General features: G+C 72.1%; 51 protein-coding genes (2 of these 51 running past the window's edge). 34 read left to right on the top strand and 17 right to left on the bottom strand.

Annotated elements, in window-relative coordinates; all coding sequences use genetic code 11:
* On the bottom strand, nt 1-593 hold the start of the coding sequence (locus tag ACFY3N_RS01605; RefSeq protein ID WP_390815020.1) for a phosphatase PAP2 family protein. Its footprint begins 694 nt before the window's first position; 593 of the gene's 1287 nt are visible here — the first part of the coding sequence; it begins with the start codon at nt 591-593; the stop codon falls past the left edge of the window.
* Between the two features lie 571 nt (nt 594-1164).
* Between ACFY3N_RS01605 and ACFY3N_RS01600 the strand changes: the two genes are divergently transcribed.
* The 8 genes from ACFY3N_RS01600 (at nt 1165) to ACFY3N_RS01565 (ending at nt 10037) form a co-directional block, all read left to right on the top strand.
* Entirely contained in the window at nt 1165-2745 is a 1581-nt protein-coding gene (locus ACFY3N_RS01600; protein ID WP_390814631.1) for a S8 family serine peptidase, read from the top strand.
* 90 nt (nt 2746-2835) lie between these two features.
* Entirely contained in the window at nt 2836-3237 is a 402-nt protein-coding gene (locus tag ACFY3N_RS01595) for a hypothetical protein (RefSeq protein ID WP_390814630.1), read from the top strand.
* A 147-nt stretch (nt 3238-3384) separates the two neighbouring features.
* Nucleotides 3385-4137 (top strand): GntR family transcriptional regulator, encoded by a 753-nt coding sequence (locus tag ACFY3N_RS01590; protein WP_390814629.1) that lies wholly within the window; start codon nt 3385-3387, stop codon nt 4135-4137.
* A 535-nt stretch (nt 4138-4672) separates the two neighbouring features.
* Nucleotides 4673-4861 (top strand): hypothetical protein, encoded by a 189-nt coding sequence (locus ACFY3N_RS01585; RefSeq protein WP_030859980.1) that lies wholly within the window; start codon nt 4673-4675, stop codon nt 4859-4861.
* Between the two features lie 150 nt (nt 4862-5011).
* Complete coding sequence (locus ACFY3N_RS01580; RefSeq protein ID WP_390814628.1) at nt 5012-5425, top strand: (deoxy)nucleoside triphosphate pyrophosphohydrolase; 414 nt, start codon at nt 5012-5014, stop codon at nt 5423-5425.
* 142 nt (nt 5426-5567) lie between these two features.
* Nucleotides 5568-5996 carry an ATP-binding protein gene (locus ACFY3N_RS01575; RefSeq protein ID WP_390814627.1) on the top strand — a complete coding sequence of 143 codons (429 nt, stop codon included), beginning with the start codon at nt 5568-5570 and terminating at the stop codon, nt 5994-5996.
* A gap of 266 nt (nt 5997-6262) precedes the next feature.
* The gene (locus ACFY3N_RS01570) at nt 6263-8878 is read left to right on the top strand and encodes a SpoIIE family protein phosphatase (RefSeq protein WP_390814626.1); all 2616 of its coding nucleotides are present in this window, start codon (nt 6263-6265) and stop codon (nt 8876-8878) included.
* 73 nt (nt 8879-8951) lie between these two features.
* Nucleotides 8952-10037: a hypothetical protein gene (locus ACFY3N_RS01565; RefSeq protein ID WP_390814625.1), complete on the top strand. Its 1086-nt coding sequence runs from the start codon at nt 8952-8954 to the stop codon at nt 10035-10037.
* Between the two features lie 173 nt (nt 10038-10210).
* On the opposite strand, the gene ACFY3N_RS01560 is transcribed toward ACFY3N_RS01565, so the two are convergent.
* The 4 genes from ACFY3N_RS01560 to ACFY3N_RS01545 are packed head-to-tail and all read right to left on the bottom strand — an operon-like array spanning nt 10211 to nt 14100.
* Nucleotides 10211-10978, bottom strand: a complete 768-nt coding sequence (locus tag ACFY3N_RS01560; protein WP_390814624.1) for a succinate dehydrogenase/fumarate reductase iron-sulfur subunit — start codon at nt 10976-10978, stop codon at nt 10211-10213.
* On the bottom strand, nt 10975-12909 hold the full coding sequence (locus ACFY3N_RS01555) for a fumarate reductase/succinate dehydrogenase flavoprotein subunit (protein WP_390814623.1): 1935 nt from the start codon (nt 12907-12909) through the stop codon (nt 10975-10977). Before ACFY3N_RS01555 ends, ACFY3N_RS01560 begins: the two co-directional genes overlap by 4 nt.
* Before the next feature lie 15 nt (nt 12910-12924).
* Nucleotides 12925-13761 carry a hypothetical protein gene (locus tag ACFY3N_RS01550; RefSeq protein WP_390814622.1) on the bottom strand — a complete coding sequence of 279 codons (837 nt, stop codon included), beginning with the start codon at nt 13759-13761 and terminating at the stop codon, nt 12925-12927.
* Nucleotides 13762-13806: 45 nt separating this feature from the next.
* On the bottom strand, nt 13807-14100 hold the full coding sequence (locus ACFY3N_RS01545) for a hypothetical protein (protein ID WP_390814621.1): 294 nt from the start codon (nt 14098-14100) through the stop codon (nt 13807-13809).
* A 289-nt stretch (nt 14101-14389) separates the two neighbouring features.
* Between ACFY3N_RS01545 and ACFY3N_RS01540 the strand changes: the two genes are divergently transcribed.
* A complete protein-coding gene (locus ACFY3N_RS01540; RefSeq protein WP_390814620.1) occupies nt 14390-16597 on the top strand; it encodes an ABC transporter family substrate-binding protein in 2208 nt (735 codons plus the stop codon).
* 57 nt (nt 16598-16654) lie between these two features.
* Here ACFY3N_RS01540 and typA read toward each other — a convergent pair whose 3' ends face one another.
* A complete protein-coding gene (typA, locus tag ACFY3N_RS01535) occupies nt 16655-18562 on the bottom strand; it encodes a translational GTPase TypA (protein ID WP_390814619.1) in 1908 nt (635 codons plus the stop codon).
* Nucleotides 18563-19003: 441 nt separating this feature from the next.
* On the opposite strand from typA, the gene ACFY3N_RS01530 reads away from it, so the two are divergent.
* The 10 genes from ACFY3N_RS01530 (at nt 19004) to ACFY3N_RS01485 (ending at nt 31042) form a co-directional block, all read left to right on the top strand.
* The gene (locus ACFY3N_RS01530; RefSeq protein WP_390814618.1) at nt 19004-20044 is read left to right on the top strand and encodes an ABC transporter permease; all 1041 of its coding nucleotides are present in this window, start codon (nt 19004-19006) and stop codon (nt 20042-20044) included.
* Nucleotides 20045-20156: 112 nt separating this feature from the next.
* On the top strand, nt 20157-21956 hold the full coding sequence (locus tag ACFY3N_RS01525) for an ABC transporter substrate-binding protein (RefSeq protein WP_390814617.1): 1800 nt from the start codon (nt 20157-20159) through the stop codon (nt 21954-21956).
* A gap of 113 nt (nt 21957-22069) precedes the next feature.
* Nucleotides 22070-23047: an ABC transporter permease gene (locus ACFY3N_RS01520; protein ID WP_390814616.1), complete on the top strand. Its 978-nt coding sequence runs from the start codon at nt 22070-22072 to the stop codon at nt 23045-23047.
* Between the two features lie 11 nt (nt 23048-23058).
* The gene (locus ACFY3N_RS01515) at nt 23059-24120 is read left to right on the top strand and encodes an ABC transporter ATP-binding protein (protein ID WP_390814615.1); all 1062 of its coding nucleotides are present in this window, start codon (nt 23059-23061) and stop codon (nt 24118-24120) included.
* A 27-nt stretch (nt 24121-24147) separates the two neighbouring features.
* Complete coding sequence (locus tag ACFY3N_RS01510) at nt 24148-25278, top strand: ABC transporter ATP-binding protein (protein WP_390814614.1); 1131 nt, start codon at nt 24148-24150, stop codon at nt 25276-25278.
* A gap of 212 nt (nt 25279-25490) precedes the next feature.
* Entirely contained in the window at nt 25491-27116 is a 1626-nt protein-coding gene (locus ACFY3N_RS01505; protein ID WP_390814613.1) for an ABC transporter substrate-binding protein, read from the top strand.
* Nucleotides 27117-27122: 6 nt separating this feature from the next.
* On the top strand, nt 27123-28046 hold the full coding sequence (locus tag ACFY3N_RS01500) for an ABC transporter permease (RefSeq protein WP_390814612.1): 924 nt from the start codon (nt 27123-27125) through the stop codon (nt 28044-28046).
* On the top strand, nt 28039-29019 hold the full coding sequence (locus tag ACFY3N_RS01495; protein WP_390814611.1) for an ABC transporter permease: 981 nt from the start codon (nt 28039-28041) through the stop codon (nt 29017-29019). Before ACFY3N_RS01500 ends, ACFY3N_RS01495 begins: the two co-directional genes overlap by 8 nt.
* Before the next feature lie 6 nt (nt 29020-29025).
* On the top strand, nt 29026-30000 hold the full coding sequence (locus ACFY3N_RS01490; protein WP_390814610.1) for an ABC transporter ATP-binding protein: 975 nt from the start codon (nt 29026-29028) through the stop codon (nt 29998-30000).
* A complete protein-coding gene (locus tag ACFY3N_RS01485) occupies nt 29993-31042 on the top strand; it encodes an ABC transporter ATP-binding protein (RefSeq protein WP_390814609.1) in 1050 nt (349 codons plus the stop codon). The genes ACFY3N_RS01490 and ACFY3N_RS01485 overlap by 8 nt, the downstream gene beginning before the upstream one ends.
* 101 nt (nt 31043-31143) lie before the next feature.
* Here ACFY3N_RS01485 and ACFY3N_RS01480 read toward each other — a convergent pair whose 3' ends face one another.
* Complete coding sequence (locus ACFY3N_RS01480) at nt 31144-33282, bottom strand: prolyl oligopeptidase family serine peptidase (RefSeq protein WP_390814608.1); 2139 nt, start codon at nt 33280-33282, stop codon at nt 31144-31146.
* A 184-nt stretch (nt 33283-33466) separates the two neighbouring features.
* On the opposite strand from ACFY3N_RS01480, the gene ACFY3N_RS01475 reads away from it, so the two are divergent.
* From ACFY3N_RS01475 to ACFY3N_RS01465, 3 genes are all read left to right on the top strand, one after another.
* Complete coding sequence (locus tag ACFY3N_RS01475) at nt 33467-33661, top strand: hypothetical protein (protein WP_030860044.1); 195 nt, start codon at nt 33467-33469, stop codon at nt 33659-33661.
* 345 nt (nt 33662-34006) lie between these two features.
* Nucleotides 34007-35434: an amidase gene (locus tag ACFY3N_RS01470; RefSeq protein ID WP_390814607.1), complete on the top strand. Its 1428-nt coding sequence runs from the start codon at nt 34007-34009 to the stop codon at nt 35432-35434.
* A 333-nt stretch (nt 35435-35767) separates the two neighbouring features.
* The gene (locus tag ACFY3N_RS01465) at nt 35768-36199 is read left to right on the top strand and encodes a hypothetical protein (protein ID WP_390814606.1); all 432 of its coding nucleotides are present in this window, start codon (nt 35768-35770) and stop codon (nt 36197-36199) included.
* A 350-nt stretch (nt 36200-36549) separates the two neighbouring features.
* Here the strand turns inward: ACFY3N_RS01465 and ACFY3N_RS01460 are convergent, their stop codons facing one another.
* On the bottom strand, nt 36550-37536 hold the full coding sequence (locus ACFY3N_RS01460) for an intradiol ring-cleavage dioxygenase (protein ID WP_390814605.1): 987 nt from the start codon (nt 37534-37536) through the stop codon (nt 36550-36552).
* A 315-nt stretch (nt 37537-37851) separates the two neighbouring features.
* Here ACFY3N_RS01460 and mshB point away from each other — a divergent pair, with 315 nt between their 5' ends.
* From mshB to ACFY3N_RS01445, 3 genes are all read left to right on the top strand, one after another.
* Complete coding sequence (gene mshB, locus ACFY3N_RS01455; protein ID WP_390814604.1) at nt 37852-38709, top strand: N-acetyl-1-D-myo-inositol-2-amino-2-deoxy-alpha-D-glucopyranoside deacetylase; 858 nt, start codon at nt 37852-37854, stop codon at nt 38707-38709.
* The gene (locus tag ACFY3N_RS01450; RefSeq protein ID WP_390814603.1) at nt 38706-39119 is read left to right on the top strand and encodes a DUF6113 family protein; all 414 of its coding nucleotides are present in this window, start codon (nt 38706-38708) and stop codon (nt 39117-39119) included. The genes mshB and ACFY3N_RS01450 overlap by 4 nt, the downstream gene beginning before the upstream one ends.
* 194 nt (nt 39120-39313) lie before the next feature.
* Complete coding sequence (locus ACFY3N_RS01445; protein WP_390814602.1) at nt 39314-41623, top strand: hypothetical protein; 2310 nt, start codon at nt 39314-39316, stop codon at nt 41621-41623.
* Here ACFY3N_RS01445 and ACFY3N_RS01440 read toward each other — a convergent pair.
* The 4 genes from ACFY3N_RS01440 to ACFY3N_RS01425 form a co-directional block, all read right to left on the bottom strand.
* Nucleotides 41601-43178: an MFS transporter gene (locus tag ACFY3N_RS01440; RefSeq protein WP_390814601.1), complete on the bottom strand. Its 1578-nt coding sequence runs from the start codon at nt 43176-43178 to the stop codon at nt 41601-41603. The two genes, ACFY3N_RS01445 and ACFY3N_RS01440, sit on opposite strands and share 23 nt — an antisense overlap.
* A gap of 163 nt (nt 43179-43341) precedes the next feature.
* A complete protein-coding gene (locus ACFY3N_RS01435) occupies nt 43342-43815 on the bottom strand; it encodes a MarR family winged helix-turn-helix transcriptional regulator (RefSeq protein WP_390814600.1) in 474 nt (157 codons plus the stop codon).
* 238 nt (nt 43816-44053) lie between these two features.
* Nucleotides 44054-44905, bottom strand: a complete 852-nt coding sequence (locus tag ACFY3N_RS01430; protein WP_390814599.1) for a tetratricopeptide repeat protein — start codon at nt 44903-44905, stop codon at nt 44054-44056.
* 17 nt (nt 44906-44922) lie between these two features.
* Nucleotides 44923-45951 (bottom strand): GNAT family N-acetyltransferase, encoded by a 1029-nt coding sequence (locus ACFY3N_RS01425; RefSeq protein WP_390814598.1) that lies wholly within the window; start codon nt 45949-45951, stop codon nt 44923-44925.
* 140 nt (nt 45952-46091) lie between these two features.
* On the opposite strand from ACFY3N_RS01425, the gene fdxA reads away from it, so the two are divergent.
* Entirely contained in the window at nt 46092-46409 is a 318-nt protein-coding gene (gene fdxA / locus ACFY3N_RS01420; protein ID WP_004926152.1) for a ferredoxin, read from the top strand.
* Between the two features lie 117 nt (nt 46410-46526).
* Nucleotides 46527-47624 carry a bifunctional succinyldiaminopimelate transaminase/glutamate-prephenate aminotransferase gene (locus tag ACFY3N_RS01415; RefSeq protein WP_390814597.1) on the top strand — a complete coding sequence of 366 codons (1098 nt, stop codon included), beginning with the start codon at nt 46527-46529 and terminating at the stop codon, nt 47622-47624.
* Nucleotides 47625-47850: 226 nt separating this feature from the next.
* Here the strand turns inward: ACFY3N_RS01415 and ACFY3N_RS01410 are convergent, their stop codons facing one another.
* On the bottom strand, nt 47851-48153 hold the full coding sequence (locus ACFY3N_RS01410) for an ATP-binding protein (RefSeq protein WP_390814596.1): 303 nt from the start codon (nt 48151-48153) through the stop codon (nt 47851-47853).
* A 154-nt stretch (nt 48154-48307) separates the two neighbouring features.
* Nucleotides 48308-49312: a heavy metal transporter gene (locus ACFY3N_RS01405; RefSeq protein WP_390814595.1), complete on the bottom strand. Its 1005-nt coding sequence runs from the start codon at nt 49310-49312 to the stop codon at nt 48308-48310.
* Between the two features lie 82 nt (nt 49313-49394).
* Here ACFY3N_RS01405 and dapE point away from each other — a divergent pair, with 82 nt between their 5' ends.
* Complete coding sequence (gene dapE / locus ACFY3N_RS01400) at nt 49395-50474, top strand: succinyl-diaminopimelate desuccinylase (protein WP_390814594.1); 1080 nt, start codon at nt 49395-49397, stop codon at nt 50472-50474.
* Nucleotides 50475-50582: 108 nt separating this feature from the next.
* Nucleotides 50583-51341, top strand: a complete 759-nt coding sequence (locus ACFY3N_RS01395; RefSeq protein ID WP_390814593.1) for a TIGR00730 family Rossman fold protein — start codon at nt 50583-50585, stop codon at nt 51339-51341.
* A 157-nt stretch (nt 51342-51498) separates the two neighbouring features.
* Here the strand turns inward: ACFY3N_RS01395 and folP are convergent, their stop codons facing one another.
* Nucleotides 51499-52359 carry a dihydropteroate synthase gene (gene folP / locus ACFY3N_RS01390; RefSeq protein ID WP_390814592.1) on the bottom strand — a complete coding sequence of 287 codons (861 nt, stop codon included), beginning with the start codon at nt 52357-52359 and terminating at the stop codon, nt 51499-51501.
* A 136-nt stretch (nt 52360-52495) separates the two neighbouring features.
* Between folP and ACFY3N_RS01385 the strand changes: the two genes are divergently transcribed.
* A complete protein-coding gene (locus ACFY3N_RS01385) occupies nt 52496-52858 on the top strand; it encodes a DivIVA domain-containing protein (protein ID WP_390814591.1) in 363 nt (120 codons plus the stop codon).
* The gene (locus tag ACFY3N_RS01380) at nt 52855-53445 is read left to right on the top strand and encodes a DNA-3-methyladenine glycosylase I (RefSeq protein ID WP_390814590.1); all 591 of its coding nucleotides are present in this window, start codon (nt 52855-52857) and stop codon (nt 53443-53445) included. The genes ACFY3N_RS01385 and ACFY3N_RS01380 overlap by 4 nt, the downstream gene beginning before the upstream one ends.
* A 93-nt stretch (nt 53446-53538) precedes the next feature.
* Here ACFY3N_RS01380 and ACFY3N_RS01375 read toward each other — a convergent pair whose 3' ends face one another.
* Complete coding sequence (locus ACFY3N_RS01375; protein ID WP_390814589.1) at nt 53539-54342, bottom strand: enoyl-CoA hydratase/isomerase family protein; 804 nt, start codon at nt 54340-54342, stop codon at nt 53539-53541.
* A gap of 379 nt (nt 54343-54721) precedes the next feature.
* Between ACFY3N_RS01375 and ACFY3N_RS01370 the strand changes: the two genes are divergently transcribed.
* Nucleotides 54722-54889, top strand: a complete 168-nt coding sequence (locus tag ACFY3N_RS01370; RefSeq protein ID WP_003966491.1) for a DUF3117 domain-containing protein — start codon at nt 54722-54724, stop codon at nt 54887-54889.
* A gap of 99 nt (nt 54890-54988) precedes the next feature.
* On the opposite strand, the gene ACFY3N_RS01365 is transcribed toward ACFY3N_RS01370, so the two are convergent.
* The gene (locus ACFY3N_RS01365) at nt 54989-55687 is read right to left on the bottom strand and encodes an O-methyltransferase (protein WP_390815019.1); all 699 of its coding nucleotides are present in this window, start codon (nt 55685-55687) and stop codon (nt 54989-54991) included.
* 276 nt (nt 55688-55963) lie between these two features.
* On the opposite strand from ACFY3N_RS01365, the gene sigE reads away from it, so the two are divergent.
* Both sigE and ACFY3N_RS01355 read left to right on the top strand, forming a co-directional pair.
* Entirely contained in the window at nt 55964-56623 is a 660-nt protein-coding gene (gene sigE / locus ACFY3N_RS01360) for an RNA polymerase sigma factor SigE (protein ID WP_371102565.1), read from the top strand.
* A protein-coding gene (locus ACFY3N_RS01355) for an anti-sigma factor family protein (protein WP_390814588.1) crosses the window boundary here: on the top strand, nt 56620-57168 show its 5' portion. Its footprint extends 396 nt past the window's final position; only the first 549 of its 945 coding nucleotides appear in the window; its start codon is at nt 56620-56622; its stop codon lies off the right edge, out of view. Before sigE ends, ACFY3N_RS01355 begins: the two co-directional genes overlap by 4 nt.

The following is a 57168-nucleotide window of genomic DNA, read 5'->3' as shown; positions in this document are numbered from 1 at the left end:
AGCCCGACGAGCGCCGCCGCCAGCGGAAGCTGACCGTAGACCACGTGGAGGAGGCCGGTGCTGACCGGAGCGGTGGCCTCGACGATCCGGCCGGCCAGCCACGAGGGGTCGCCCAGGGCGTGATCGGCGGCCGCCACGTAGGGGTCGAGCACGGTCGGGCGGGTCTTCGACGTGATGAGCAGCCAGGTGTCGCCCGTCTTGTGGCCGGCCACCAGGAGCAGCCCCAGCCCGGTGCCCTTCAGCAGCAGCAGGCGTTCCGGCCCGGTACGGCGCGTGACGGCGACGACCGCGATGCCCAGGACCACCCACAGCGCGCCGTTGCCGAAGTTCATCTCGGCGCCGACCGCCCACCGCACCAGGAAGAAGACGACGTCGATGCCGATCGCGGCGCCCGCCGCGACCAGCCGTTGCCGCCAGGTGAGCACCACCGTTGCCAGCGCGAGACCGGCGTACAGCAGCGGTCCCGAATCAGGGGCGAGGACCACCTCTCGGGCGTGGTGGGTGATCGGCCCCGGCAGGCCGTAGCGGCGCGCGGCGCATTCCAGTGCCACGAGGAACCCGAGGGTCGCCGCACCCGCCGCCGCCCACAGCACCGCCTGCGGCCCGGGTGTGCGCGCCGGTATCCGACTTGGTTTTGTTTTCAACTTCCTGGTCTATGTGTGAAGATCGGGTGATCTGGAGATCGTCATGGGTCCGCACATGCTATCGGCACCCTGTGGGTTCGATGTGCGTCAGGACCGCCCCCGCTCGGACCGCGGCCGCCCCGCCACCCGGCGGCAGGCCTCCGCGTACCCCCGGAGCAGGGGGCGTCCTCCGCCCGCCGGGCCAGGACGTACTACCGGCCCGGGGAGAGGTCGTGGGCGGGACGGGCCGTGACGCCGCCGAGGGTGATCGGAGGGGCGTGGCCCGCGGCCGTCGGGCAGCGGCCGGACGGATGCCGGGGCCTTCGGCGACCGGGCGGAACCGGGTGATCCGCCCCGTGGGCGGGCCGCCCGCCGTCGTACGGCCGGTGCGTCCGGTCCAGTCGTTCGCGCAGGGCCTCTTGTGCAATTCCTGTGCAACCCTCAATCTTTCGGCTGATGCCCGGACTCGGCCGTCAGAGTTGACATGATCCCGTCAGTGGCTGGTCCGCACGCGCACCACCGACCCAGGAGGAACCCTCACATGGCAGTGATGCGTCACCCCCGGCGAAGACTGGCCGCCCTCGGCGCCGCCACCACCGCGGCCCTCGTCGCGAGCCTCGTCTCCGCCCTCCCGGCGGGAGCCGCCCCGGCCGCCGCCGAAGGTCGCGTCCAGTACGCGGACGCCGCGAACGCCGTCGCCGGCAGCTACCTCGTGACCCTGAGGGCGGACGAGGCCCGCTCCGACTCCGCCGAGGGCCGCGCCCTGGCCGAGAAGTACGGCGCCGACATCGAGCGCACGTACGCCAAGGCCCTGAACGGCTACGAGGTCGAGGCCTCCGAGGCCGAGGCGAAGCGCCTCGCCGCCGACCCGGCGGTCGCCTCCGTGGTGCAGAACCGTACCTTCCACATCACCGGCACCCAGCCCGGTCCGCCCTCCTGGGGCCTGGACCGGATCGACCAGCGCACCCTCCCGCTCAACAGCTCCTACACCTACCCGGATTCGGCCGGGGAGGGCGTGACGGCGTACGTCATCGACACCGGCGTCCGCATCACCCACAGCGATTTCGGCGGCCGGGCCTCCTACGGCTACGACGCCATCGACAACGACAACACCGCCCAGGACGGCCACGGCCACGGCACGCACGTCGCCGGCACGGTCGCCGGCGGTTCCCACGGCGTGGCGAAGAAGGCGAAGGTCGTCGGCGTCCGGGTGCTGAACAACTCCGGTTCCGGCACCACCGCCCAGGTCGTCGCCGGCATCGACTGGGTGGCGCAGAACGCGGTCAAGCCGGCCGTCGCCAACATGTCCCTCGGCGGCGGCGCCGACAGTGCCCTCGACGCGGCCGTCCGGGGCGCCGTCGCCTCCGGCGTCACCTTCGTCGTCGCGGCCGGCAACGAGTCCACCGACGCCTCCACCAAGTCCCCGGCCCGGGTGGCCGAGGCGATCACCGTCGGCGCCACCACCTCCTCCGACGCCCGCGCCAGTTACTCCAACTACGGCTCCGTCCTGGACCTCTTCGCGCCGGGCTCCTCCATCACCTCCGCCTGGCGCACCAGTGACACGGCCACCAACACCATCTCCGGCACGTCCATGGCGAGCCCGCACGTCGCCGGCGCCGCCGCCCTCCACCTGGCCGACAACCCCTCGGCCACCCCCGCCCAGGTCTCCTCCGCGCTGACCTCCGCCGCCACCACCGGCGTCGTCGGCAGCCCGGGCAGCGGATCGCCCAACCGCCTGCTGTACGTGGGCGGAGGGGACACCACCCCGCCCCCGACCGGTGACCGCTTCGAGAACACCGCCGACCACACCGTCGCCGACAACAGCACCGTCGAGTCCCCGGTGACCGTCTCCGGCGTCCCGGGCAACGCGCCCTCGAACCTGGCCGTCGAGGTCGACATCACCCACACCTACATCGGCGACCTCCAGGTCCAGCTGGTCGCCCCCGACGGCACGGCGTACACGCTGAAGTCGTACGGCACCGGCGGCAGCGCCGACGACATCGCCACCACCTACACCGTCGACGCCTCCGCGGAGACGGCCAACGGCACCTGGAAGCTGCGCGTCAGCGACAACGCGTCGTGGGACACCGGGCGGCTGAACGGCTGGGCGCTGCAGTTCTGATCCCCGGGACCACCGTTCACCGCACAGCACCCCGTCCCCGGGAAGACACCCCGGGGACGGGGCCGCCGTCCCGCGCCTACGATGCGCCCCGTGTCCACACCTCCGCCCCACGGGCCCCCGCGGGAACCCCGGGGCCCCCAGAGCCGGCACCCCGCGCACCAGGTGGCCTATCTGGAGGCCGCGCGGGTGCTCGACACCGCGCTGGACGGGGCGCCCGGCGCGGACGGTCCCGGCGAGGACCTGACGGACGACAGGCAGTGGGCCGGCCGGGTCGAGGAGGCCCTCGCCGAGCAGACGGGGCTGCTGCGCGCACACGAGTGGCCGGCCGGCGCGGCCGACGCGGGCGCCTGCCACGGGCACGAGGAGAAGGGCCGGGACCTGATCGACCCCCATGGCTCGGTCACCGCACGCGAAGCTCTGGGGCTGGCCACCACACCGCCCGGGTACGAGGAGGACGGGCGCGGCACCGACAGCGGTGAGCTGAGGGTGTGACGGCCGCCATAGCGGGGAGAAAGTGCCTGGGTAAAGCCCTTACCCAGCAGATGTCATCACATCGAGTGATTCTCTGGCCTTCGCTTGCCCGGCACAACCTGTGGTTGTCACGCTGTTGCTGTCTGTGCAACCTGATGGGAGTGGCCCGTGACATTCGGTGAGCAGCCGGCGTACCTGCGTGTCGCGGGTGATCTCCGCAAGAAGATCGTCGACGGCCGACTGCCGCCGCACACGCGGCTCCCCTCCCAGGCGAGGATCCGCGAGGAGTACGGCGTCTCGGACACGGTCGCGCTGGAGGCGCGCAAGGTGCTCATGGCGGAGGGGCTCGTCGAGGGCCGCTCCGGTTCGGGGACGTACGTGCGCGAGCGGCCGGTGCCCCGGCGGGTCGCCCGCTCGGGGTTCCGTCCGGAGCGCGGGGCCACGCCCTTCCGGCAGGAGCAGGCCGACGCGGGCGTCCGGGGCACCTGGGAGTCCAGCAGCGAGCAGACCGAGGCCTGCGGCGCCGTCGCCGAGCGGCTCGGCATCGAGCCCGGCGACCGCGTGATGCGCACCACATACCTCTTCCGGGAGGCCGGCGAGCCGATGATGCTCTCCACGTCCTGGGAGCCGCTGGCCCTCACCGGACGGACCCCCGTGATGCTCCCCGAGGAGGGCCCGCTGGGGGGCATGGGCGTCGTCGAGCGCATGCGCGCCATCGACGTGATCGTGGACAACGTCACGGAGGAGGTCGGGGCCCGCCCCGGTCTCGCCGAGGAGCTGGTGCTGCTGGGCGGCGTCCCCGGGCATGTCGTCCTGGTCATCCAGCGCACCTACTTCGCCTCGGGGCGTCCGGTCGAGACCGCCGACGTGGTCATCCCCGCCGACCGCTACCGGGCCGCCTACCACCTCCCGGTGAAGTAGCGGACCCGGCGGTGCGGGGGCGTGCCCCCCGCACCGCCGGGTCCGGTGGCCCGCGCCCGCGTCCAGTGCGCCCCGGAGCCGGCCGGCAGGCCTTCACCACGGTCCTCGCGGCCCCCGCCGGCGACGCCCGCGCCCGGGACGGCCGCGTGCCTTCCCGCCCCCGTCCGCTCCCCAGTGGAGATCGTCACGCTCCTCCGCCGATCCGTCGCGCGCCCTTGAGCGCCCCCGGCCCGCCTGCGCTCCGGCGCACCGCCCGTGGCACCGTCGCTCCCGCGCCGTAGCAATCTGGCCGTTCTCCCAGGTCGCCCCCGGAGCGCGGCGCACCGGGCGGTATGCCGCTGACCGGACGCGTCGACCCTCCCGCACGGCGCATCCGCCACCGTGCGCCCCCTGCGTTCTGGCTGGTTGCGTGCCTGTTTGTGAAAAGGCGTATTCGCTCAGTGAAGGCAAGGCGTAGGCTCGGGCATATGCGGACCCGGGTTTCCTTATCGGGCGGGGCGCGGCACCGGCCGCGGACGGGAAGTGGAGGGGAGCGATGAACGACGGCACGGTGACTCTTCCCTGGCTCGTCGTCCGCCAGGACGACAACGGCAATCGCTACCGGGTGGGCAGGTACGCGACCCGCGCCGAGGCCGAGAGGATCGCGGACAGCCTCGACGGGCGCGGACACAAGCAGCTCTACTGGGTCGAGCGGATCGGCCAGAACGGAACGTCCGCCGACTGACCCGGACCCTCGACTGACCCGGACCCTTGACTGACCCGGACCCCCGACCGGCCCGGACCCCCGACCGGCCCGGACCGCCGACTGACCCGGACCCCCGACCGGCCCAGACCGCCGGCGGGCCCCGCCCGTCCCTCCCGTAGGCTCCGGCGCATGAGCGAGCGGATCGTGGTGGTCGGTGCGGCCCTGTGGCACGAGGGGCGGCTGCTCGCCGCCCGCCGGAGCGCACCCGCCGAACTGGCCGGGCGCTGGGAGCTGCCCGGCGGCAAGGTCGAACCGGGGGAGGCCCCCGAGGCGGCCGTCGTGCGGGAGCTGCGCGAGGAGCTCGGCGTCGACGCCGAGGCCGTGGAACGCGTCCCGGGGGAGTGGCCGCTGCGGACGCCGTACGTGATGCGGGTGTGGACCGCGCGCCTGCGCCCCGGGTCCGCCGCGCCCCGGCCCCTCGAGGACCACGACGAACTGCGCTGGCTCACCCCCGACCGGATCTGGGACGTCGACTGGCTCGACCACGACGTGCCCGCGGTCCGCGACACCCTCGCCCACCTCGGTCTCCGCGAGGGTGTGTGAAGCGCGGGTCCGGCGCGCGGAGGCAGGGGCGACGGCGCCCGGGCGCCTTCCCGCGCCGCTCGTGCCACGATGCGCCGTCGAGCGCGGTACTCCGTCCGAGATGTCGGGTATGTGCCCATTAACCCCATGAAAACGGACGTGGGTGGACTCCCTCGGCGGGGAAGTGATCCGCGTGATCGACACCGACGGCGACCACGCCGCGTGGACCTTCCCCGCGGACCCGGGAACCGTGCGCGCCGCCCGCCGCGCCGTCCGTGACCAACTGTGCCTCTGGGACCTCGACAACGTCGGTGACCTCGCGGCCCTGCTGGTCAGCGAGCTGGTCACCAACGCCCTGCGGTACGCCACCGGCCCCATCGGCGTACGCCTGACACGCCCCACGGGCCTCGGCGGGGTCCTCCTGGTGGAGGTCTCCGACCCCCTCCCCGAGCCCCCGCACGAGCGCGCCGCCCGGCCCGAGGACGAGGGCGGTCGCGGGCTGCAGCTGCTGGCCTTCGCCTCCCGCCGCTGGGGCACCCGGCCGACCGCCCCCGGCAAGACCGTGTGGTTCGAACTCGCGGTGCCGAGATGAGGGATCGCACGCCCGTTCAGGGTGTACACACCGGCCCCTTCCGTCGAGTGACCGGTTCGGGGCCGTGGCGGTTGTCGAAAAGGGGGGTTCGACGACGTGTCCGCTGGTTAGAAGACTGGAAGTGTTCTCACGGGACGGACCGAAAAGCATCGGGACCGTGCTGTGATCGTGAACACCGTGTTGTACGGCACCGTAGTGCTGGATACTGCGGGCAGCCGCCCCCGGTGACCGGTGCCGGACGCGGTGAGCTGGAGGGGACGGTTCGCGTGCGCGAGATACCAGCGAAGGCCACGGAGTCCGAGGACCCGTCGGGCGGCGCGAGAAGCGGGGCCGTCGACGGCCTCTTCTCCGGCGACGCCCCGTCCGGCGACGCGATGTGGCAGAGCAGTCCGCCCGGCTCGATCTACGACTACATCAAGGTCGCCTCCTTCTCCATCGGCCCGGACGGGCTGGTCGACCAGTGGAGCCTGCGCGCCGAGCAGATCTTCGGCATCCCCGTCGAGCGCGCCGTCGGCATGGACCCCATCGAGGCGTTCCTCGAGCCCGTCCGGCGGGAGCGCGGCCAGCGCAAGATGGCCGAGATCCTCGACGGCCGGGAGTGGACCGGAGTGGTGCCCTTCCGGCTGCCGGACTCGTCGGCGGCGGACGGGCGCGACCGGGAGGGCATCGCCGAGGTCTACGTCATGCCGACGCGGACCGAGGCGGGGGAGAAGGCCGCCGTCTGCATCGTCGTCGACGTCCGCACCCTGCGCCGCATCGAGACCGACCTCGCCGCCTCGCAGGCCATATTCGGCCAATCTCCGTTCGGTTTCCTGCTGATCGACCCCGACCTGCGGGTACGCCGCGCCAACCAGCGGTTCGCGTCCATCTTCGGCGGCACCCCCGACGACCACCGCGGCAAGGGCGTGCACGACTACCTGCCGCGCGGCGAGGCCGACCGGGTCGCCGCGACCCTGCGCCGGGTGCTGGAGTCCGGCGACTCCATCACGGACATGCACGTCACGGGCTACGTGCCGGGCTCCGACGAGCGCCGCCACTGGTCCATCAACCTCTACCGCGTGCACAGCGGCAGCGGCCGGCCCATCGGCGTCGCCTGGCTCGGAACCGACATCACCGCCCGCCGCGCCGCCGCCCGGGAGGCCGCCGCCGCGCGGCGCAATCTCGCCCTCCTCAACGAGGCGGGCGCCCGGATCGGCAACTCCCTGGACCTGGAGACGACCGCCCGCGAACTCCTCGACGTCGTCGTCCCCGGCTTCTGCGACCTGGCCACCGTCGACCTGTACCAGGGTCTGCTGGCCGGTGACGAGACCCCGCCGGGCCTCGCCGACGGCAGCGCGGAGGTACGGCGCGTCGCCTTCGCCAGCGCCGTGTCCGGCGCGCCGTTCGGCGGCGCCGGCGAGCCGGTGAGGCTGGGCGCCGTCCACCACTACCCGTTCAACTCGCTCTGTGCGGACGCCCTGCGCACCGCCCGCCCGCAGAACGTCCCCGGCGAGGAGGGCGGCCCGGTGCAGTCCACGCTCGCCGTGCCGATGGTCGCCCACGACACGGTGGTGGGCCTCGCCCAGTTCGCCCGCACCAAGGGCAGCGAGCCGTTCGGCGACCGCGACCGCGACCTCGCGGTCGAACTGGCCGCACGCGCCGCCGTCTGCATCGACAACGCCCGCCTCTACCGGCGTGAGCACGAACGCGCGTTGATACTGCAGCGCTCCCTGCTCCCCCCCGGCGACCCCGAGGCCTCCGGCCTCGACATCGCCTGCCGCTACCTGCCCGGCAACGCGGCCACCGGCCGGGCCGGCGAGGTCGGCGGCGACTGGTTCGACGTCATCGAACTCCCCGGCCACCGCACCGCGCTGGTCGTCGGCGACGTCATGGGGCGCGGTCTGCGCGCGGCCGTCGCGATGGGCGAACTGCGCACCGCCGTACGGACCCTGGCCCAGCTCGACCTGGAACCCGCCGAGGTGCTCTCCCAGCTGGACGAGATCGCCCGGGGCCTCGGCGCCCCCGGAGGCGTCCAGCAGGCCACCCGGGCCGCCCGCCGCCCCCGCGAGGCCGACCTCTCCGAGGTCTACCTGGCGACCTGCGTCTACGCCGTCTACGACTCGGTGACCAGGCGCTGCACCTTCGCCAACGCGGGCCACCTGCCGCCCGTCCTGGTCGAACCCGGCGAGCCCGCGCTGATGCTGGACGTACCGCCCGGGATGCCGCTCGGCGTCGGCGGCGAGCCCTTCGAGGAGGTGGAGGTCGAACTGCCCGAGGGCGCCCTGCTCGCGCTCTACACGGACGGTCTGGTCGAAAGCCGCGACCACCCCCTCGACGAGGGCCTCCAGGCCTTCGTGAACGCCCTGAGGGACCCCTCCGCGCCCCTGGAGGACGTCTGCGACCACGTCCTCAACACCCTCGACACCCACCACGGCGAGGACGACATCGCCCTGCTGATGGCCCGCGTCCAGGGACTGCCCGCCGAGTCCGTCGGCGACTGGACCCTGCCCCGCGAGCCGCGCAGCGTCGGCCGGGCCCGCGAGTACGCCCGCGCCCAGCTGCTCAGCTGGGACCTGGAGCCCCTGGTCGACACCACGGAACTCCTGGTCAGCGAGCTGGTCACCAACGCCCTGCGGTACGGCGAGGGCGAGATCAGGCTCCGTCTCCTCCTCGACCGCACCCTGGTCTGCGAGGTCTGGGACTCGGGGCTCGTCCAGCCCCGCCGCCGCCGCGCCCGCGACACCGACGAGGGCGGCCGCGGCCTCCAGCTGGTCGGCCTGCTCAGCGCGGCCTGGGGCTCACGCCGTACGCCCCGGGGCAAGACGGTCTGGTTCGAACTCCCCCTCCCCGGCACCGACACCGTCCTCACCGACCCGGCGGAGGCCCTGCTCAGCCTCTTCTGAGCGCCGCGACCGCAACCGGAACACCCGTTCCCCTCGTCCTCCCCGGCAACGTCCACGGCGAGGGGAACGCGGCATGGAGCGCACGGAGTCGGGGGAACGGGCGGCCGGCGAGGAGGAGGGCGCCGCACCCGCGCCCGGGGGGAAGCGCCGCGGGCCCTGGGTGCGCCGGACCCGGCGCATCTCCCTCACGGTCGTCCTCCTCCTGGTCGTCCCCCTCCTCGCCGCCGGGACCGCCCTGCGCGTCAACTACACGGGAGACCCGGCGGACGGGACGTACACCCGCGACCGGGACGCCATGTGGCTCGGGCACGCCTGGGTCGACGGACGGAAGAAGGACGCCGACGTCACCGCGCTCGCCCGCCGCCTGAAGGACACCGGCATCCGCGACCTGTACGTCCACACCGGACCGCTGGAGCACGACGGCACCCTGCCGGCGTCGAAGTACCCGCGCGCCCGCTGGCTGATCGACGCCGTGCACCGCGAGCTGCCGGGCGTCCGGGTCCAGGCCTTCCTCGGGGACGTCCTCGCCAACGGGGGCCCCGACGGACTGCACCTGGACCGTGCCGCCACCCGCGCCGCCGTCGTCCGCAGCGCCGGCCAGGTCCTGGACGTGGGCTACGAGGGCGTCCACCTCGACCTGGAGCCGCTGCACTCCGGCGACCGGGACTACCTCTCGCTCCTGGACGACCTGCGCGCCGTCACCCGTGCCGAGGACGCCCGGCTCTCCGTGGCCGCCCACCAGATCGACCCGCTCCCGGCCCTCCACTCCGTCGCCGGTCTCTTCGCCGACCACCCCAAGTGGTGGTCGCAGGAGTTCTTCGGCCAGGTCGCCCGCCGCGTCGACCAGATCGCCGTGATGTCGTACGACACCGCGCAGCCGCTGGAGAGCACCTACGGCGGTTACGTGGCCCTGCAGACCTCCCTGGCCCTGGAGGTCACCCCGCCCACCACGCACCTGCTGATGGGCCTGCCCTTCTACCACGAGAGCAACTTCAGCCACTGGGGTCACGCCGAGACCGTCGCCGCCGCCGTCCGCGGCGTCCGCCTCGGCCTGTCCCGGACGGACGCCGACCGGGAGCTCTTCGGCGTCGCCCCGTACATCGACTTCGCGGCGACGGAGACGAACTGGGACCAGTACCGGGACGGCTGGGTCCGCTAGGCCCCGCCGTCACACTCCCGTCTGCCGCGCGACGCCGTGCACGCACTCTCGCCGCACCGGGCCCCGGCCCAAGTGCATCCCGTACGAGGGTCGGGGCCCGGCACGCCGGGAGCACGCACCCGACGCCGCGCGGCCCGCCCTCCGGACGGACGACGGGAGTTCGACGACAGGACCTAGGCCCGGCGCTTGATCCTCGACCCCAGCCACACCAGCGGGTCGTACTTGCGGTCCACCGCCCGTTCCTTCAGCGGGATCAGGGCGTTGTCCGTGATCCTGATCCCCTCCGGGCAGACCTCCGTGCAGCACTTGGTGATGTTGCAGTAGCCGAGGCCGTGTTCGTCCTGGGCCGTGCGCCTGCGGTCCAGGCCGGCCTCCTCGGCCGCGTCCAGCGGGTGCATGTCGAGCTCCGCGACCCGCATCAGGAAACGGGGCCCGGCGAACGCCGGCTTGTTCTCCTCGTGGTCGCGGACCACGTGGCAGGTGTCCTGGCACAGGAAGCACTCGATGCACTTGCGGAACTCCTGCGACCGGTCCACGTCCTCCTGCATCATCCGGTACTCGCCCGGCGCGACCCCTTCCGGCGGGACGAAGGCCGGGACCTCCCTGGCCTTGGCGTAGTTGAAGCCGACGTCCGTCACCAGGTCGCGGATCACCGGGAAGGCCCGCAGCGGCGTCACGGTGATCGTCTCGTCCCGCCCGAACACCGACATGCGGGTCATGCACAGCAGCCGGGGGCGCCCGTTGACCTCCGCCGAGCACGAACCGCACTTGCCGGCCTTGCAGTTCCAGCGCACGGCGAGATCGGGGACCTGGGTGGCCTGGAGGCGGTGGACGATGTCGAGGACCACCTCGCCGTCGTTCACCTCGACCGCGAAGTCCTCCAGGCCGCCGCCCCGCACGTCCCCCCGCCACACCTTGAAGCGGGCCTCGTAGCTGCTCACTCGTACAGCTCCTCTTCGGTGAGGTACTTGACCAGCTCCTCCTTCTCGAAGAGGGCGAGCAGGTCGGGACGGATGGGTTCGGTGGTCTCACGGGTGAGGGTGATCCGGCCGCGCGCCGTGCCGGCGCCCGCGGGACCGTCCGTCGGGTCGGTGAGCGCGCACAGCAGATTCACGTTGCGCCAGGTGCGTTCCATCGCCGCGTGGTCCTCACGGGTGTGGCCGCCGCGCGACTCGGTGCGCTCCAGCGCCGCCCGGGCCACGCACTCGCTGACCAGCAGCATGTTCCTCAGGTCCAGGGCGAGGTGCCAGCCCGGGTTGAACTGCCGGTGCCCCTCGACCCCCGCCCGGCGGGCCCGCAGGCGCAGCTCGGCGAGCTTCTCCAGGGCCCGCTCCATCTCGTGCTCGCGGCGGATGATGCCGACCAGGTCGTTCATGGTCTGCTGGAGTTCCTGGTGCAGGGTGTACGGGTTCTCCGGCGGCCCCCCGGCCGGCTCCCCGCCCTCCGCCGAGAACGGGCGCAGGGCCTCCGCGGCGGCCGTGTCGACCTGCACGTCGTCCACCCGGGGCCGTGCGGCGCCCACGCCGCTCGCGTACTCGGCCGCGTGCAGACCCGCCCGGCGTCCGAAGACCAGCAGGTCGGACAGGGAGTTCCCGCCGAGCCGGTTGGAGCCGTGCATCCCGCCGGCCACCTCACCGGCCGCGAACAGCCCCGGCACCCCGCGCGCCGCCGCCGAGTCGGAGTCGACGGCGACGCCGCCCATCACGTAGTGGCAGGTCGGCCCGACCTCCATCGCCTCCGCCGTGATGTCGACGTCCGCCAGCTCCTTGAACTGGTGGTACATCGACGGCAGCCGCCGCTTGACGACGTCGGCCGGCATCCGGGTGGACACGTCCAGGAAGACCCCGCCGTGCGGGGAGCCGCGGCCCGCCTTCACCTCGGCGTTGATCGCGCGGGCCACCTCGTCGCGGGGGAGCAGTTCGGGCGGGCGCCGGTTGTGGTCCGGGTCGTCGTACCAGCGGTCGCCCTCCTCCTCGGACTCGGCGTACTTCTCCTTGAAGACGTCCGGGACGTAGTCGAACATGAACCGCTTGCCCTCGGAGTTGCGCAGCACCCCGCCGTCCCCGCGCACCGACTCGGTGACGAGGATGCCCTTCACCGACGGCGGCCAGACCATCCCGGTCGGGTGGAACTGCACGAACTCCATGTTCAGCAGCGGCGCCCCGGCCAGCAGCGCCAGCGCGTGCCCGTCGCCGGTGTACTCCCACGAGTTCGACGTCACCTTGAACGACTTGCCGATCCCGCCGGTCGCGATCACCACGGCGGGCGCCTCGAGGACGAAGAAGCGGCCGGACTCCCGCTCGTACCCGAAGACCCCGCTCACCCGGTCCCCGTCCTTCAGCACGCGGGTGACCGTGCACTCCTGGAGGACCTTCAGCCGGGACTCGTAGTCGCCGGTCTCGCGGAAGTCCTCCTGCTGGAGCGCGACGATCCTCTGCTGGAGGGTGCGGATCAGCTCCAGGCCCGTGCGGTCGCCGACGTGGGCGAGGCGCGGGTACTCGTGGCCGCCGAAGTTGCGCTGCGAGATCCGGCCGTCCTTCGTCCGGTCGAACAGCGCGCCCCAGGTCTCCAGCTCCCACACCCGCTGCGGCGCCTCCTGGGCGTGCAGCTCGGCCATCCGCCACTGGTTGAGGAACTTCCCGCCGCGCATGGTGTCGCGGAAGTGGACCTGCCAGTCGTCCCCGGGGTTGGCGTTGCCCATCGCCGCCGCGATGCCGCCCTCGGCCATCACGGTGTGCGCCTTGCCGAACAGCGACTTGCAGATCACGGCCGTACGGGCGCCCCGCTCACGGGCCTCGATCGCGGCGCGCAGACCGGCGCCGCCGGCCCCGACCACGACGACGTCCCACTCCTGCCGGTCGACCACGGACATGGGCAAGACCTCCAGCTAGAAGAAGCGCGGATCGTCGAAGGCGCCGGACGCGACGAGGTACACGTAGAGGTCGGCGAGCGCCACGCTCAGCAGTGACGCCCAGGCGAGCTGCATGTGCCGGGCGTTCAGCCGGCCCACCGCCTGCCACATCCGGTAGCGCACGGGATGCCGGGAGAAGTGCTTCAGCTTCCCGCCGACGATGTGCCGGCAGGAGTGGCAGGAGAGGGTGTACGCCCAGATCAGCGTGATGTTGACCAGGAACACCAGGGTGCCGAGCCCCATGTGGCCCCAGTCGTAGTGCTCGTCGCGGAAGGCGAGCACGGTGTCGTAGGTCAGGATGCCGGCGACCGGGATCGCCGCGTAGAAGAAGTACCGGTGGATGTTCTGCAGGATCAGCGGGAAGCGGGTCTCCCCGGTGTATTTCCGGTGCGGTTCGGCCACCGCGCAGGCCGGCGGGGACGCCCAGAAGCCCCGGTAGTAGGCCTTGCGGTAGTAGTAGCAGGTCAGCCGGAAGCCGAGCGGGAAGACCAGGATGATGATCGCCGGCGAGATGCCCCACCAGCTTCCGAACAGCTCCGCGTTCGGCCCGCCCCTCATCGGCTCGCAGTTCTCCGCGAGGCACGGCGAGTAGAACGGCGAGACGTACGGCGCCGCGTAGTAGTCGGCGTTCGCGAAGGCCCGCCAGGTCGAGTAGACGACGAAGGCGAGCAGCCCGGCCGCGGTGGCGGCCGGGGCCAGCCACCAGCGGTCGGTCCGCAGGTGCGGGGCGGCGATCGCGGCGCGCGTACCGGTTCTCACACCGCCGCTTCGGGGACGGGGTTCTGTGGCGGGAGGTTCCGTGCCAGTGGCCACTTGTCCACTCCGGTAGGGGTCGGGGGCGCCGCGATCGGCGGGGGGTCAGGGGGCGCGGCGGCCGCGGGCGCCGAGACCCTCGTCGTCCGTGTCCACCCACAGCGAGGGGTCGTACGGCGTGTCGGAGATGGTCACGAGATCGGGGCGGCGCTGCGGGGCCGAGGCGGCGACGGCCGTCTCCCGCAGCAGCGCGACGCTCTCGCGCAGGTGACCGGCGTCGGCGCGGACGCGGCGCATCTCCAGGCCGCCGCTGCCCAGCTGCTTCTCCAGGCGCCCCACCGACCGGATCAGGTCGTCGAGACAGCGCTGGACGGATGTCAGTTCCTCGTGCACGGACATGACGTGACCTCACTTCCACGGGTCCTTCAGGCCCACGGCGCAACGTTCATGCGCCTGAGAGTGTTGCGCGTCACACCTCGCGGTGTGAAGGGATGTGCATCGATTGGCCGAGGCGTGCGGGTGCACCGGACGGTGCTTTGCGCCGCACGGGTGGGCTTGCCGTCCGTGGCCGCCGTGTCGCCCCGGGTTGCCGAACCCTTTCCTCTTCAGTGGGCCGCATACGTCGGATGAGCTCCAAATACCACCAAAAGTGATCGTAACGCCCGAGGCTTCCCGGAGGTACCCAGAGATGTCCCACGACGGCGTCGGTCCGCGCGCGGCTCTGCGCTCGGTCGCCTTCCTCACCGCCGGCCTGCTCGCGGTGCCCGCGCTGGCCGGATGCGGCTCCGACGACCCGGCGGGCAAGCCTCTCGCGGGAGCGGACATCGCACGTGCCGACCGGACCCGGATCGCCGACGGGGGCACCCTGCGCTGGGCCGTGGACACCGTTCCGGACACCCTGAACACCTTCCAGTCGGACGCCGACGCCACCACCACCCGGATCGCCCAGGCCGTCCTGCCGTCGATGTACCGGATGGACGGCCGGGGCCGGCCGGTGCGCAACCCCGACTACCTGGAGTCCGCCGAGGTCGTCGACACCGAGCCCAAGCAGGTGGTCCTCTACCGGCTCAACCAGCAGGCCGTCTGGAGCGACGGCCGCGAGATCGGCGCCGCCGACTTCGCCGCCCAGTGGCGCGCCCTGTCCGGCAGGGACACCGCCTACTGGACCGCCCGCAACGCCGGCTACGACCGCATCGGGAAGATCGAGCGGGGTGAGAACGACCTCGAGGTCAAGGTCACCTTCAGCCGCCCCTACGCCGACTGGAAGTCGCTGTTCACGCCGCTGTACCCGAAGGAGGTCATGGGCGCCCCGGACTCCTTCAACGACGGGGCCCGCAAGAAGCTGAAGGTCACCGCCGGGCCCTTCACGGTGAAGAAGGTCGACACCGGCAAGGACGAGGTCACCCTCGTCCGCAGCACGCGCTGGTGGGGCGACCCGGCGATGCTCTCCGAGATCGTGCTGCGGGCGGTGCCCCGCGAGAAGCGGATCTCCGCGCTCGCCGCGGGCACCCTCGATCTGGCCGAGATCGATCCCGCCGCCGCCCGCCGCGTCACCGCCGCCGCGCTCCCGCGGGACGGGAGCGGCCCCCTCATGGGCCCCGGCCCCGGCGCCGGCCGGGCCGCCGCGGCGGCCCTGCGCTCCTGGGCCGTCGCCAACGGCTCCGACGAGGAGGCCGCCGAGGAGGAGATCTCCGCCCGCGAGGAGCTGCGCGAGAAGGCCGCGAGGCAGGCCCGCCGGCAGAAGGCCCTCAGCGGCTTCGAGGTGCGCAAGTCACTGGAGCCCGCCTACACCCAGCTCGCCCTCAACGGCGTCGGCGGCCCCCTCGCCGACGAGCGGGTCCGCCGCGCCGTGGCCCGCGCCCTGGACCGCGAGGCCATCGCCGAGGCGGTCCTGGAACCGCTCGGCCTGCCCGCCGAGCCCGTCGGCAGCCACCTCGCGCTGTCCGGCCAGGCCGCCTACGCCGACGGCAGCGGAGCCCTCGGCGAGCAGGACGCCAAGGAGGCGCGGGCGCTGCTCGCGGACGCCGGCTGGGTGCCGGGCGGGCCGGTGAAGAAGAAGGACGAGGCGGGCGAGGAGGAGGAGGCGGCCGGCTCGGAGGGGGACACCGGGGACGATTCGGAGGGCGGCGACGACGGCACGTACATCGTCGGGGAGGACGACGGGAGCAACGGGGACGGCGGGGACGACGACAAGGCCCCGCGGGACTCCGGCACCGGCGCCAGGCGGCTCGAGCAGGGCGGCGCCCCCGGCGCCTACGCCCCCACGGGCACCGCCGCCCCGGCCCGCGCCGGGAACACCCGTCTCGCCAAGGACGGCAAGGCGCTCACCCTCCGCTTCGTCCTGCCCTCGGGACCGGGCTCGGACACGCTGCGCACCGTGGCCGGCCGGATCGCGCGGATGCTGGAGCGGATCGGCATCGGCACGAAGATCACCAAGGTCGACGACACCAGCTACTTCAAGGACCACATCGCGTCCGGCGAGTACGACCTCGCCCTGTACTCCTGGCCCGCGACCGCCTACCCCGCCACCGACGCCCGCCCCGTCTACGCCAAACCGGTCCCGGCCGCCGACGGCTCCCTGAACGTGGAGCAGAACTACACCCGCGTCGGCACCGACCGGGTCGACCAGCTCTTCGACCAGGCCGTCACCACGCTCGACGACTCCGAGCGCCGCGCCCTGCTCCGCAAGGCCGACTCCCGCATCTGGGCGGCGGCCGGCTCCATCCCGCTCTACCAGCGCCCCCAGCTCACCGCCGCCCGCAGGAACCTGGCCAACGCCGGCGCGTTCGGGTTCCGGACGCCGGTCTACGAGGACATGGGCTTCCTGGAGAAGCCGGCCCAGGGGCCGACGGGCACCCCGGGCACGAAGAGCGCCGAGTCGCCGGCCGGGGACTGACGCGCACGCACGAGAGCGGCACACCCCCGCCGGGGGTGTGCCGCTCAGGTGTCCGGGTCAGCCGTGCTTGGCGCGGCTCGCGGCGCGGGCGCGCTCGCGGGCGTCCAGGTTCACCTTGCGGATGCGGACCGCCTCCGGGGTGACCTCCACGCACTCGTCGTCGCGGCAGAACTCCAGGGACTGCTCCAGCGACAGCTTGCGCGGCGGGACGATCGACTCGGCCACGTCGGCCGTGGACGACCGCATGTTGGTGAGCTTCTTCTCCTTGGTGATGTTGACGTCCATGTCGTCGGAGCGGGAGTTCTCACCGACGATCATGCCCTCGTACACCTCGGTGCCGGGCTCGACGAACAGCACGCCGCGCTCCTGGAGGTTGGTCATCGCGAACGCGGTGACGGCACCGGCGCGGTCGGCGACCAGGGAGCCGTTGTTGCGGGTGGTGAGGGTGCCGAACCAGGGCTCGTGGCCCTCGTGGATGGAGTGGCCGATGCCCGTGCCGCGGGTCTGGGTCAGGAACTCCGTACGGAAGCCGATCAGACCGCGGGAGGGCACCACGAACTCCATGCGCACCCAGCCCGAACCGTGGTTGGACATGTTGTCCATCCGGCCCTTGCGGACGCCCATGAGCTGCGTGACCGCGCCCATGTGCTCCTCGGGGACGTCGATGGTCATGCGCTCGACCGGCTCGTGGACCTTGCCGTCGACCTCCTTGGTGACCACCTGCGGCTTGCCGACGGTGAGCTCGTAGCCCTCGCGCCGCATCTGCTCGACCAGGATGGCCAGCGCCAGCTCGCCGCGGCCCTGCACCTCCCAGGCGTCGGGGCGGTCGGTGTCCAGGACGCGGAGCGAGACGTTGCCGATCAGCTCGCGGTCCAGGCGGTCCTTGACCTGGCGGGCGGTGACCTTGCGGTCCTTGACGGCCGCCTTCGCGTCGGCGCCCTTGCCGGTGCCGCCGCGGCCGACCAGCGGGGAGGTGTTGGTGCCGATGGTCATGGAGATCGCCGGCTCGTCCACCGTGATCAGCGGCAGCGCGACCGGGTTCTCCTGGTCGGCCAGGGTCTCGCCGATCATGATGTCCGGGATGCCGGCGACGGCGCAGATGTCACCGGGGCCGGCCTTCTCGGCGGGCTTGCGGGTGAGCGCCTCGGTCATCATCAGCTCGGAGATGCGCACGTTGGAGACGGACCCGTCGCGCTTCATCCAGGCGACCGTCTGGCCCTTCTTCAGCTCGCCCTGGTGGACGCGGAGCAGGGCGATGCGGCCGAGGAAGTTGTCGGCGTCGAGGTTGGTGACGTGGGCCTGGAGCGGGGCGTCCTCGTCGTAGGTGGGGGCCGGGATGTGCTCCAGGATCGTGGAGAAGAACGGCTCCAGCGAGTCGGAGTCGGCCGGGACCGTGCCGTCCTCCGGCTTGGTCAGGGAGGCCACGCCGTCCCGGCCGCAGGCGTAGACGATCGGGAACTCGATCTGCTCCTCGTCGGCGTCCAGGTCGAGGAAGAGGTCGTAGGTCTCGTTGACGACCTCGTCGATCCGGGCGTCCGGGCGGTCCGTCTTGTTGATGCAGAGGATGATCGGCAGCCGCTGCTGGAGCGCCTTGCGCAGCACGAAGCGGGTCTGCGGCAGCGGACCCTCGGAGGCGTCCACCAGCAGCACCACACCGTCGACCATCGACAGACCGCGCTCGACCTCGCCGCCGAAGTCGGCGTGGCCGGGGGTGTCGATGATGTTGATCGTGATGGGCTCCCCGCCGTCCTTGGGGTGGTACTTCACCGCCGTGTTCTTGGCGAGGATCGTGATGCCCTTCTCACGCTCCAGGTCGTTCGAGTCCATCATGCGGTCGTCGACCGAGTCGAGCTGGTGCGCGGCGAAGGCGCCGGCCTGCTTGAGCATGCCGTCGACGATGGTGGTCTTGCCGTGGTCGACGTGGGCGACGATGGCGACGTTGCGGATGTCGTGGCGCGTGGCCATATAAGGCGTACTCCCGGAGTGCTGAGGAATGCCCCGCACGGGCGTCTGTGGTGTGCGGGCCCTGCCGGGCTGAACACGCCTCGGCCTCACCCCATGGTACGGGGCCGCCGCGAGGTCCGTCCTCGCGAGCCCGCGGGGCCCCTGTTCCTCCTGGGAGCCGGGAGGGGTCGTTCGGATATCGGTGTGCGCGCGAACGCGTTTCGGACATGTAAACAAAAAGCTGTACGTAATTGTCCGAATTGCCGGTTTATCCCTGAGGGTGTCAAGCGCGCGTAGGTGTCAATCTTTGCAATTTTCGCTCAAAATATGAACGGTAGGGAGATCCCTATGCCTTCCGCCCTTGACGCGCGTTGACTGTCTTGGCGAAAGTTCCCCCAAACCACAGAACCTGCCGGTATCTGTGCTGCGCTCAACTCTCCAACCCCCCGGGGGACGAACACGATGACCAGTCCAATCAAGGCCGAGGACTCCGGGTCCGCGGCTGTCTTGGACCCTGAGCTCGCGGCGACCGCCGAAAACACGGCCGCCAAGGGCGTCAAGCAGCCCGAGGGTCGTTCCCCCGGCCAGTTGATGTGGCAGCGCTTCAAGCGCGACCGTACCGGAGTCGTCTCCGCGTGTGTGGTGATTTTCTTCTTCGCGGTCGCCGCGTGCGCCCCGTTGATCTCGAAGGTGTACGGCAAGGACCCGTACACCCTCTACGGGCAGGAGAACCCGGATCTCCTCGACCTCTTCACCATGCCGGCGAAGCCCTTCGGCGGCATCGACGGGGAGTTCTGGTTCGGCGTCGAGCCCGGCCTCGGCCGTGACGTGTTCACGCAGTTGATCTACGGCATCCGGACCTCGCTCGCCACGGCGCTGGTCGCGACGCTCCTGATGACGGTGCTGGGTGTGCTGATCGGTCTCGCCGGCGGCTACTTCGGCGGGAAGATCGACTACTGGCTCGGCCGGATCACCGACTTCTTCATGGCCCTGCCCAGCCAGCTGTTCTTCGTCGCCGCTATGCCCGTCATCACCACGGTGTTCGTCGCCCCGGACAAGGAGACGCCCACCTATGTGCGCGCCTGCGCGATCATCATCGTGCTGTCCTTCCTGGGGTGGATGAGCATGGCGCGGATCGTCCGCGGCGCCGCGCTCTCCCTGCGCGACCGGGAGTTCATCGAGGCGGCGCGGATCTCCGGGGCCTCGCCCTGGCGCATCATCCGCAAGGAACTGCTGCCCAACATCGTCACGCCGACGCTGGTGCAGGCGACGCTCACGCTGCCCTCCACCATCCTCAGTATCGCGTTCCTCTCCTTCGTGGGAGTGGGCTACGTCGAGCCCACGCCGGACTGGGGGCGGATGTTCTCCATCGGCGCCCGCATCGTGGAACAGGACCCGTACTACATGCTCTTCCCCGGAGTGGCCATGGTGATCTTCGTCGTGGCCTTCAACCTCCTCGGCGACTCGGTGCGGGACGCCTTCGATCCCAAGACGGGGCGCTGAGCCCACAGGGGAACCCCCCACACTCCCGCTCGGCCGGTTCCGGCGCCCCACGGCCCGGCTCCGACCACGTACCAGCAGTGCTCACTACTCACAGGCAGGTGGATCCGTCCTCATGAGCATCTTCCGTAACCGTGCCGCCACGGCCGCGATCGTCGCGGTCGCCGCCGGCGCCCTGACCCTCACCGCCTGCGGTGGCGGCGGCAGCGACAGCCCGGCCAAGGACAACAGCAAGAACAAAGAGGACGCCAAGTCGCAGTCGAAGCCGGTGCAGATCGGTGACGTGAAGGCGTCGACCGGTCCGGCCGCCGAGATCCCGGGCGCCCAGCCGGGCGGCACCATGGCCGTCTACCAGGAGGACGACTTCTCCCACCTGGACCCGGGTCAGATCTACGTCTCGGACGGCAAGCTGCTCAGCCGCCTCATCTACCGCGGCCTGACCCAGTACTCCGAGGACGACCAGGGCAACCTGACCGTCGTGGGCGACCTCGCCACCGACGCGGGCAAGGTCTCGGACGGCGGCAAGACCTGGACCTACACCCTGAAGGACGACCTGAAGGACGAGAACGGCAACCCGATCAACTCGGCGGACATCCGCCACACGATCGAGCGCATGTACGCCTCGTTCATCACCGACGGTCCGACCTACCTGCAGCAGTGGCTGTCCGGCGCCGGCACCACCTACCGCAAGGCGTACGAGGGCCCGTTCAAGGGCAAGCACCTGCCGGACGACGTCCTGGAGACCCCGGACGACAAGACGGTCGTCTTCCACTTCAAGGACGCGCAGCCCGATCTCCCGCAGATGCTGACCATGCCCGGTTACAGCATCGTCCCGGAGGAGACGGACACCAAGGAGAAGTACGACAACGACCCGGTCGCCACGGGTCCGTACAAGATCGCCGACTTCAAGCCCGGCAAGTCCATGAAGCTGGTCAAGAACACCGAGTGGGACGCGAAGTCCGACTCCGTGCGCCACCAGTACGTCGACGGTTTCGACATCTCGATGAACCACGACGACGAGGACCAGACCAAGACCCTCCTGGCCGACCAGGGCGAGGCCAAGAACGCGATGATGTTCACGGGCCAGGTCGCCACCACCCAGCTCCAGAAGGTGGTGAGCGACAAGGAGGCCATGAAGCGCACGATCCAGGGCTACGCGCCCTACGTGTGGCAGCTGAACTTCAACATGGACCGCGTCAAGGACAAGAAGCTCCGCGACGCCATCACCCTCGCGATGCCCTCCACCGCGGTCTTCAAGGCCGACGGCGGCGCCTACGGCGGTGAGGTCGCCAACTCCCTGACCTCGCCCACCACTCCGGGTTACAACGAGTCCTTCGACCCGTTCAACCGCTCGAAGAAGCCCAACGGCGACATCGAGGCCGCCAAGAAGCTGATCAAGGAAGGCGGCTTTGAGGGCAAGAGCCTCGTCTACGCCTACGCCAACACGCCGGTCCGTCAGCAGCAGGCCGTGCTGATCACCGACGCCCTGGAGAAGATCGGTCTCGACATCCAGAAGAAGGAGATCGACGCCGCCACCTGGTACGAGCAGGTCGGCAAGGTCAAGAACGGCTACGACCTGTACATGACCGGCTGGGGCCAGGACTGGCCGTCCGCCTCCACGGTCGTCCCGCCGCTCTACGACGGCACGCAGATCCAGGACGGTTCGTCGAACTACTCGCACATCAACGACGACCACGTCAACTCGGAGATCCAGCGCATCCTGAAGATCACCGACACCGCCGAGGCCACCAAGGCGTGGGCCGAGCTGAGCGAGTACATCGCCAAGGAAGTCAACCCGGCCGCCCCGATCTACTACACCAAGGTCTTCCAGATCTTCGGTTCGAACGTCGGCGGCATCCGCTACAGCTCCGACTCGAGCTACGTGGACGTCACCCGGGTCTTCCTCAAGAAGTAACCGCCGGCCCGGGATCCCGGTGGTGGGCGCGCGGCGGAGCGCCCACCACCGGGCCCCGGACGTCTCCAGACTCACCCTCCGAATTGCCGCCGTCCTGAGAGCAGCTTCCTGCCATGCTTCCCTTCCTCATTCGCCGGACGTTCGGCGCGGCGCTGATCCTGGTGTTGATCAGTGCGTTCACCTTCTTCATGTTCTTCGCGATCCCGCAGGACCCGGCGCTGCTGGCCTGTGGCAAGAACTGCACTCCGGACGCGCTGGAGATCATCCACAAGAACCTCGGCCTCGACCAGCCGGTCACCGTCCAGTACTGGAACTTCCTGATCGGCGTCTTCGCCGGCCGTGACTTCGCCGTCGGTCACTGTGCCGCCCCCTGCTTCGGCGTCTCCTTCGCCAACAACCAGAACGTCTGGGACACCATCCTCGACCGTTTCCCGCTGACGCTCTCGCTGACCGTCGGCAGCCTCCTGGTCTTCCTCGTCGTGGGTCTCGGCGCCGGCATGCTCGCCGCGAAGCACCGCGGCACCTGGGTGGACAAGACCTTCAGCTCCGGCTCGCTGGTCATCAGCTCCATGCAGATCTACTTCCTCGGCCCGCTGGTGCTGCTCGCCCTGGTCTACAGCACCGGCTGGCTCGACAAGCCGAAGTACGTGCCCTTCTCCGAGGACCTCGGCGGCTGGTTCATGGGCCTGCTGATCCCCTGGATCGTCATGGCGACCATCTTCACCGCCAACTACACTCGTATGAGCCGGTCCTCGATGATCGAGCAGCTCCAGGAGGAGCACGTCAAGGCGGCCCGCGCCAAGGGCATGTCGGGCAACTTCGTCTTCTTCCGCTACGCCTGGCGCGGTTCCCTCATCCCCATCATCACCATCCTCGGCATCGACCTGTCCTCGCTGCTGTCGGGCGGCATGGTGACGGAGCTGACGTTCGGTCTGGCCGGACTCGGCCGGCTCGCGCTGGACTCCGTCATCGACAAGGACCTGCCGATGCTGATGGGCGTCATGCTCGTCAGTGCCGCGCTCATCATCTTCTTCAACCTGATCGTGGACGCTCTGTACGCCGTCATCGACCCGCGCGTGCGTCTGTCCTAGGAGAACCCACCGTGACCACTCAGACCAAGCCCGAAGAGGCTCCGGCCGCCGCCGCGGGGGAAGCCTTCCTCTCGGTGCGCGACCTCAAGGTCCACTTCTCCACCGAGGACGGCATCGTCAAGGCGGTGGACGGGCTCTCCTTCGACCTGGAGCGCGGCAAAACCCTCGGCATCGTGGGCGAGTCCGGCTCCGGCAAGTCGGTGACCAACCTGGCCGTGCTCGGCCTGCACAACCGCAAGAAGACCGCCATCGACGGGTCGATCACGCTGGACGGTCAGGAGCTGACCACGGCCGGCGAGAAGCAGCTGGAGACGCTGCGCGGCAAGAAGATGGCGATGATCTTCCAGGACGCGCTGACCGCGCTGTCGCCGTACTACACGGTCGGCCGTCAGATCGGTGAGCCGTTCATGAAGCACACCGGCGCCTCCAAGAGGGACGCCCGGGTGCGCGCCATCGACCTGCTCCAGAAGGTCGGCATCCCGCACCCGCAGAAGCGGGTCGACGACTACCCGCACCAGTTCTCCGGCGGTATGCGGCAGCGTGCCATGATCGCCATGGCGCTCTCCTGCGACCCTGACCTGCTCATCGCCGACGAGCCGACCACGGCGCTCGACGTGACGGTGCAGGCGCAGATCCTCGACCTGCTCAAGGACCTGCAGCAGGAGTTCGGCTCCGCGATCATCATGATCACCCACGACCTCGGTGTGGTCGCCAACATGGCCGACGACATCCTGGTGATGTACGCCGGCCGTGCCGTGGAGCGCGGCTCGGTGCGCGAGGTGCTCAAGACGCCTCAGCACCCCTACACCTGGGGCCTGCTGGGGTCGATGCCGAGGCTCTCCGCCTCCGTCGACGAGCCGCTGATGCCGATCCCGGGCTCGCCGCCCTCCCTGCTCAACCCGCCCTCGGGCTGCCCGTTCCACCCGCGGTGCGGCTTCACCGACAAGGTCTCCGGGGACCGTTGCTCGGGCGAGCGCCCGCTGCTCGGCCAAGGGCGCGGGGCCGCCTGCCACCTGACGGCGGAGCAGCGGCAGCAGGTGTTCATCGAGACGATTCAGCCCCGGCTGGGCTGAGCGGAAACCGGCGACTGGGGCATCACCATGAGCGACAACAGTAAGACGACCACGGCGGTCGCCGACACGGTCCCGCAGCAGCGGGAGGGTGACGGGGCGCCGCTGCTGAAGGTCAGTGGTCTGACGAAGCACTTCCCGATCAAGGGCGGCTTCCCGATCCGGCGCACCGTCGGCGCGGTCAAGGCCGTCGACGGCGTCGACTTCGAGGTCTTCCCGGGGGAGAGCCTCGGCCTCGTCGGCGAGTCCGGCTGCGGCAAGTCGACGACCGGCCGGCTGCTGACCCGGCTGTACGAGCCGACCACGGGCAGCATCGAGTACAAGGGCAAGGACATCAGCCGGGCCGGCCGCAGGGAGCTGGCGCCGATCAGGTCCGAGATCCAGATGATCTTCCAGGACCCGTACACGGCGCTGAACCCGCGGCAGACCGTGGGCACGATCATCGCGGGCCCGATGGAGATCAACGGGATCAACCCGCCGGGCGGCCGCGAGAAGCGGGTCCGGGAGCTCCTGGAGATCGTCGGTCTCAACCCGGAGCACTACAACCGCTTCCCGCACGAGTTCTCCGGCGGCCAGCGCCAGCGCATCGGTGTCGCGCGGGCCATCGCGCTGGAGCCGAAGCTGATCGTCGCCGACGAGCCGGTCTCGGCCCTCGACGTGTCGATCCAGGCCCAGGTGGTGAACCTGCTGCAGGAGGTGCAGCGGGAGATGGGGATCGCCTTCGTCTTCATCGCCCACGACCTGGCGATCGTGCGGCACTTCTCGCAGCGCGTCGCGGTGATGTACCTCGGCAAGATCGTGGAGATCGCGGACCGCGACTCGATCTACAACCGGCCCCGCCACCCCTACACGCACGCGCTGCTGTCGGCGGTTCCGGACGCCGACATCGACGCGGAGAAGAGGGAGCGCATCCGCCTCGAGGGCGACGTGCCCTCGCCGATCGCCCCGCCGTCCGGCTGCCGGTTCCGCACCCGCTGCTGGAAGGCGCAGGACAAGTGCGCGACCGAGGAGCCGCCGCTGGTCCGGATCGACGGCAGCAAGCCGGGGCACCTGACGGCCTGCCACTTCCCGGAGGAGCCCACGACCGAGGCCCGCGCCGAGGACGTGGTGATGGACCCGGGGCTGAGGGCCCTGGAGAAGGGTGACGCGGCCAAGGCCTGACGTCGATCCCCCGAAGGAACACGGGCACGGGTGCGGGAGCGCAGGACTCCCGCACCCGTGCCCTTTTGGCTGCCCTTTTCGGGCGTCTCATACGTACATACGGCTGGAGTCGTCCTCGGACAGGCGTCGTACATGTGCGTGATGCACCCTTTGTGTCGATATTGGCGTGAAGGACCGGCGCACGTACTCGGCCCACGTACGAGGAGGCACCCATGCGCGCAGTCACGCACGCCCGATGGGCCGTCTGTGCGGTGGCGGCCGCCCTCGCCGCGACCGCCTGCGGAGGCGGCGGGGGCGGCGGCGACACCGGCGCCGTGCTGAGCGCCTCCTGGGGCGATCCGCAGAACCCGCTGGAGCCGGCCAACACCAACGAGGTCCAGGGCGGCAAGGTCCTCGACATGGTCTTCCGGGGGCTGAAGCGGTACGACCCGGTCACCGGCGAGGCGAAGGACATGCTCGCCGAGCGGATCGAGACCTCCGACTCGCGGACCTTCCGCATCACCGTCAAGGACGGCTGGACCTTCAGCAACGGGGAGAAGGTCACCGCCCGTTCCTTCGTCGACGCCTGGAACTACGGCGCGAGCCTGCGGAACAACCAGCGCAACGCGTACTTCTTCGGCTACATCGAGGGCTACGACGAGGTCCACCCCGAGGACGGCGGCAAGCAGACCGCCGACACCCTGTCCGGCCTGAAGGTCGTCGACGACCGGACCTTCACCGTCGAACTCACCCAGACGTTCTCCACCTTCCCCGACACCCTCGGCTACAACGCCTTCGCCCCGCTGCCCCGCGCCTTCTTCGACGACCACGACGCCTGGGTGAGGAAACCCGTCGGCAACGGCCCCTACCTGGTCGACTCCTACGTCCGCGGCGCGCAGATGGCCCTGCGCGCGTGGGACGGCTACCCCGGCCCCGACAAGGCGCGCAACGGCGGCGTCGACCTCAGGGTCTACACCGACAGCAACACCGCCTACACCGACCTGATGGCCGGCAACCTCGACCTGGTCGACGACGTCCCCGCCGCCCAGCTGAAGAACGTGGAGAGCGACCTCGGCGACCGCTACCTCAACACCCCCGCCGGCATCCTCCAGACCCTGGCCTTCCCCCATTACGACGACGCCTGGGGCGAACCCGGTGCGGAGAAGATCCGCAAGGGCCTGTCCATGGCCATCGACCGCGAGCGGATCACCGACACGCTCTTCCGGAGGACCCGCACCCCCGCCACCGACTGGACCTCCCCGGTCCTCGGCGAGGACGGCGGCTTCCGGGCCGGCCTGTGCGGGGAGGCCTGCGCGTACCGGCCCGCCGCCGCCAGGAAGCTCATCCAGGAGGGCGGCGGCCTGCCCGGCGGCCGGGTGACGATCACCTACAACACGGACACCGGATCCCACCGCGCCTGGGTCGACGCCGTCTGCAACTCCATCAACAACGCGCTGGGCGACGAACGCGCCTGCGTCGCCGCACCGGTCGGCACCTTCGCCGACTACCGCAACCAGATCACCGGCCGCAGGATGAGCGGCCCGTTCCGCGCCGGCTGGCAGATGGACTACCCGCTCATCCAGAACTTCCTCCAGCCGCTCTACTACACCGACGCCTCCTCCAACGACGGCAAGTGGTCCGACAAGAGGTTCGACGACCTCGTCGACCGGGCCAACCGGGAGGCCGACCCCGCCAAGGCCGTCAGCCTGTTCCAGCAGGCCGAGGAGGTCGTCCGCGACACCATGGCCGCCATCCCGCTCTGGTACCAGAACGGCAGCGCCGGCTGGTCCGAACGGCTCTCCGACGTCAGGCTCAACCCCTTCAGCGTCCCCGTGTACGACCAGATCAAGGTGGCCTGAACCGTCATGGGGCGCTACGTCGTCCGGCGGCTGCTCCAGATGGTCCCGGTGTTCGTCGGGGCCACGCTGCTGATCTTCCTCATGGTCAACGTGATGGGCGACCCCGTCGCGGGCCTGTGCGGCGAGCGCCGGTGCGACCCGGCGACCGCGGACCGGCTGCGGCAGGAGTTCGGTCTGGACCGGCCGGTCTGGCAGCAGTACCTGACCTACATGGGCAACGTCCTCACCGGGGACTTCGGCACCGCCTTCAACGGCCAGGAGGTCACCGAGCTGATGTCGACGGCGTTCCCCGTCACCATCCGGCTCACCCTGATCGCGATCCTCTTCGAGATCGTCGTCGGCGTCACCCTCGGCGTGGTCACCGGACTGCGCCGGGGCCGCCCCGTCGACACCGGCGTCCTGCTGCTCACCCTCGTCGTCGTCTCCGTGCCCACCTTCGTCACCGGCCTGCTGCTCCAGCTGCTGCTCGGCGTGGAGTGGGGCTGGATCCGGCCCTCGGTCTCCGCCGCGGCGCCCCTCGGCGAACTGCTCCTGCCCGGCCTGGTGCTGGCCTCCGTCTCGCTCGCCTACGTCACCCGGCTGACCCGCACCTCCATCGCCGAGAACCGCCGCTCCGACTACGTCCGCACCGCCGTCGCCAAGGGCCTGCCCCGGCGCCGGGTGGTCGTGCGGCACCTGCTGCGCAACTCGCTCATCCCCGTGGTCACCTTCATCGGGGCCGACATCGGCTTCCTGATGGGCGGCGCGATCGTCACCGAGCGGATCTTCAACATCCACGGCGTCGGCTACCAGCTCTACCAGGGCATCCTGCGGCAGAACACCCAGACCGTCGTCGGCTTCGTCACCGTGCTCGTCCTGGTCTTCCTGGTCGCCAACCTCGTCGTCGACCTCCTCTACGCCGTACTGGACCCAAGGATCCGCTATGCCTGAGCAGCACTACGAACCCGAGCCCGCCTTCGCGGGGGCCGCCGTCGGCGGCACCGTGGACCTGGGCGTCGCGGAGACCGGGACCCCGCGGCGGCGGCCGGAGGGCCCGGACGGACCCGGACCACGGGACCGGCCCCGCTCCCTGTGGTCCGACGCCTGGCGCGACCTGCGCCGCAACCCCGTCTTCCTCGTCTCCGCCCTGGTCATCCTCTTCCTGGTCCTCATCTCCCTGTGGCCCTCGGCGATCGCCTCCGGCAGCCCCCTCGCGTGCGACCTCGCCAGGGCCCAGGAGGGACCCCGGCCGGGCCATCCCTTCGGCTTCGACGGCCAGGGCTGCGACGTCTACACCCGCACCGTCCACGGCGCCCGTACGTCCGTCGCGGTCGGCGTCCTCGCCACCCTCGGCGTCACGCTCCTGGGGAGCGTCCTGGGCGCCCTGGCGGGCTACTTCGGCGGCGTCTGGGACGCGGTCCTGTCCCGGATCACCGACGTCTTCTTCGCCGTCCCGGTCGTCCTCGGCGGACTCGTGCTGCTCTCCGTCGTCACCAGCGACACCGTCTGGCCCGTCATCGGCTTCATCGTGCTGCTCGGCTGGCCGCAGATCTCCCGCATCGCCCGCGGCTCCGTCATCACCGCCAAGCAGAACGACTACGTCCAGGCCGCGCGGGCCCTCGGCGCCTCCCCCTCCCGCCTGATGCTGCGGCACATCGCGCCCAACGCCGTCGCGCCCGTGATCGTCGTCGCGACCATCGCGCTCGGCACCTACATCGCGCTGGAGGCCACCCTGTCCTACCTCGGCGTCGGCCTGAAGCCGCCCAGCGTCTCCTGGGGCATCGACATCTCCGCCGCCTCCCCGTACGTCCGCAACGCCCCGCACGCGCTGCTGTGGCCCTCCGGGGCCCTCGCGGTCACCGTCCTGGCGTTCATCATGCTCGGCGACGCGGTCCGCGACGCCCTCGACCCGAAACTGAGGTGAGCCGCCGTGCTGCTCGAAGTGCGGGACCTGCACGTGGAGTTCCACACCCGGGACGGGATCGCGAAGGCCGTCGACGGGGTCGGCTACGGCGTGGACGCGGGCGAGACGCTGGCCGTGCTCGGCGAGTCCGGCTCCGGCAAGTCGGTGACCGCGCAGGCGGTCATGGGCATCCTCGACGTCCCGCCCGGCCGGATCACCGGCGGCGAGGTCGTCTTCCGGGGGCGGGACCTGCTGAAGCTGAAGGAGGACGAACGGCGCAGGGTCCGCGGCGCCGAGATGGCGATGATCTTCCAGGACGCGCTGTCGTCCCTGAACCCCGTGCTCTCCGTCGGCGACCAGCTCGCCGAGATGTTCACCGTGCACCGGGGCATGTCGCGCAGGGACGCGCGGGCGAAGGCCGTCGAGCTGATGGACCGGGTGCGCATCCCCGCCGCCCGGGAGCGGGTCGGGCAGTACCCGCACCAGTTCTCCGGCGGCATGCGCCAGCGCATCATGATCGCGATGGCGCTGGCCCTGGAACCCGCCCTGATCATCGCCGACGAGCCGACCACCGCCCTCGACGTCACCGTCCAGGCCCAGGTGATGGAGCTGCTCGCGGAACTCCGGCGGGAGTACCGCATGGGCCTCGTCCTCATCACCCACGACCTGGGCGTGGTCGCCGACGTGGCCGACCGCATCGCCGTGATGTACGCGGGCCGGATCGTCGAGTCGGCGCCGGTCCACGACGTCTACAAGGCGCCGGCGCACCCCTACACCCGCGGCCTGCTGGACTCCGTCCCGCGCGTGGACCTCAAGGGCCGGGAGCTCTACGCCATCAAGGGACTGCCGCCCAACCTCACGCGCGTCCCGCCGGGCTGCGCCTTCCACCCCCGCTGCCCGCTGGCCCGCGACGTCTGCCGCACCGACGAGCCGCCGCTGTACGAGGTCTCGGCGACGCGGAAGAGCGCCTGCCACTTCTGGCGGGAGTGCCTGGATGGCTGAGCCGGTCCTGGAGGTCAGCGGTCTGGTCAAGCACTACCCGCTGACGCGGGGCGTCGTCCTCCGCAAGCAGGTCGGCGTCGTGCGCGCGGTCGACGGCGTGGACTTCCGCCTCGGCCGGGGCGAGACGCTGGGCATCGTCGGCGAGTCCGGCTGCGGCAAGTCCACGGTCGCGAGGATGCTGGTCAACCTCGAACGCCCGACGGCCGGTTCGATCCGCTACAAGGGCGAGGACATCACCCGCCTGTCGGGCCGGGCGCTCAGGGCCGTGCGCCGCAACATCCAGATGGTCTTCCAGGACCCGTACACCTCCCTCAACCCCCGCATGACGGTGGGCGACATCATCGGGGAGCCGTACGACATCCACCCCGAGGCGGCGCCCAGGGGCGACCGGCGCCGGAGGGTGCAGGAGCTGCTGGACGTCGTCGGCCTCGACCCGGAGTACGTCAACCGCTATCCGCACCAGTTCTCCGGCGGCCAGCGCCAGCGCATCGGCATCGCACGGGGCCTGGCGCTGCGCCCCGAGGTGATCGTCGCCGACGAACCGGTCTCCGCGCTGGACGTGTCGGTGCAGGCCCAGGTCGTCAACCTGATGGACCGGCTGCAGTCCGAGTTCGGCCTGGCGTACGTGTTCATCGCGCACGACCTGTCGGTCGTCCGGCACCTCTCCGACCGGGTCGGGGTGATGTACCTCGGCCGGATCGTGGAGACCGGCACGGACACCGAGATCTACGAGCACCCCACGCACCCCTACACCCAGGCCCTGCTCTCCGCCGTGCCCGTACCGGACCCGGAGGCCCGGGAGCGCCGCGAGCGGATCGTCCTCAGCGGCGACGTCCCCTCGCCGGCGGACGTCCCGTCCGGCTGCCGCTTCCGCACCCGCTGCTGGAAGGCGCGGGAGCGCTGTGCGCGGGAGGCGCCGGTGCTCGCGGTGCCCGAGGGGTTCCGCACGGCCGGCGGCCCGGCGGCCCACGAATCGGCCTGCCACTTCGCGGAGGAGAAGGCGGTGGCGGCCGTGGAGGGGCACGGCAGCGGGCCGGGGTGACATGGCTGCACCCCGGCCCGCTTACGGCACCCGCACGGCCGTACGCTGATCAGCGTTCCCTGTCCGTATATCGGAACCGCTTCCGTGAAGTTGCCTCTGTGTTAACGCGGTTCGTCCTCGTTTGTGAGGCCCAGCGAGCGCTTGAGGAAGCCGAGCTGGAGCCGGAGCAGGTTCTCGGCGACCTCCTCCTGCGGGGTCATGTGGGTGACGCCGGACAGCGGCAGCACCTCGTGCGGGCGGCCGGCCGCCAGCAGTGCGGAGGAGAGCCGCAGCGAGTGGGCGACCACCACGTTGTCGTCCGCCAGCCCGTGGATGATCATCATCGGGCGGTGCGGTCCGGCGGCGTCCACCAGGCCCGCGTCGTCGATCACCGAGTTGCGGCGGTACACCTCCGGCTGCTCGTCCGGGTGGCCCACGTAGCGCTCCTGGTAGTGGGTGTCGTACAGGCGCAGGTCGGTGACCGGGGCGCCCACCACCGCCGCGTGGAAGACGTCGGGGCGGCGCAGCGCCGCCAGGGCCGCCAGGTACCCGCCGAAGGACCAGCCCCGGATGGCGACCCGGTCCAGGTCGAGCGGGAAGTCGGCGGCGAGCGCCTGGAGCGCGTCGACCTGGTCCTGGACGACGACGGCGGCGATGTCGTCCCGGACGGCCTTCTCCCAGGCGGGCGAGTGGCCCGGGGTCCCGCGCCCGTCCGCGACGATCACCGCGAAACCCTGGTCGGCGAACCACTGCGAGGTCAGGTGCGGGTTGTGGGCGGCGAGCACCCGCTGTCCGTGCGGACCGCCGTAGGGGTCCATGAGCACCGGCAGAGGGGTGTCACCGGCGTAGTCACGAGGCATAAGCACGGCGCACGGAATACGGCGTGCGCCCCCCTGTGTCAGCGTCACGCGCGGGGACATACCGGGGTCTTCGGCGTACGAGCGGACAGTGGCCGTCGGTTTCCCGTCACGCAGCACCCGGACCCGCGAACCTGGCCGGTCCGGGGTCGCGGAGACGAGGACGGTCACGCCCCCGGCGCGCACCGCCGAGTGCACCCCGGGCTCCTGGGAGACGCGCTCCACGCCGAGTTCGTTCACCCGGTAGACGTGCACCTCGCCGATCTCCGGACCGGCCGCCTCCGCACCCGCCGACGCCGAGACCAGCACGTCCTCGTCGGAGACGTCCAGTACGGCACGGATGTGCAACTGCGCTCCGGTGAGCGGTCGTTCACCGACGGCGAGTCGTCGTGCGCCCCCCTCGTCCGCGATCCGCACCAGCTGCCCGGAAGGGCTCCAGCACGGCACCCCGGGGAAAAGTTCCAGCCAATTCTGATCATCGTCGGCGTGCACCATCCGGGTCGCCCCGGAGTCCGGTTCCACGGCCAGGACCACCTGGCCGCGCTGGTCGCGCGTCTGCACCAGCAGCAGCGGGGCACCCGCCGCTGACCAGTGCACATGTGCCAGATACGGGTAGCGCGCACGGTCCCAGGAGACCTCGGTGCGCGCTCCGTCGAGGCCGATCGCGAACAGCCGGACGTCCGCGTTCGGGGTGCCCGCCGCAGGGTACGCCACCCGCTGCGGCTCCCGCTCCGGATGCGCCGGATCGGAGATCCACCAGCGCCGTACCGGCGTGTCGTCCACGCGCGCCACCAGCAGCCGGTCCGACTCCGGGGCCCACCAGAAGCCCCGCGAGCGGCCCATCTCCTCGGCCGCGACGAACTCGGCCAGACCGTAGGTGACGCCCTCCGACTCCGGTGTCGCCAGCGCCCGTTCGTCCGCCCCCTCGGTCCCCACGACCCGCAGCGCACCCCGGGAGACGTAGGCGACGTACCGTCCGTCGGGCGACGGGCGGGGGTCGATCACCGGCCCCGGCACGGGCAGTTCACGTGCCGTCCCGGCCCGTAGTTCGGCCGTGAAAAGCCGCCCTGACAAGGCGAAAGACGCCACCTCGACCGCCGCGTCGGTGGCGTAGCCGACGATGCCGGCGCCGCCCTCGCGGCTCCGCTCGCGCCGCGCCCGCTCTTCGGCGGAGAGGTTCTCCGAGGCCCCGCCCAGGAGGGCGCGCGGGTCCGCCGCCACGCGCTCCCCGCCCCCTTCCGTGTCGAGGACCCACAGCGAATGGGCCCGGTCCGTACCGGAACCGGAGCGCAGGAACACGACACGCGAGCCGTCGGGGGCCACGCTGAACGAACGCGGCGCGCCGAGCGTGAAACGCAGGGTGCGGGCATGCCGTCGGGGGAAGGAGTCGGTCTCGGTCGTCATGCCCTGACCATATTGGCCATGCGCCCCCTTGTGCGGCCGTGCGCCGATCGATGCGCACGTACGGATAGTTATGATCGTTAGCGCATAGTGGGTATGAACCTGCTGGCTGCTGTGTCGTTTTACCTGCCCCCATGTTCCTACGTCTCCTTACCCCCGCGCCCTGGATCTTTGGAGGTGAACCGCCGTGGCACTCTCGATTTCGGCGGTGGTGCTGCTGGCGATCATCGTCTTCCTGCTGATCAAGAAGTCAGGCCTGAAGGCAGGGCACGCCGTGGTGTGCATGCTGCTCGGCTTCTACCTCGCCTCGTCGACGATCGCCCCGACCATCAGCGAGCTGACGACGAACATCGCGGGGATGATCGGCAGCATCAACTTCTGAACCACTCCGTCTTCCGGCCGGGCCCCGAGGCACGTCCCGGGACCCAGCCGGAGTCCACGTCCCGTCCGTCCTCCCGTCCCGCTTCCCCGCAGCGGGCTCCGTGGGCTCCGGACCGGCGGCGCCCGGTGCGGTGGAGGCCGTGGGGGAGTGACGCGCGTCGGCGGCCCTGCCGACGGCCGTCACGTCGTCCGCGGCGACTCCGCCGGGACCGTGCGGGCGGGGGAGGGCGACGGGGGACCGGCCGCCTGAGCGGGTGATCCTCCCGCCCCGTGCCCCCTCGCCTGTTACTCATTGGTAAGCGATGATGGCGGGGCCATCATCCACGTGCGCAGGGCGGAGCCGCCGGTGACGACTTCCGAGCAACAGAGCGAGGCGCAGGCGAGGGTGCACGCCTTCCGGGACGACGCCCTCGGCGACCATGACGCGGTCGGCCTCGCCCGCGCGATCCGCCGGGGCGAGGTCGGCGCCGCCGAGGCCGCCCGGGACGCGGCGGCCCGGGTCAGGGCCGTCGAGTCCCGGCTCCACGCCGTCCAGGTGCACCTCGACGTCCCGGCCCACGGCTCGGGGGCCGGCGGCCTGCTGGCCGGGGTGCCGACCTTCGTCAAGGACAACACCGACTACCAGGGCCTGCCCACGGGCCACGGCAGCGCCGCGTTCGCGCCCCGCGCCGCCCGGCGGCACGCCCCGTTCACCCGCCAGTTCCTGAGCACCGGCGTCACGGTGCTCGGCAAGACCCGGCTGCCCGAGTTCGGGTTCAGCCCCACCACGGAGTACGAGGGCGCCGAGCCCGTCCGCAACCCGTGGCACACCGGCCATTCGGCGGGCGGTTCGTCCGGTGGCAGCGCGGCGCTCGTCGCCGCCGGTGCGGTGCCGATCGCGCACGCCAACGACGGCGGCGGCTCGATCCGCATCCCCGCCGCCGCGTGCGGACTCGTCGGGCTGAAGCCGACCCGCGGCCGGGTGGTGGCCAACACGCAGGGCCGCGGGCTCCCCATCGACCTCATCACCGACGGCGTCGTGAGCCGCTCGGTACGGGACAGCGCGGCGTTCCTCGCGGCGGCGGAACAGTACTGGCGCAACCCGAAGCTTCCGCCCGTGGGCCTGGTCGAGGGCCCCTCGGACCGCCGTCTGCGCATCGGGTTCCTGGTGGACTCCCCGAGCGGCGTCCGTGCCGACGCCGACACCCAGGCGGCCGTCACGGAGACGGCACGGCGTCTCGAGCGGCTCGGCCACACCGTGGAACCGGTGGAACTCCCCATCGGCCCGCGCTTCAGCGAGGACTTCCTCACCTACTGGGGCATGCTGTCGTTCCTGCTCGGCGTCACCGGCAGGACGCTCGGCGCGGACTTCGACCGCCGCCGCATGGACGGGCTGAGCCGGGGCCTGCGCGAGATGTACATGGGCAGGTGGCGGACCACGCCGGGCGTCGTGCGCAGACTGAAGCGCACGCGGGAGGCGTACGCGGCGGGCTTCCGGGGCCTGGACGTCGTCCTCTCCCCGGTCCTCGCCCACACCACCCCACCGCTCGGCCACCTCAGTCCGACCGTCCCGTACGCCACACTGGTCGAGCGGCTCGTCGCCTACGTGGCGTTCACCCCGGTCGACAACGTCGTCGGCACCCCGTCGCTCTCGCTGCCGGCCGCGCACACGACACAGGACGGCCTCCCCGTCGGCGTCATGTTCTCCGCCCGCCCGGGGGCGGAACGGACGCTGCTGGAGCTGGCGTTCGCCCTGGAGGCGGAGCAGCCGTTCCGGCGGCTCCGGGACGTCTGACGGGGTCCGAGGAGGTGCCGGCGAGAACCGTGGGTACCTGGCCGGGCCACTCATCCGAGAACGTGAGCATCTCGGCCCTCGCTGCTCTCGGGGTGCTCACTTGAGCGCCTGACTGACATTCCCCCTCCCGTTGTTCACGGTTTCTTCCAGGGGTACGGCCGAGGGGGTGGGACGCTCCCCGGCCGTGTACGGCGCGAAACCGGCCCACGCGGTGGGGGCGAGGATCGGTCGGGAGCCTTCGACGCTCCCCGCTTTCCCGCGCCGGTCTCCCTGAGCTTGGCGGGCCGGGGAGGAACGAAGGATCAGAGAGGGCGGCGCGGGGGCGACGACAGCATGGACAGACGGCTTCGGGAGCAGGCGAAGGCGTCGCCCGACTTCGGACGCCTCTACGGGCACCAGCCGCTCCTCGCCCTCTACGGTTCGCAGGCCGAACTCACCGTCTCCACCCATCCGAACGCCGCCCACGTCGGCATCGGTCAGTTCGGTGAGGTGCCGGCCGAGGAGTTCGTCATGCGGACGGGCACGCGCGTCGAGGGGACCCGCCGGATCGACCGGCTCGACGCGCTCACCCGGGCCGGAGTCCTCGGCGGCTGCGGATCTACGACTTCCGCACCGGCCGGCACTTCACGCTCAAGCAGCGCCCGCTCACCCGCGCCCACCTGGACGACTTCGTGGCGGCCTGCCGGCCGGGCGAGCCCCGCTCCTCCCGCGTCGAGTCGGAGGGCGAGAACGGGCCGTTCAAGAAGTTCAGCCACGAGGACCTGATCACCCCCGCCAAACCCCACCCCTCCCGCCCGTGGCTGCACTCACTCGGGCGGGTGAGCATCCCCGGTTCGGCTGGATTTCCGGGCCGCCCAGGCCCGACGCTCAGCGCAACGCACCACCGCAGCCGCAGACATGAGACGGCCCCCGCCGGGAGCGCAATCCCAATGCGAGGGCCTGACCACCAAGGAAGCTGGAACCTTCCCGACGGATACGCAAAACCCCGGCGTGCCCCCGCGCGCCCGGGCCCGCCTCGCGGGCAACAAGCACCCGAACCGGGCCCACCGCACCACCGGCGGGCTCCAGCACGGACCGGACGGTTTTCGTTGCGGAGGGCGAACAGCACTGGTTCCTCAGCTGTCAGGACTGCCCGAAGGAGCGGAGCCGGGCGGGGGGCCGTCGGTCGGTGCTCCGCTGGGCGGCTGACCGCCTCCGCCGCCGGGCGCGTTGCCGCCGGTGGGCTCGGTGCCGGTGTCGATGGGGACGGCCAGCTTCGCCGTGTAGCCGGCCTTCACCGACCCGCTCACGGTGGCGAGCTGGTGGGCCCCGCCGTCGTCGCCGAAGACGTTGTCGGTCTTGAGGGTCAGCTGTGAGAGGTTCTCGACGGAGGACTCGTATCCGTCGGTGGCGAAGACGGTGTCGCAGATGTTCTTCGGGAGGGCCATCTGGGACGTCGACAGACGCTTGTCGTAGTCGGTGACGGAGTCGAGGTCGGGATAGACCTCGAAGTGCACGTGCGGCCAGCGGCCCGGGTAGCAGGCGGGGAAGACGCTGACGAACGTGACCCGGCCGTCACTGTCGGCGACCTGCACGCCGCGCAGGTAGTTCTCGTCCTCGATCCCGCTGGAGTACAGGGAGTAGTTGCCGTCCCGGTCGCACTGCCAGGCGTAGACGGCCGCGCCGGCGAGCGGCCCGCCGTCGTTGACGATGTCCAGCACCGTGAACTCGAAAGTGAGGGGGATGCCCGGAGCGGTCGTCGTCGAGTCGCCGAAGCTCGAGCGGATGTCCTGGCGGACGATTCCGTCCTTGTCCAGGACGTTGACCCCGTTGGTGCCGTCCGCGGGGTAGGGGCCGTTGGTCTCGTCGGGGATCTCGGTGAGGCCGGACGACGATGACGCGGAGGCGGTGGTCTTGCCCGTGCCGCTGCTGGAGCCCGAGCCGCACGCCGCCAGCGCCGCCATGCCACCGACCCCTCCGAGGAAGGACAGGGCCCGCCTGCGGGAGAGGGTGCCCAGGTCGAAGCCGAGTCCCTGGTCGACGACCTCTTCCTCGGGGTTCGGAAGCAGGCGCCCCTGGTAGGCGGGGCCGTCGGGCGTCTGATGGGCTTTCGGCTTGCGCATGGGGCGCCCTTCCGTCGGAGGGTGACAGGTTCGTGAGGTCCGCATCGGGCCCCGTGAGCAGGGCGCCGTCGCCGATCCGAGGGGCAGCCTGGCACCGGAATCCATGACCCCGCTCGGTGCCGCCTGTGAGCCGGCCGGGAAGGGCGGGCCGGCCGGCGAGCGTGCTCGGTGAGGTCACGGGGCGGGTGCCGGGGAGCCGCGTCGGCCTTCCGGCCGGTGCCGGACCCGGCGTCGGCGCCGTGTTCGACGACATCCACCCCATGGACGGTCTTCCGCGCTACGGGGACGAGCACGCGGCCTCATAGGGTGGACCCCATGACGGAACTGCCCGACCGGCGTCTGCTGCTGGTGCACGCACACCCGGACGACGAGTCGATCAACAACGGCGCGACCATGGCCCGGTACGCAGCCGAGGGTGCCCATGTGACGCTGGTCACCTGCACGCTCGGTGAGCGGGGCGAGGTCATCCCGCCCGAGCTGGGGCATCTGAGCGGGGCCGCCCTCGGCGGGCACCGGCTCGGAGAGCTGAGGGACGCGATGCGGGCGCTCGGGGTCGAGGACTTCCGGCTGCTCGGCGGGGCCGGGCGGTACTGCGACTCCGGGATGACGGGACTGCCCGACAACGACGACCCCGGCTGCTTCTGGCAGGCCGACGTCGACCGGGCGGCGGGGCTGCTCGCCGAGGTGATCCTCGACGTCCGCCCCCAGGTCCTCGTCACCTACGACGACAACGGCGGCTACGGCCACCCCGACCACGTCCAGGCCCACCGCGTCGCCATGCGCGCCGTGGAACTCGCCGCGGAGCAGGGCTGGGACGTCCCCAAGGTCTACTGGAACCGCGTGCCCCGGTCCGTCGCCGAGGAGGCCTTCGCCCGTCTCCGCGACGACCTGCCCGGTCTGCCCTTCGAGAAGGCGGGCACCCTCGACGACGTACCGGGTGTCGTCGACGACGAGCGGATCACCACCGCGGTCGACGGCACCGCGTACGCCGCCGCCAAGGCCGCCGCGATGCGGGCGCACGCCACCCAGATCACGGTGGCCGAACCGTACTTCGTCCTCTCCAACGAGCTCGCCCAGCCGCTCTTCACCACCGAGTACTACGAATTGGTGCGCGGCGGACGTCCGGAAGGGCCGGAGAGCGACCTGTTCGCCGGGATCGGGGGGACGCCGTGAGCGATCGGTCGCCCTCCGCGCTCGCCCAGCCGCTGCGGCCGCCCTCCGCCGGACGGGCCGCCGCCTGCCTCGGGCTGTTCCTGCTCGGCGGCGTGGTCGGTACGGCCGGGGCGCTGGTGCAGCCCGCGTGGTTCCCCGGCGGGCTGCTGCTCGCCCTCGCCGGTGAGGCCGGGCTGGTCCTGGGGGCCACCCGCGCCCTGCGCAGCCGGGCCGGAGGCGTCTGGGCCGCCGCCGGCTGGATGCTCGCCGTCGTCCTGCTCACCACCAGCCGCCCGGAGGGCGACTTCCTGTTCGCCGCGGCCGGCGGCTCCTATCTCTTCCTCCTCGGCGGCATCGCCACGGCTGTGATCTGCGCCACCCTTGCTCCCGGGCGGCAACCGGACGGCCCTCCCGCCCGACTTGGCAAGTGACGTACCACTTCGCCGTGTCACGGGCGTGCGGGTCCGGCGGGGGTTTACCCGACGGTCCTGGGATACGGGTCGGATATGGCCAGTAAGGTGGTGCGCGCCGCCGAGCCTCCCTCGAACCCTCGGCTTCGCCCGAGCTGGGGGGACCCCCACCGTGAGGTCGTGACGGGCGGCGGAGTCAACCGGGAGAACCTGCCTTGAGTCGTGAAACTGACACTCCGTCCTCCGGGCCCAACGGGCGCGGCGGATCCGCCTACCCGTCGGGCACGCCGCCCTACGGGACTCCGGCGATTCCGGACGAGGGTACGGACGCGGGCCGTTCGGCCGTGCGGCCGGAGGAACGCAAGACCGAGACCACGCTGACGACGCGGATCCGCATCAACATCCCCGGCTCGCGGCCCATTCCGCCGGTCGTCGTGCGCAAGCCCGTCGCGGACGCGGAGGGCACGGAGGGCAAGGACACCGCCGACGCCGAGGCGCCGGCGCCGTCCCCCGCCCCGTCCGCCGAGGCGGCCGAGCCCTCCGCCCGGCCCGACCGGCCGGCGGCCGGAGGGAAGCCGGCCAGCGACTGGTTCGCGCCACGCAAGTCGGGCGGGGGCAAGGGAGGTTCGGGTTCCGGCCCCGCCAACGACGCGGGCGCGCCGGGCGGTTCGGGTCCCGCCGCGGGCGGCGCCCCGCAGGCCCCTGCCGCTCCCGCCGGTGCCTCCGGTGGCACGCGGCCGGGTGCCCCCGGGCGTCCCGGTGGCGTCGTCGGCTCCATGGGCGCGCCGGGCGGTTCCCGTCCCGGCGGCACGAAGGGTTCCGGACCCACCGGCGCGACCGGTGCGACCGGCGGACCGGTGGCCCCCGGGCACGGTGGCGGCACCGGCTCCTTCGACGTGACCGAAGCGCTGGCCGCCGGGCCGGCGGGAGCCGGCACCCGTCCGGGCACGGGGCCCGGCGACCAGCCGCGCCGCGACGACCTGCCGTTCTTCACGGACGAGGCTCAGGGTGGCCGCGACGGGGCACAGCCGGGGCAGGCCCCCCAGCCCGGTCAGCCCGGTCAGCCCGGTCACCGCGGACGGCCGGGTCCCGCGGGTCCGACCACCGGACCGGCGACCGGCTCGAGCCCGGTCGCCCCCCGGGCGGGCAAGGGCTCCGGCGCTCCCCCCGTTCCCGGTGGTCCCGGCCTCCCCGCACTCCCGGTCCGCCCCGGCGCCCAGTCGGGCCAGGCGGCCCAGGGCGCCCCCGCGCGCCCCGGCGCCCAGACGGCCCAGGGCGCCCCCGCCGGCTTCGCCGACCAGGACGGCGGCACGGGCGCGCCCGGCACCCCCGGCGGCGGTCTGAGCGACGACACCGCGATCCTCACCCCGCAGCGCCCCGCCCAGCCCGGCACCCCGGGCTACGGTCCCCGCCACGACAACGTCTCCGGGCACACCGTCACCAGCGGCATCCCGGTCGTCCCGCCGGACGCGGCCTTCGACGCCCCGGGCACCCCGTCCGGCGGCCCGCGGCCGTACACGCCCCCGAAGCTGCCCGAGCCGGTCTCCCCGCCCCCGGCGAGCTCCTCGAAGCCGGCGAAGAAGAAGGGGCGCAACAAGCTCGTCCTGCTCTGCGGCTGCCTGGTCTTCCTCGGCGGCGTCGCCTACGGCGCCGGACTGCTGATGAACCGCTCCGACGTCCCGAAGGGCACCACCGTGCTCGGCGTCGACATCGGCGGCGGCACCCGCGACGAGGCCGTCAAGAAGCTCGACGCGGCGCTCGACGACCGGCTGAACAAGCCGCTGCGGCTGTCGGTCGACGGCAAGACCGTCGAGCTGGAGCCGGACAACGCGGGTCTGCAGTTCGACACCGACGCCACCGTCGGGGCGGCCGCCGGCAGCGACTACAACCCGGTCAACGTCATCGGCTCCCTCATCGGCAACGAACGCGTCGTCGAGCCGGTCATGCCCGTCGACGAGGAGAAGCTGCAGGCCGCCCTGGAGGACGCCGCCGGCGGCTCCGGCTCGGTGACCGAGGGCTCGATCACGTTCGAGTCCGGCAAGGCCGTCCCGGTGTACCCCAAGGGGGGCCAGGGCGTCGACGTCGCCAAGGCGACCGACGTGGTGACGGAGGCGTACCGCACCCAGGTCGAGACCGGCAGGGCCGCCCCGGTGAGCGTCCCGACGTCCGCCCAGCAGCCGAAGGTCACCAAGGCCGAGGTCGACCGGATGATGAAGGAGTTCGCCGAGCCGGCGATGTCGGCCAACGTGACCGTGCAGACCGACGCGGCGCACTCGATCCCGATGAGCCCCGAGAAGTCGCTGTGGAAGTTCCTCGGGGTCCAGGCCGTCAACGGCAAGCTGGTCGACAAGCCCGACCTGAAGGCCCTCCAGGAGCTGTACGGCCAGACGTTCGACGACGTGCTCATCACCCGGGGCAACGGCGAGAAGACGGCCGTGACCCCCGAGGACGTCTACGGCGCCCTCCGCCTGGCGCTGACCAGCAAGACCGACCGCGTCGCCGTCATCGAGACGAACCCCAGCTGACCCGGTCCCCCCGTACGAGGGAGCGGCGATCGAGCCCGGCCACCGCCGCCACGGCGCCGATCAGGCACAGGATCCCCGTGACGACGACCGCGGAGTGCAGACCATTGACGAACGCCTGGCCGCTGCCCTCGACGACCGCGGCCCTGAGCTGTGCCGGCATGTCTGCGGAGACCGGGGCGATCCCCATCGTCACGGCGTCCTCGGCCTTCTCCAGACCGTGCGCCACGGAGGCGGGGACGCCCGCCCCGGTGAGCTCGCCGAACAGCGAGGAACCGACCTTGCCGGCGATCACGGTGACGAGCACGGAGGTGCCCAGCGCACCACCGATCTGCAGCATCGTGGACTGCAGGCCGGACGCCACACCGCCGTCCCGCACCGGCGCGTTGCCGATGATCGCGGCGGCCGTGGCGGGCAGCACGATGCCGACCCCGAGCCCCAGCGCGACGTACGGCGGCCACATCGTGGCGTAGGACGAGTCGGTGGTCCAGGTGAGCATGCCGAACATGGCGACGGCCGAGAGGACCAGGCCCAGCGGGATGGTGAGACGCGGGCCGAAGCGGGCGGTCAGCTGGGAGCCGAGAGGCGAGGCGGCCAGCGAGGCGAGCGACATCGGCAGCGTGCTGATGCCGGCCTCGACGGGCGTGTAGCCGCGTACGTTCTGCAGGTACAGCATGATGAAGAAGATGCCGCCGAGCATGACGAAGAAGTTCAGCCCGGTCATGACGGCGCCGGTGGTCAGCGACCGGTCGCGGAACAGGCGCATCGGCAGCAGCGGGTTCTCCTGCCGGGTCTCGTACCAGCCGAAGAGGACCAGCAGGACCAGGCCGAGGGCGATGGAGCCGAGGGTTCCGGCGGAGCTCCAGCCCCAGGTCTCGCCCTTCACGATGCCGAAGACGAGCGCGAGCAGACCCGCGGCGAGCACGACGACGCCGACGATGTCGAAGCCCCGCTCACCGGCGGGGTTCCTGGACTCGGTGAGGACGGCCGCGCTGAACAGCAGGGCGATGACGCCGATCGGCGCGTTCAGGTAGAAGACCCACGTCCAGTCGACGTGCTCGACGAGCAGACCGCCGATGATCGGGCCCAGCGAGGTCGAGACGGCCGAGACCATGCCCCAGATGCCGACCGCGAGCCCGAACTTCCCCGGCGGGAACACGGCGCGCAGGATGCCCAGGGTGTTGGGCATCAGGATGCCGCCGCACAGCCCCTGCAGGGCGCGGAAGAGGATGACGCCCTCGATGGAGCCGGCCAGACCGATGGCGACCGAGGTGACGACGAACCCGCCGACGCCGGCCAGGTAGTGGAAGCGCCGGCCGAACCGGTCGCCGAGCCTGCCGCCGAGGATCATCGAGGCGGCGAGCGCGAGCAGGTAGGAGTTGGTGACCCACTGCAGTTCCGCGGTGCTGGCCCCGAGGTCCTTGCCGATCGCCGGGTTGGCGATGGCGACGACGGAGCCGTCGAGCTGCACCATGAGCAGGCCGAACGACACGGCGATCAGTGCGAGCCAGGGGTTGCCCCGGCGCGCGGCGGAGTGATCCACGGACGTGGACGACATGGAGGAAGCCGTTCTTTCTCGAAGGGGACGAACGAAGGACGGGGGAGGGGCCGCGGTGTCCGGGCGCGTCCGGGCGCTCCACGGGCCCCGGGCCGCGGGACGGGCGCGGGGCGTGCGGGATCGCGGTCGGCGCCCCGCGCCGGCGTGATGGCCGGCGGGGAGGTCAGCGGGTCGCGGCGTGGAGGTGGTGCGCCAGTGCGTTCAGCGCACCGAGCGCCGAACCGAGCGCGTCCATCTCCCCGTCGGTGATGGACCGCAGTGCCTGGCCGAGGAGACGCTCCTCGAGCGCGCGCACCTCGGCGATCCGCCGGCGCGAGGTCGCGGTGAGGTGGAGGTGGGCGATCCGCTTGTCGGCGCCGTCCTGGCGGCGTTCCAGTTCGCCCCGCTCCGTGAGCTGGGAGACGAGCGCGCTGACGTTGTTGGGCTTCATCAGCAGCGCCGTGGCCGCCTCGCCCACCGTGGCGCCCTCGTGCCGCGCGACGAACCGCAGCAGCGCCAGCTGTCCCTCGGGCGGCTTCGGGTGGGGGTACTCGCTCCCGACCCGCCGCTCCAGCGCCCGGTGCAACGCGGGCAGACACGCCGTGAGCTCGGAAGCCACGTGCGCGATGCGCTGCTCGGGGGAGCCGGTACCGGACATGTACGCGAGCATAGGTATCAAGGCATACCTATGTCAAAGAAAGAGCCCCCGCGATCCGCGGGCAGTCGTGCCTCCCCCCAGCGCCTCAAGGGCCTGGGAGGTCCCCCCCAGGGCGATGGGGGTCCCCCCGATCGAGCGAAGCCGGGCGTGGGGGAGGGTGGGCTGGGGGTCCCCCTCTGGGGGAGGCACCCCGCAAACGCCGGGCTGCGCGAACCCCCCGGCCCACACCCGCGAACCCTCAGTTCAGCATCGCCCGCGCCGCGCGGGCCTCCCCCCGCACCTGCGCGGCCGCCGCCTCGTCCACCGCGGCGACCACCTCGGCGTACGCCTCCAGCTCCCCGGCCCCCGCCAGGAACTCCCCCCGCTGCACCAGCAACCGCGCCCGCTCGTACCGCAGCCGCGCCGCGTGCGACGGAAGCAGCAGCGACAGCTCCACCGCCCACAGCCCCACACCCGAGTGCTCGGGCCGCGCCGCCGACCACGCCCGGATGTTGTTCAGGACACGCAGGACGACGTCCAGCGTGCCGGCGGGCGTCAGCATCGACGCGTCCAGCGGCACCCCCGTCGCCCCGGCGACCAGCAGCTCCGCGTCGGGGCCGGTCAGCACCCGGCCCCCGTCGAAGGGGTCGGCGAGCACCTGCCCCTCCGCCTCCCCGAACCCGACGACGAAGTGCCCGGGCAGCGCCACCCCGTACACCGGCGCCCCCGCCCGCCGGGCCACCTCCATCCAGACCACCGACAGCAGGATCGGCAGCCCGCGCCGCCGCCGCAGCACCTCGTGCAGCAGCGACGACTCCAGCCGCCGGTAGTCGTCCGGAACGCCGTGGAAGCCGTACCGCTCGCCCAGCAGCTCCCGCAGCGCCAGTGCCCACGCGTGCGGCGAGCCGGGCCGGTAGGGCAGCTCGCCGGCCAGCCGGTCCAGCTCCACCTCCACGGCGTCCATGCCCGCCTCGTCCAGCGCGCCGTCCGCCTCCGCGCCGACCAGCAGGCACAGCGTGGACAGGTCCGGCCGCTCGCCGCGGGCCTCCTCGGCGAACCGCCGGCGCAGTTCCGCGGAGCGCTCGGGCGACGGGGGGTGCGGAGCGCGCATACCCGGTTCGTGCCCGCTCACGGCGCTCCGTCACCTGCCGGAGCCGACGATTCCGGCGCACGGTGGTGGTGGTACGCGTGGTGCGCGACGAAGCCCATGCGGTCGTACAGCGCCCGCGCTCCCGCGTTGTCGTCCTCGACCTGGAGCCAGGCGGCCGAGGCGCCCTCGTCCAGCGCCCGCCGGGCCAGCGCGGCCATCACGGCGGTCGCCAGCCCCCGCCGCCGCCGCGCCGGGTCCACCTCGACCGCCGCGAAGCCGGCCCACCGCCCGTCCACGACGCACCGCCCGATGGCGGCCGGCGCGTCCGTGCCGGCGCCCGGCACCGTGGCGAACCACACCGAAGGACCGCTCCCCAGCACCCGCAGGGCCACCTCGCCCACCCCCTTGCGCCGGTACCGGGCCAGCCACGCCTCGTCGGCCTCCCGCGACAGCACCACCCCGGACGGCTCCCCGCCCAGGTCGGCGACCGGAGCCAGTGCACCCACCCACAGCTCGGCGGTCACCTCCCGCACCCAGCCCCGCCGCTCCAGCTCCGCGCAGAGCTGCTCCTGCGCGCCCTCGGCACCGGTCGCGGTCTGGACGTACGCGGGCAGCCCCCGCGCGGCGTACCAGTCGCGCACGGCCGTCAGCGCGTCGTCGAGCGGCACGCCCGGGTCGCCGAGCGGCAGCACGGAGTTGGCCCGCCGCGTGAACCCCTCGGCGGCCCGCAGCTCCCACTCGCCCAGCCGCTCGCTCTCCACGGGCCGCCACGCCCGCGCGGAGACCCGGGCCAGTTCCTCGTACGAGGCCGCCGGACCCCGGCGACGCGCCGGGGCGGAGGGGATCACCTTGCCCGCGACCAGCGCGGACTCCGCGACGCGGACACTTTCCCCGCTCTTCCTTGTGATCCGCAGCACACCGTTGTCCCATGATGTGAGAACGCCGACCGTGTCGGTGAACTTCTCACCCGGGGGACCATGTTCGATCAAGCTCCGTATGGAGACCCGTTTTCCCACGTCAGCAGTGGTGATACGGACCTCGAGGCGCCCGGCGGCAGAGATTTCCACAGGTCAGTTCACCCCTCCTGTTCGGATCATGCCCAAGAACGGAGATACTAGGGGCGGGCATCGACGACGCCGCGCTCCCGCGCGCCAGGCGGCGGAGCCTGAGGAGGCCCGCCAGCGCCCTATCGAGGAGGAACGACAGCGTGACCTACGTCATCGCGCAGCCTTGTGTCGACGTGAAGGACAAGGCGTGCATCGAGGAGTGCCCGGTCGACTGCATCTACGAGGGCCAGCGGTCCTTGTACATCCACCCGGACGAATGCGTCGACTGTGGTGCCTGTGAGCCGGTCTGCCCGGTCGAGGCGATCTTCTACGAGGACGACACTCCTGAGGAGTGGAAGGACTACTACAAGGCGAACGTCGAGTTCTTCGACGAGCTCGGCTCGCCCGGCGGCGCCAGCAAGCTCGGTCTGATCGAGCGGGACCACCCGTTCATCGCCGCGCTGCCGCCGCAGGCGTAGCCGTTCCGCGAGAAGCGGCCCCGCATCGACGTGCCGCCCGGTCCCGTACGGTCCGATCCTCCCGATCGCCGTACGGGACCGAGGCGTTCTGCCGGACCAGAAAGTGAGCCCGTACCCGTGTCCGCAGTCTCCGACCGGCTGCCCACCTTCCCCTGGGACAAGCTGGAGCCCTACAAGAAGACGGCCGCCGCGCACCCCGACGGCATCGTCGACCTCTCGGTCGGCACGCCCGTCGACCCGGTGCCCGAGCCGATCCAGAAGGCCCTGATCGCCGCGGCGGACTCGCCGGGCTATCCCACGGTCTGGGGCACCCCGGAGCTGCGCGACGCGCTCACCCGCTGGGTGGAGCGCCGGCTGGGCGCCCGCGGGGTCACCCACCACCACGTCCTGCCGGTCGTCGGCTCCAAGGAACTGGTCGCCTGGCTCCCCACCCAGCTCGGACTCGGCCCCGGCGACAAGGTCGCCTTCCCGCGCCTGGCCTACCCGACGTACGAGGTCGGCGCCCGCCTCGCCCGCGCCGGGTACGAGGCCTACGACGATCCGACCGAGCTGGACCCGGCGGGCCTGAAGCTGCTCTGGCTGAACTCCCCGTCCAACCCGACGGGCCGGGTGCTGTCCAAGGAGGAGCTGACGAGGATCGTCGCCTGGGCCCGTGAGCACGGCGTCCTCGTCCTCTCCGACGAGTGCTACATCGAGCTGGGCTGGGAGGCCGACCCGGTCTCGGTGCTGCACCCCGACGTCAACGGCGGGTCGTACGACGGCATCGTCTCGGTGCACTCCCTCTCCAAGCGTTCCAACCTCGCCGGTTACCGCGCCGCGTTCCTGGCCGGCGACCCGGCGGTCCTCGGCCCGCTGCTGCAGATCCGCAAGCACGGCGGGATGATGACCTCCGCGCCGACCCAGGCGGCCGTGGTCGCGGCCCTGGGCGACGACGAGCACGTCCGCGTCCAGCGGGAGCGCTACGCGGCCCGCCGCACCGCCCTGCGCGACGCGCTGCTCGCCCACGGCTTCCGCATCGAGCACAGCGAGGCCAGCCTCTACCTGTGGGCCACCAGGGACGAGTCCTGCTGGACCACGGTCGCCCACCTCGCCGACCGCGGCATCCTGGTCGCCCCCGGCGACTTCTACGGCCCGGCGGGCGAGAACTTCGTCCGCGTGGCCCTCACCGCGACGGACGAACGCGTCCGGGCGGCAGTGCGGCGCCTGACGGCCTGAGGCGACCGCCGGCTTCAGGCGACCCGGCTGTGGGCAGTCGTTCCGCAGGGCGACGGGGGCACCTCCCATGCCCTTCGGGCGAGGGGGGAGGGTGGGCACAGCCACCAACGCCGGGTCACGGTCCGGCGAACGCCCACCGCGCCCCGGCACGGACACACGGAACGACGGGGCCCGGGAACATCCCCCGGACCCCGTCGCCGTGTCAAAGCCGGCCGCAGGCCGACCCTCAGCCGACCGGCAGCCCCTTCACGGGCGCGCCCTTGGTGAGGGACCCGGCAGCCTTCTTCACGGTCTTTCCGGCACCCGGCACCACCTCGCCGGTGCCACCCGTGGTCTTCGTGACGTCCCGCGTCACGTTGTCCACGGGGTTGCCGGCGGCCCCGTCCACAGCGGTCAGCCCGCCGAGGTTCGGGGTGGCCGGCAGCTCCGGAGCCGCACTGGCGGAACCGGCCGCGCCGACCCCGGCGGCCGCTCCCGCAGCGACGAGCAGCGCGGCACGGGCGATCCGACGGGTCAGGGGGAGGGACATGGTGCTCCTTCGACGGGAGAGAACGGTGACGCCGTGACTACCGCTCGACCGCCGGGAAGGTTGCGGCGGGGCAACGCAAAGAGTTGGCAATGCGTCGCATTATCGGCCGTACATGACGCCCACGGGTGACCTCCCGCACGCCTGCGCGGTCGAGCTACGGCATGGTCGTGATGGTCACGACCCCCGCGCCGTCCCCCGGGCCCTCGGCGCTCTTGCCGTCGTCCTCGGCCCCGCCGTCCGTCGGCCGCCACTGGCTGTCGGTGTTCCCGGCGGTCCACTCCCGTCCCGCGTACGACACCCGCTGGATGCGCAGCTCGGAGGCGTTGGCCACGGCCCAGTGGGCCAGCTGCCAGCCACGCGCCCCGGCGTCGGCTTCGGCGCCGGCGTCCTCCCCGGCCGCGACCGGAAGCCGCACGGTCCGCCCGTCGGAGACGCCGGAGTCCGCCGGAGCGCTCACCGGGGGTGCGGGGGTCGCCTCCACCTCGGCGGCGGCCGGCTCCAGCGCGTCCCGCCCGAAGTCCCGGGCCAGCGCGGTCCGCACCGCGTCCGCGCCCGCCGCCCGCGTCGCCGCCGGACGGCCCTCGCAGGTCAGCGTCGCCGCCGAGCGCCCGGTGAGGGCGGCGGCCAGCAGCGCGGCGTCCGGCTCGTGCTTGGCGTACGCCTGCGGGAAGCCGCTGCGCTGCACCCGCTGCGCGGCGACGGTGAGCGGCAGCCGGGTGTAGCCCGGCACCTCCTCCAGGTGCTCGTAGAACTTCTCCGCCGCGTACGCCGGGTCCATGATCTCCTTCGGCGTGCCCCAGCCCTGCGAGGGACGCTGCTGGAACAGGCCCAGCGAGTCACGGTCGCCGTAGTCGATGTTGCGCAGCGCCGACTCCTGCAGCGCGGTCGCCAGCGCGATCGTCACGGCCCGCTCGGGCAGCTCGCGCGCGGTGCCCACGGCGGTGATCGTCGCCGCGTTCACCGCCTGCTCGGGCGTGAACTCGTACGTCGCCCCGTCGCCCCTGCCCGACACGACCTCGCAGCCCGGACCACCGGTGCCCCCGGTGTCGTACTGCACCACGACGTATCCGGCGACCGCGGACAGCACCACAAGACCCGCGCTCCAGCGGGAGAGACGGCCGCGACGCGTGCGCTGGGAAGGAAGGGACGGCTCTGGCACGCGTACAAGGTACTGGAGAGTACGGTTCCTTGTGTGCCGGGTGCGGACAGTCGGTCGGGCCCGGCGGGTTAGGGTCGACGGCATGGCCGACACCCCGCTTGACCTCACCCTGGACGCCGCGCGCCTGACCGCGCAGCTCGTCGACTTCCCCTCCGTCAGCGGCACCGAGAAGCCGCTCGCGGACGCGATCGAGAACGCGCTGCGCGCCCTGCCCCACCTCACGGTCGACCGGTACGGCAACAACGTGGTGGCCCGCACGCGGCTGGGCCGCCCGGAGCGGGTGATCCTCGCCGGCCACATCGACACGGTCCCGATCGCGGACAACGTCCCCTCCCGGCTCGACGACGACGGCGTGCTCTGGGGCTGCGGCACCTGCGACATGAAGTCCGGCGTGGCCGTCCAGCTGCGCATCGCGGCCACGGTCCCCGCGCCCAACCGCGACCTGACCTTCGTCTTCTACGACAACGAGGAGGTCTCCGCCGACCTCAACGGCCTGAAGCACGTGGCCGAGGCGCACCCCGAATGGCTGGAGGGCGACTTCGCGGTGCTGCTGGAACCCTCCGACGGACAGGTGGAGGGCGGCTGCCAGGGCACGCTGCGGGTGCTGCTGAAGACCACGGGCGAGCGCGCCCACTCCGCGCGGAGCTGGATGGGCTCCAACGCGATCCACGCCGCCGCCCCGATCCTCGCCCGCCTGGCCGCCTACGAACCGCGCTATCCGGTGATCGACGGACTGGAGTACCGCGAGGGCCTGAACGCGGTCGGCGTCTTTGGCGGAGTGGCCGGCAACGTCATCCCCGACGAGTGCGTCGTCTCCGTGAACTTCCGCTACGCCCCGGACCGCAGCGAGGAGGAGGCCCTCGCCCACGTCCGCGAGGTCTTCGCGGACTGCGGGGTGAGCGAGTTCGTCGTCGACGACCACAGCGGCGCGGCGCTGCCCGGCCTGTCCCACCCGGCCGCGGCGGCCTTCATCGAGGCGGTGGGCGGCACCCCGCAGCCCAAGTACGGCTGGACGGACGTCTCCCGCTTCTCGTCACTGGGCATCCCGGCGGTCAACTACGGCCCCGGCAACCCCCACTTGGCGCACAAGCGGGACGAGCGCGTGGACACCGCGAAGATCCTCGCGGGGGAGGAACGGCTGCGGTCCTGGTTGACGGCGTGACACGAACGGGGTTTGCGGCGCGGTGCGCCGGACATGCTCAGGTCCCTCGTACGTAACCCGCGTGGATCTACGCTGAGGTGGTACCACCAGCGAACGGAGGGAGCGCACATGGCTACCGGCAACCCCGAGGGGAAGCAGCAGCCGCCGGAGGAGAAGCGCCTGGGGCCGGTCCTCCGCCGGCGGGGCCAGGTGCAGGCGAGCACCACCGACCAGCGGCTGCTGGACGAGCGCGCGCCCACGGACTGGGTCCACACCGACCCCTGGCGGGTGCTGCGCATCCAGTCGGAGTTCATCGAGGGCTTCGGCACGCTCGCCGAACTCCCGCCCGCCATCAGCGTCTTCGGCTCGGCGCGCACACCGGTGGACACGCCGGAGTACGAGGCCGGCGTCCGGCTCGGCCGGGGCCTGGTCGACGCGGGCTTCGCGGTGATCACCGGCGGCGGTCCGGGAGCCATGGAGGCGGCCAACAAGGGCGCCTGCGAGGCGAAGGGCGTCTCGGTCGGCCTGGGCATCGAACTCCCCTTCGAGCAGGGGCTGAACCCCTACGTCGACATCGGCCTGAACTTCCGGTACTTCTTCGTCCGCAAGATGATGTTCGTCAAGTACGCCCAGGGCTTCGTGGTCCTGCCCGGCGGCCTCGGCACCCTGGACGAACTCTTCGAGGCGCTGACCCTCGTCCAGACCCAGAAGGTCACCCGCTTCCCCATCGTCCTGTTCGGCACGGACTACTGGGGCGGTCTGGTCGACTGGCTCCGCCACACGGTCATCGCCCAGGGCAAGGCGGCGGAGAAGGACCTCCTGCTGTTCCACGTCACGGACGACGTGGAGGAGGCGGTGGCCCTGGTCTCGAAGGAGGCGGGCCGCTAGGGGCCTTGGAGGCCCTCCGGGGGCGTCCCTCCGACGTACCGAGTCGGGCGGCGGGTGGGCGGAGGCCGGGGGCCCGGGGCGGAGCCTCCGAGGGACGGGACGGGACGGGAAGGGGCGGCGGGGGCGGAAAGATCCCCGCCACCCATCGCCGCGCCCCCTACGCCAGCCCCCTCCGGGCCACGGCCGGCTCCCGCTCCCCGGCGATGGCCGACACCATGTCCAGCACCTGCCGGGTCTCGGCCACCTCGTGCACCCGGTACACCCGCGCCCCCAGCCACGCCGACACCGCCGTGGTCGCCAACGTCCCCACCACCCGCTCCTTCACCGGCCGGTCCAGCGTCTCCCCCACGAAGTCCTTGTTGGACAGGGACACCAGCACCGGCCACCCCGTGCCGACCATCTCCCCCAGCCGCCGGGTCGCCTCGAGGCTGTGCCGCGTGTTCTTCCCGAAGTCGTGCCCCGGATCGATCATCACCGACTCCCGCGGCACCCCCAGCGAGACCGCCCGCTCCGCCAGCCCCACGGTCACCTCGAGGATGTCGGCCATGACGTCGTCGTACGTCACCCGGTGCGGCCGCGTCCGCGGCCGGGCACCGCCCGCGTGGGTGCACACCAGCCCCGCGCCGTACCGCGCGGCGACCTCCGCGAGCCGCGGATCGACCCCGCCCCACGCGTCGTTCAGCACGTCCGCGCCCGCCTCGCACACGGCCTCGCCGACCTCGTGCCGCCAGGTGTCCACGCTGATCACGACGTCCGGGAAGCGCCGCCGCACCTCGGCGACGAAGCCGACCGTCCGCCGCGCCTCCTCCTCGGCCGTGACCTCCTCGCCCGGCCCGGCCTTCACCCCGCCGATGTCGATGATCGCGGCGCCCTCCGCCACCGCCTGCTCCACCCGCGCGAGCGCCGGCTCGTCGCGGAACGTGGCGCCCTGGTCGTAGAAGGAGTCCGGGGTCCGGTTCACGATCGCCATGATGACCCGCTCGTGCGGTGCGAATTCCCGCCTGCCCAGCCTGAGCATCCCCTGTGACCTCTTCCTCGTACGAACCCGTTCCGGGCCGCCTTCGAACGCCCGGCGGCCCCGACTGCCAGACTCGCATGGCACGATCGGAGCCACACATCCGACTCCGACTCGTCCGACCGTGGGGGCCCCGGCGATGGTTATGTTCCTGTTCCTGGTCGTCGCGCTCGCCGTGGTGGTCGCCGCGGTGACCCTCGCCGTGGTGGGCGGCGGCGACAGCGCCCCGCTGCCCGAGGCGGCTCCCGAGCACCTGCGGGACGCCCTGCCGCCGGACCGGCCGCTCAGCCGTGCGGACGTGGACGGCCTGCGCTTCCCGCTCGCCGTCCGCGGCTACCGCATGGCCGACGTGGACGACGCCCTCGGCCGCCTCGGCGCCGAACTCTCCGAACGCGACGCCCGGATCGCCGACCTGGAGTCCGCGCTGGCAGGCGCCCGCGCCGCCGCGGCCCGCCCCTCCCTGGAGAAGCCCGCCCCGCACCGTGAGGACGAGCAGCCGTGAGCGCGGAAGCAACCGCCCCCGCCGGCCCGGACGGCCTGCCGCGCTGCCCCTGGGCCCTGTCCGCCCCGGACTACGTGACGTACCACGACGAGGAGTGGGGCCGCCCGGTCCACGGCGACGACGCCCTCTTCGAGCGCCTCAGCCTGGAGGCGTTCCAGTCCGGTCTGTCCTGGATCACCATCCTGCGGCGCCGCCCCGGCTTCCGCGCCGCCTTCGCCGGCTTCGAGATCGCCGCGGTCGCGGAGTTCACCGACACCGACCGCGAGCGCCTGCTGGCCGACGCGGGCATCATCCGCAACCGCGCCAAGATCGACGCGACCCTCGCCAACGCGCGCGAGCTGGCCGGGTGGGCGCCCGGCGACCTGGACGCCCTGATCTGGTCCCACGCCCCCGACCCGGCCGGCCGCCCGGCGCCGAAGACCCTCGCCGAGGTCCCCGCGGTGACCCCGGAGTCGACGGCCCTGTCCAAGGCCCTGAAGAAACGGGGCCTGCGCTTCGTCGGCCCGACCACGGCGTACGCCCTGATGCAGGCCTGCGGACTGGTCAACGACCACTTGGAGACATGCGGAGCGAGAAGCGCCCGGTAAGGGGCGCGGGGCTGTGTCGATGTGCGGCTCCGCCGCGTGGGCGCGATCAACCACAACGCAGCCGCAGCCCCCGGCGCAGCCGTAGCCCCGAGCTCACCGGCCCAGGTACCGGGGCTTCTCCTTGTTCACGAACGCCCGCACCGCGATCGCGTGGTCCTCCGAGGAGCCCGCCCGGGTCTGCAGCTCGTCCTCCTTCTCCAGCGCCTCCTCCAGCGAGTGGCTCAGCCCGTACGCCACGGACTCCTTCAGCGCCGCGTACGCCACCGTCGGACCCTCGGCCAGCGCCCGCGCCACTTTCTCCGCCTCCGCGCGCAGCTCCGCCGCCGGGACCAGCCGGTTGGCGATGCCCAGGTCGTACGCCTCCTGCGCGGAGACGCTGCGCGGGAAGAGCAGCAGGTCGGTGGCGCGCCCGGGGCCGATCACGCGCGGCAGCGTCCAGGAGATCCCGGAGTCCGCGGTCAGCGCGACCCCGGCGAACGAGGTGTTGAACGCCGCCGTGTCCGCGACGATCCGGTAGTCCGCGGCCAGCGCGAAGCCGAAGCCGGCGCCCGCCGCGACCCCGTTCACCGCCGCGACCACCGGCTTCGCGGCCCCGGCGATCGCCTTCACGATCGGGTTGTAGTGCTCGCGCACCGTGCTCATCGTCCGCCCCGAACCGGTCTCCCGGTCCTCGATCAGCAGCCCGATGTGCTCCTTGAGGTCCTGCCCGACGCAGAACGCCCGGTCCCCGGCGGCGGTCAGCAGCACGGCCCGTACGGCGTCGTCGTCCGCGGCGGACCGGACCGCGTCCCGGAGGGCGACCTTCGCCGCGACGTTCAGCGCGTTCATCGCCTCCGGGCGGTTGAGCGTGATCGTCGCGAGCCCGTCGCTCACCTCGTAGAGCACGGTGTCGGCCATGGCGTATCCCTCCGTGTGGCGGCTCGGGACCTACCGGCCGGTACGTCCCCGTCTGCAGGACAGCATGACGGAGATCACCGACCGTGGCGGGTGGCCGGCGTGTGACCTGCGTCAAACAATTCCCGCCCGTTTCCGATCGGCGGAGGTGGGCGCGGCGGAGAAGTATCGCAGCCACATCGCCGAATTGAGTGGTTTTGCTCGCGTGCGTTGCCCAAGCGATGCCGAACGATGTTGGTCATCGGGTCCCGCCATGCGGGATAATGGCCTGGAAGCAATGTGTTCGATGCCGGTGGCGTGTGTCCTGCTTCAAGGACCGCAGGTGCCCTTCAGTGGGCCGTCGGCTAGACGGTTGAGCTGGGTTTCAGGAAGGGGAACGAGCATGGCGGCCATGAAGCCGCGGACGGGCGACGGCCCGCTCGAGGTGACCAAGGAGGGGCGGGGCATCGTCATGCGCGTTCCGCTCGAAGGCGGCGGTCGGCTCGTCGTCGAGCTGACCCCGGATGAGGCCGACGCGCTCGGCGACGCCCTCAAGAAGGTCGTCGGCTGACGCGCAAGCGACCATACCCCTTCAGCCGCCCCGGCGCCGCACGCGGTGCCGGGGCGGCTGTTTCGCGCACCGGCGACGGGCCGCGACCGCGTCCGCCGGTCACCGCTTGACGGCGCAGAGGAGCCCGTCCCCCACCGGCAGCAGCGACGACACCAGGTCCGTGCTCTCGCGCAGGGTCCGCACCAGCTCCCGCAGCCGCAGCACCTCCGTGGGCTGCGGCCCGGAGTCCACCGTGCGTCCGTTCGCGAAGATCCCTTCGAAGGCGACCAGGCCACCCGGACGCAGCAGACGCAACGATTCGGCGAGATAGTCCTGGTACTCCTGCCGGTCGCCGTCGCAGAAGACCAGGTCGTAACCGGCGTCCGCGAGACGGGGCAGGACGTCCAGCGCGCGGCCCGGGATGAAGCGGGCCCGGTTCCCGGCGAAACCGGCGTCGCGGAAGGCCTGGCGGGCGGACTGCTGGTGCTCCGGTTCCTGGTCGACCGTGGTCAGCACCCCGTCCGGCCGCATCCCGTGCAGCAGGTGGATCCCGGAGACCCCGCAGCCGGTGCCGATCTCCGCGACCGCCTTGGCGTCCACACTGGCGGCGAGCAACCGCAGCGCCGCGCCCGTGCCGGGCGACACCGAGCGCAGCCCCGCGTCACGGGCCCGGTCACGGGCCCAGAGCAGTGCCTCGTCCTCGGCGACATAGGCGTCGGCGAACGCCCAGCTCGTCTGCCGGTTGGCGGTAATGACCCTCTCCTGTCCCCGTGGATGCCTGGGCGTGACTGTATCCGTTGGCGTCGGGAACCCGCAGATGGGACCGGTCGTTTACAAGGACGAGCAAGTGGCGCGTGCCGTGACGGGGGGCGGGGAGTGGCCGAGGACGCCGAGCAAGTGCTGACGCAGCCGTACGAGCCGTGGCAGCCCAGATCAAATTCTCGTAAAACCGCTTATCCGGAGCTAACGGGCGAGGTGGCTATGGTAGGGGCTCCACTGGACACCACCAGAGCCGATAGGGGAGGTGCGGCTGCGCCTGTGGATCGCGGAGGAGCGCTGCGGCGCTTCCTCGGATCGGCGGGCAGGCCGAAATCCGTGAACGACACCGCTGCTGACCACCACCGCGCCGGCGACCCGGCCCAGACCGCGACTTTCTCCACCGACGCGGACGGGCAGGCGTGGACTCCGCCCACCTGGGAGGAGATCGTCAGCATGCACAGCGGCCGGGTCTACCGGCTCGCCTACCGCCTCACCGGCAACCAGCACGACGCCGAGGACCTCACCCAGGAGGTCTTCGTCCGCGTCTTCCGCTCCCTGTCGACGTACACGCCGGGCACCTTCGAGGGCTGGCTGCACCGCATCACCACCAACCTCTTCCTGGACATGGTCCGCCGCAAGCAGCGCATCCGCTTCGACGCGCTCGGCGACGACGCGGCCGAGCGGCTGCCCAGCAAGGAGCCCACGCCGCAGCAGGTGTTCAACGACGCCCACTTCGACGCGGACGTCCAGCAGGCCCTCGACACCCTGGCCCCCGAGTTCCGCGCCGCCGTCGTCCTGTGCGACATCGAAGGCCTGTCGTACGAGGAGATCGCGGCCACCCTGGGCGTCAAGCTCGGCACCGTCCGGTCCCGGATCCACCGCGGCCGTTCCCAGCTGCGCAAGGCCCTCGCGCACCGCTCGCCCAAGGCGCGCGCGGAGCGCCGCTCCTTCGTGCCGCGTGTTCCCGCACTGGGAGGAGGGGGCGCGAGCGCGTGAGCGGTTCACAGCCGAAGTCCTCCGAGGGACACCTCGCAGAGCAGCACCTGGGAGACCGACTCTCCGCCCTGGTGGACGGAGAGCTCGGTCATGACGCGCGTGAGCGCGTACTGGCGCACGTCGCCACCTGCGCGAAGTGCAAGGCGGAGGTGGACGCGCAGCGCCGTCTGAAGAGCGTCTTCGCCCAGGCGGCGCCCCCGCCGCCGTCCGAGAGCTTCCTGGCCCGCCTCCAGGGGCTGCCGGCCGGGGGCGACCTCGGTGACGGCGGCCCGCCGCTGGGCGGCGGAGGGCTGCCGGGCGGTACGTCCGGGCGGTTCGGCGGCGGCTCCGGGGTCTTCGGGACCAGGCGGAGCGAGCGCTTCGAGTTCGCCTACGCGCCCGTCCGGCGGCACGAGTCCGCACTGCCGGCCGCCGCGGGCGGCCGGGGCTTCGCCCTCCACGACGTCAGCCGCCACGAGGCCGACCGGCCGTCCTCCCGCGGGCTGCGGTTCGCGTTCGTCGCCGCCGGGGCGGTGTCGCTGGCCGCGATCGCGCTCGGCGGGGTC

The sequence above is a fragment of the Streptomyces sp. NPDC000348 genome (genome assembly GCF_042898795.1).
Lineage (GTDB): Bacteria > Actinomycetota > Actinomycetes > Streptomycetales > Streptomycetaceae > Streptomyces.
The sequence above is the reverse complement of the archived record's forward strand: the minus strand, read 5'-3'. Positions and strand labels throughout refer to the sequence as shown.

What these genes read in the sequence shown, in the direction of transcription:
- ACFY3N_RS01580 (WP_390814628.1), top strand. Translation starts at nt 5,012, where the DNA reads ATGAGCGAGCGGATCGTGGTGGTCGGTGCGGCCCTGTGGCACGAGGGG.
- ACFY3N_RS01435 (WP_390814600.1), bottom strand. Translation starts at nt 43,815, where the DNA reads ATGTCCGGTACCGGCTCCCCCGAGCAGCGCATCGCGCACGTGGCTTCC.
- ACFY3N_RS01370 (WP_003966491.1), top strand. Translation starts at nt 54,722, where the DNA reads ATGGCGGCCATGAAGCCGCGGACGGGCGACGGCCCGCTCGAGGTGACC.
- folP (WP_390814592.1), bottom strand. Translation starts at nt 52,359, where the DNA reads ATGCTCAGGCTGGGCAGGCGGGAATTCGCACCGCACGAGCGGGTCATC.
- dapE (WP_390814594.1), top strand. Translation starts at nt 49,395, where the DNA reads ATGGCCGACACCCCGCTTGACCTCACCCTGGACGCCGCGCGCCTGACC.
- ACFY3N_RS01565 (WP_390814625.1), top strand. Translation starts at nt 8,952, where the DNA reads ATGGAGCGCACGGAGTCGGGGGAACGGGCGGCCGGCGAGGAGGAGGGC.
- ACFY3N_RS01410 (WP_390814596.1), bottom strand. Translation starts at nt 48,153, where the DNA reads ATGTCCCTCCCCCTGACCCGTCGGATCGCCCGTGCCGCGCTGCTCGTC.
- typA (WP_390814619.1), bottom strand. Translation starts at nt 18,562, where the DNA reads ATGGCCACGCGCCACGACATCCGCAACGTCGCCATCGTCGCCCACGTC.
- ACFY3N_RS01510 (WP_390814614.1), top strand. Translation starts at nt 24,148, where the DNA reads ATGAGCGACAACAGTAAGACGACCACGGCGGTCGCCGACACGGTCCCG.
- ACFY3N_RS01530 (WP_390814618.1), top strand. Translation starts at nt 19,004, where the DNA reads ATGACCAGTCCAATCAAGGCCGAGGACTCCGGGTCCGCGGCTGTCTTG.
- ACFY3N_RS01375 (WP_390814589.1), bottom strand. Translation starts at nt 54,342, where the DNA reads ATGGCCGACACCGTGCTCTACGAGGTGAGCGACGGGCTCGCGACGATC.
- ACFY3N_RS01555 (WP_390814623.1), bottom strand. Translation starts at nt 12,909, where the DNA reads ATGTCCGTGGTCGACCGGCAGGAGTGGGACGTCGTCGTGGTCGGGGCC.
- ACFY3N_RS01440 (WP_390814601.1), bottom strand. Translation starts at nt 43,178, where the DNA reads ATGTCGTCCACGTCCGTGGATCACTCCGCCGCGCGCCGGGGCAACCCC.
- ACFY3N_RS01430 (WP_390814599.1), bottom strand. Translation starts at nt 44,905, where the DNA reads ATGCGCGCTCCGCACCCCCCGTCGCCCGAGCGCTCCGCGGAACTGCGC.
- ACFY3N_RS01545 (WP_390814621.1), bottom strand. Translation starts at nt 14,100, where the DNA reads ATGTCCGTGCACGAGGAACTGACATCCGTCCAGCGCTGTCTCGACGAC.
- ACFY3N_RS01465 (WP_390814606.1), top strand. Translation starts at nt 35,768, where the DNA reads ATGGACAGACGGCTTCGGGAGCAGGCGAAGGCGTCGCCCGACTTCGGA.
- ACFY3N_RS01495 (WP_390814611.1), top strand. Translation starts at nt 28,039, where the DNA reads ATGCCTGAGCAGCACTACGAACCCGAGCCCGCCTTCGCGGGGGCCGCC.
- ACFY3N_RS01585 (WP_030859980.1), top strand. Translation starts at nt 4,673, where the DNA reads ATGAACGACGGCACGGTGACTCTTCCCTGGCTCGTCGTCCGCCAGGAC.
- ACFY3N_RS01540 (WP_390814620.1), top strand. Translation starts at nt 14,390, where the DNA reads ATGTCCCACGACGGCGTCGGTCCGCGCGCGGCTCTGCGCTCGGTCGCC.
- ACFY3N_RS01600 (WP_390814631.1), top strand. Translation starts at nt 1,165, where the DNA reads ATGGCAGTGATGCGTCACCCCCGGCGAAGACTGGCCGCCCTCGGCGCC.
- ACFY3N_RS01385 (WP_390814591.1), top strand. Translation starts at nt 52,496, where the DNA reads ATGGTTATGTTCCTGTTCCTGGTCGTCGCGCTCGCCGTGGTGGTCGCC.
- ACFY3N_RS01460 (WP_390814605.1), bottom strand. Translation starts at nt 37,536, where the DNA reads ATGCGCAAGCCGAAAGCCCATCAGACGCCCGACGGCCCCGCCTACCAG.
- ACFY3N_RS01500 (WP_390814612.1), top strand. Translation starts at nt 27,123, where the DNA reads ATGGGGCGCTACGTCGTCCGGCGGCTGCTCCAGATGGTCCCGGTGTTC.
- ACFY3N_RS01480 (WP_390814608.1), bottom strand. Translation starts at nt 33,282, where the DNA reads ATGACGACCGAGACCGACTCCTTCCCCCGACGGCATGCCCGCACCCTG.
- mshB (WP_390814604.1), top strand. Translation starts at nt 37,852, where the DNA reads ATGACGGAACTGCCCGACCGGCGTCTGCTGCTGGTGCACGCACACCCG.
- ACFY3N_RS01525 (WP_390814617.1), top strand. Translation starts at nt 20,157, where the DNA reads ATGAGCATCTTCCGTAACCGTGCCGCCACGGCCGCGATCGTCGCGGTC.
- ACFY3N_RS01505 (WP_390814613.1), top strand. Translation starts at nt 25,491, where the DNA reads ATGCGCGCAGTCACGCACGCCCGATGGGCCGTCTGTGCGGTGGCGGCC.
- ACFY3N_RS01485 (WP_390814609.1), top strand. Translation starts at nt 29,993, where the DNA reads ATGGCTGAGCCGGTCCTGGAGGTCAGCGGTCTGGTCAAGCACTACCCG.
- ACFY3N_RS01395 (WP_390814593.1), top strand. Translation starts at nt 50,583, where the DNA reads ATGGCTACCGGCAACCCCGAGGGGAAGCAGCAGCCGCCGGAGGAGAAG.
- ACFY3N_RS01520 (WP_390814616.1), top strand. Translation starts at nt 22,070, where the DNA reads ATGCTTCCCTTCCTCATTCGCCGGACGTTCGGCGCGGCGCTGATCCTG.